Annotated in this window: 61 protein-coding genes (1 of these 61 running past the window's edge); 34 read left to right on the top strand and 27 right to left on the bottom strand. The window is 75.7% G+C overall.

The window, feature by feature from the left end; all coding sequences use genetic code 11:
• The 3 genes from ACH34T_RS11780 to ACH34T_RS11790 all read left to right on the top strand — a co-directional run.
• Positions 1–316, top strand: the final stretch of a protein-coding gene (locus ACH34T_RS11780; protein ID WP_395992067.1) for a sigma-70 family RNA polymerase sigma factor. 557 nt of this gene lie to the left of the window's left edge; the window shows 316 of its 873 coding nt (coding positions 558–873); its start codon lies beyond the left edge, outside the window; it ends in the stop codon at positions 314–316.
• A 97-nt stretch (positions 317–413) separates the two neighbouring features.
• Entirely contained in the window at positions 414–983 is a 570-nt protein-coding gene (locus ACH34T_RS11785) for a YdeI family protein (protein WP_395992068.1), read from the top strand.
• A 31-nt stretch (positions 984–1,014) separates the two neighbouring features.
• A complete protein-coding gene (locus ACH34T_RS11790; protein WP_395992069.1) occupies positions 1,015–4,185 on the top strand; it encodes a DUF4132 domain-containing protein in 3,171 nt (1,056 codons plus the stop codon).
• A 22-nt stretch (positions 4,186–4,207) separates the two neighbouring features.
• On the opposite strand, the gene ACH34T_RS11795 is transcribed toward ACH34T_RS11790, so the two are convergent.
• Genes ACH34T_RS11795 through ACH34T_RS11805 form a run of 3 tightly spaced genes read right to left on the bottom strand, consistent with a single transcriptional unit; the run spans position 4,208 to position 5,653 of the window.
• On the bottom strand, positions 4,208–4,678 hold the full coding sequence (locus ACH34T_RS11795; RefSeq protein WP_395992140.1) for an SRPBCC family protein: 471 nt from the start codon (positions 4,676–4,678) through the stop codon (positions 4,208–4,210).
• Positions 4,675–5,316: a TIGR03086 family metal-binding protein gene (locus ACH34T_RS11800; protein ID WP_395992070.1), complete on the bottom strand. Its 642-nt coding sequence runs from the start codon at positions 5,314–5,316 to the stop codon at positions 4,675–4,677. The genes ACH34T_RS11795 and ACH34T_RS11800 overlap by 4 nt, the downstream gene beginning before the upstream one ends.
• Positions 5,309–5,653: an ArsR/SmtB family transcription factor gene (locus tag ACH34T_RS11805; RefSeq protein WP_395992071.1), complete on the bottom strand. Its 345-nt coding sequence runs from the start codon at positions 5,651–5,653 to the stop codon at positions 5,309–5,311. Before ACH34T_RS11805 ends, ACH34T_RS11800 begins: the two co-directional genes overlap by 8 nt.
• Before the next feature lie 170 nt (positions 5,654–5,823).
• Between ACH34T_RS11805 and ACH34T_RS11810 the strand changes: the two genes are divergently transcribed.
• Positions 5,824–7,044 (top strand): AI-2E family transporter, encoded by a 1,221-nt coding sequence (locus ACH34T_RS11810; protein WP_395992072.1) that lies wholly within the window; start codon positions 5,824–5,826, stop codon positions 7,042–7,044.
• A gap of 17 nt (positions 7,045–7,061) precedes the next feature.
• Positions 7,062–7,397 carry a hypothetical protein gene (locus ACH34T_RS11815; RefSeq protein WP_395992073.1) on the top strand — a complete coding sequence of 112 codons (336 nt, stop codon included), beginning with the start codon at positions 7,062–7,064 and terminating at the stop codon, positions 7,395–7,397.
• A gap of 487 nt (positions 7,398–7,884) precedes the next feature.
• Here ACH34T_RS11815 and ACH34T_RS11820 read toward each other — a convergent pair whose 3' ends face one another.
• On the bottom strand, positions 7,885–8,388 hold the full coding sequence (locus ACH34T_RS11820; protein ID WP_395992074.1) for a protein kinase: 504 nt from the start codon (positions 8,386–8,388) through the stop codon (positions 7,885–7,887).
• Positions 8,389–8,592: 204 nt separating this feature from the next.
• On the opposite strand from ACH34T_RS11820, the gene ACH34T_RS11825 reads away from it, so the two are divergent.
• The gene (locus ACH34T_RS11825) at positions 8,593–10,542 is read left to right on the top strand and encodes a glycoside hydrolase family 3 protein (RefSeq protein WP_395992075.1); all 1,950 of its coding nucleotides are present in this window, start codon (positions 8,593–8,595) and stop codon (positions 10,540–10,542) included.
• Positions 10,543–10,602: 60 nt separating this feature from the next.
• Here the strand turns inward: ACH34T_RS11825 and ACH34T_RS11830 are convergent, their stop codons facing one another.
• Positions 10,603–11,352 carry an alpha/beta fold hydrolase gene (locus ACH34T_RS11830; protein ID WP_395992076.1) on the bottom strand — a complete coding sequence of 250 codons (750 nt, stop codon included), beginning with the start codon at positions 11,350–11,352 and terminating at the stop codon, positions 10,603–10,605.
• Positions 11,353–11,433: 81 nt separating this feature from the next.
• Here ACH34T_RS11830 and ACH34T_RS11835 point away from each other — a divergent pair, with 81 nt between their 5' ends.
• The gene (locus ACH34T_RS11835) at positions 11,434–12,420 is read left to right on the top strand and encodes a helix-turn-helix transcriptional regulator (protein WP_395992077.1); all 987 of its coding nucleotides are present in this window, start codon (positions 11,434–11,436) and stop codon (positions 12,418–12,420) included.
• A gap of 56 nt (positions 12,421–12,476) precedes the next feature.
• On the opposite strand, the gene ACH34T_RS11840 is transcribed toward ACH34T_RS11835, so the two are convergent.
• The 7 genes from ACH34T_RS11840 to ACH34T_RS11870 form a co-directional block, all read right to left on the bottom strand.
• A complete protein-coding gene (locus ACH34T_RS11840; RefSeq protein ID WP_395992078.1) occupies positions 12,477–13,043 on the bottom strand; it encodes a GNAT family N-acetyltransferase in 567 nt (188 codons plus the stop codon).
• 53 nt (positions 13,044–13,096) lie between these two features.
• A complete protein-coding gene (locus ACH34T_RS11845; protein WP_395992079.1) occupies positions 13,097–14,122 on the bottom strand; it encodes a YihY/virulence factor BrkB family protein in 1,026 nt (341 codons plus the stop codon).
• 17 nt (positions 14,123–14,139) lie between these two features.
• Positions 14,140–14,664, bottom strand: coding sequence for a DUF3618 domain-containing protein (locus ACH34T_RS11850; RefSeq protein WP_395992080.1), 525 nt, complete (start codon positions 14,662–14,664; stop codon positions 14,140–14,142).
• Positions 14,661–15,167 (bottom strand): phage holin family protein, encoded by a 507-nt coding sequence (locus tag ACH34T_RS11855; RefSeq protein WP_395992081.1) that lies wholly within the window; start codon positions 15,165–15,167, stop codon positions 14,661–14,663. The genes ACH34T_RS11850 and ACH34T_RS11855 overlap by 4 nt, the downstream gene beginning before the upstream one ends.
• A gap of 179 nt (positions 15,168–15,346) precedes the next feature.
• Positions 15,347–16,471, bottom strand: a complete 1,125-nt coding sequence (locus ACH34T_RS11860; protein WP_395992082.1) for an AAA family ATPase — start codon at positions 16,469–16,471, stop codon at positions 15,347–15,349.
• Positions 16,455–17,243, bottom strand: coding sequence for an RNA ligase family protein (locus ACH34T_RS11865; RefSeq protein WP_395992083.1), 789 nt, complete (start codon positions 17,241–17,243; stop codon positions 16,455–16,457). Before ACH34T_RS11865 ends, ACH34T_RS11860 begins: the two co-directional genes overlap by 17 nt.
• 111 nt (positions 17,244–17,354) lie before the next feature.
• Positions 17,355–18,233: a virginiamycin B lyase gene (locus tag ACH34T_RS11870; RefSeq protein WP_395992084.1), complete on the bottom strand. Its 879-nt coding sequence runs from the start codon at positions 18,231–18,233 to the stop codon at positions 17,355–17,357.
• A gap of 82 nt (positions 18,234–18,315) precedes the next feature.
• Between ACH34T_RS11870 and ACH34T_RS11875 the strand changes: the two genes are divergently transcribed.
• Positions 18,316–19,032, top strand: coding sequence for a TetR/AcrR family transcriptional regulator (locus tag ACH34T_RS11875; RefSeq protein WP_395992085.1), 717 nt, complete (start codon positions 18,316–18,318; stop codon positions 19,030–19,032).
• Here ACH34T_RS11875 and ACH34T_RS11880 read toward each other — a convergent pair.
• Both ACH34T_RS11880 and ACH34T_RS11885 read right to left on the bottom strand, forming a co-directional pair.
• Positions 19,001–20,362: an RNA polymerase sigma factor gene (locus ACH34T_RS11880; protein ID WP_395992086.1), complete on the bottom strand. Its 1,362-nt coding sequence runs from the start codon at positions 20,360–20,362 to the stop codon at positions 19,001–19,003. The genes ACH34T_RS11875 and ACH34T_RS11880 overlap by 32 nt on opposite strands.
• Positions 20,359–20,778, bottom strand: a complete 420-nt coding sequence (locus tag ACH34T_RS11885) for a YciI family protein (RefSeq protein ID WP_395992087.1) — start codon at positions 20,776–20,778, stop codon at positions 20,359–20,361. The genes ACH34T_RS11880 and ACH34T_RS11885 overlap by 4 nt, the downstream gene beginning before the upstream one ends.
• Positions 20,779–20,976: 198 nt before the next feature.
• On the opposite strand from ACH34T_RS11885, the gene ACH34T_RS11890 reads away from it, so the two are divergent.
• Together ACH34T_RS11890 and ACH34T_RS11895 are read left to right on the top strand one after the other, a co-directional pair.
• A complete protein-coding gene (locus tag ACH34T_RS11890) occupies positions 20,977–21,354 on the top strand; it encodes a hypothetical protein (protein WP_395992088.1) in 378 nt (125 codons plus the stop codon).
• Positions 21,351–21,857: a MerR family transcriptional regulator gene (locus tag ACH34T_RS11895; protein ID WP_395992089.1), complete on the top strand. Its 507-nt coding sequence runs from the start codon at positions 21,351–21,353 to the stop codon at positions 21,855–21,857. Before ACH34T_RS11890 ends, ACH34T_RS11895 begins: the two co-directional genes overlap by 4 nt.
• Positions 21,858–21,927: 70 nt before the next feature.
• Here the strand turns inward: ACH34T_RS11895 and ACH34T_RS11900 are convergent, their stop codons facing one another.
• From ACH34T_RS11900 to ACH34T_RS11920, 5 genes are all read right to left on the bottom strand, one after another.
• Positions 21,928–22,590: a response regulator gene (locus ACH34T_RS11900; protein WP_395992090.1), complete on the bottom strand. Its 663-nt coding sequence runs from the start codon at positions 22,588–22,590 to the stop codon at positions 21,928–21,930.
• On the bottom strand, positions 22,578–22,922 hold the full coding sequence (locus ACH34T_RS11905) for a sensor histidine kinase (protein ID WP_395992091.1): 345 nt from the start codon (positions 22,920–22,922) through the stop codon (positions 22,578–22,580). The genes ACH34T_RS11900 and ACH34T_RS11905 overlap by 13 nt, the downstream gene beginning before the upstream one ends.
• Positions 22,835–23,755: a sensor histidine kinase gene (locus ACH34T_RS11910; RefSeq protein WP_395992092.1), complete on the bottom strand. Its 921-nt coding sequence runs from the start codon at positions 23,753–23,755 to the stop codon at positions 22,835–22,837. The genes ACH34T_RS11905 and ACH34T_RS11910 overlap by 88 nt, the downstream gene beginning before the upstream one ends.
• 66 nt (positions 23,756–23,821) lie before the next feature.
• Positions 23,822–24,358 (bottom strand): hypothetical protein, encoded by a 537-nt coding sequence (locus ACH34T_RS11915; protein WP_395992094.1) that lies wholly within the window; start codon positions 24,356–24,358, stop codon positions 23,822–23,824.
• A gap of 373 nt (positions 24,359–24,731) precedes the next feature.
• The gene (locus tag ACH34T_RS11920; RefSeq protein ID WP_395992095.1) at positions 24,732–25,997 is read right to left on the bottom strand and encodes a Cmx/CmrA family chloramphenicol efflux MFS transporter; all 1,266 of its coding nucleotides are present in this window, start codon (positions 25,995–25,997) and stop codon (positions 24,732–24,734) included.
• Between the two features lie 385 nt (positions 25,998–26,382).
• On the opposite strand from ACH34T_RS11920, the gene ACH34T_RS11925 reads away from it, so the two are divergent.
• From ACH34T_RS11925 to ACH34T_RS11950, 6 genes are all read left to right on the top strand, one after another.
• Complete coding sequence (locus ACH34T_RS11925) at positions 26,383–27,366, top strand: NAD(P)/FAD-dependent oxidoreductase (RefSeq protein ID WP_395992141.1); 984 nt, start codon at positions 26,383–26,385, stop codon at positions 27,364–27,366.
• A 250-nt stretch (positions 27,367–27,616) separates the two neighbouring features.
• The gene (gene rox, locus ACH34T_RS11930; protein ID WP_395992096.1) at positions 27,617–29,161 is read left to right on the top strand and encodes a rifampin monooxygenase; all 1,545 of its coding nucleotides are present in this window, start codon (positions 27,617–27,619) and stop codon (positions 29,159–29,161) included.
• A 75-nt stretch (positions 29,162–29,236) separates the two neighbouring features.
• Positions 29,237–30,007 (top strand): ABC transporter ATP-binding protein, encoded by a 771-nt coding sequence (locus ACH34T_RS11935; protein WP_395992097.1) that lies wholly within the window; start codon positions 29,237–29,239, stop codon positions 30,005–30,007.
• Positions 30,004–30,723 (top strand): hypothetical protein, encoded by a 720-nt coding sequence (locus ACH34T_RS11940; RefSeq protein ID WP_395992098.1) that lies wholly within the window; start codon positions 30,004–30,006, stop codon positions 30,721–30,723. Before ACH34T_RS11935 ends, ACH34T_RS11940 begins: the two co-directional genes overlap by 4 nt.
• A 23-nt stretch (positions 30,724–30,746) precedes the next feature.
• Positions 30,747–31,880 (top strand): sensor histidine kinase, encoded by a 1,134-nt coding sequence (locus tag ACH34T_RS11945; protein WP_395992099.1) that lies wholly within the window; start codon positions 30,747–30,749, stop codon positions 31,878–31,880.
• Entirely contained in the window at positions 31,877–32,605 is a 729-nt protein-coding gene (locus ACH34T_RS11950) for a response regulator (RefSeq protein ID WP_395992100.1), read from the top strand. The genes ACH34T_RS11945 and ACH34T_RS11950 overlap by 4 nt, the downstream gene beginning before the upstream one ends.
• Positions 32,606–32,680: 75 nt before the next feature.
• Here the strand turns inward: ACH34T_RS11950 and ACH34T_RS11955 are convergent, their stop codons facing one another.
• On the bottom strand, positions 32,681–33,838 hold the full coding sequence (locus tag ACH34T_RS11955) for a tyrosine-type recombinase/integrase (RefSeq protein ID WP_395992101.1): 1,158 nt from the start codon (positions 33,836–33,838) through the stop codon (positions 32,681–32,683).
• Between the two features lie 162 nt (positions 33,839–34,000).
• On the opposite strand from ACH34T_RS11955, the gene ACH34T_RS11960 reads away from it, so the two are divergent.
• On the top strand, positions 34,001–35,284 hold the full coding sequence (locus ACH34T_RS11960; protein ID WP_395992102.1) for a hypothetical protein: 1,284 nt from the start codon (positions 34,001–34,003) through the stop codon (positions 35,282–35,284).
• Between the two features lie 204 nt (positions 35,285–35,488).
• Here ACH34T_RS11960 and ACH34T_RS11965 read toward each other — a convergent pair whose 3' ends face one another.
• Positions 35,489–36,424, bottom strand: coding sequence for a LysR family transcriptional regulator (locus tag ACH34T_RS11965; RefSeq protein WP_395992103.1), 936 nt, complete (start codon positions 36,422–36,424; stop codon positions 35,489–35,491).
• A 135-nt stretch (positions 36,425–36,559) separates the two neighbouring features.
• Between ACH34T_RS11965 and ACH34T_RS11970 the strand changes: the two genes are divergently transcribed.
• The gene (locus tag ACH34T_RS11970; RefSeq protein ID WP_395992104.1) at positions 36,560–37,804 is read left to right on the top strand and encodes an MFS transporter; all 1,245 of its coding nucleotides are present in this window, start codon (positions 36,560–36,562) and stop codon (positions 37,802–37,804) included.
• Between the two features lie 37 nt (positions 37,805–37,841).
• Positions 37,842–38,054, top strand: a complete 213-nt coding sequence (locus ACH34T_RS11975) for a hypothetical protein (RefSeq protein WP_395992105.1) — start codon at positions 37,842–37,844, stop codon at positions 38,052–38,054.
• 130 nt (positions 38,055–38,184) lie between these two features.
• On the opposite strand, the gene ACH34T_RS11980 is transcribed toward ACH34T_RS11975, so the two are convergent.
• The gene (locus tag ACH34T_RS11980; RefSeq protein WP_395992106.1) at positions 38,185–39,309 is read right to left on the bottom strand and encodes an epoxide hydrolase family protein; all 1,125 of its coding nucleotides are present in this window, start codon (positions 39,307–39,309) and stop codon (positions 38,185–38,187) included.
• A gap of 62 nt (positions 39,310–39,371) precedes the next feature.
• Between ACH34T_RS11980 and ACH34T_RS11985 the strand changes: the two genes are divergently transcribed.
• On the top strand, positions 39,372–40,364 hold the full coding sequence (locus tag ACH34T_RS11985) for a helix-turn-helix transcriptional regulator (RefSeq protein ID WP_395992107.1): 993 nt from the start codon (positions 39,372–39,374) through the stop codon (positions 40,362–40,364).
• Positions 40,365–40,410: 46 nt separating this feature from the next.
• Positions 40,411–40,911: a MarR family winged helix-turn-helix transcriptional regulator gene (locus ACH34T_RS11990; protein ID WP_395992108.1), complete on the top strand. Its 501-nt coding sequence runs from the start codon at positions 40,411–40,413 to the stop codon at positions 40,909–40,911.
• Between the two features lie 70 nt (positions 40,912–40,981).
• Here the strand turns inward: ACH34T_RS11990 and ACH34T_RS11995 are convergent, their stop codons facing one another.
• Positions 40,982–42,016: a helix-turn-helix transcriptional regulator gene (locus ACH34T_RS11995; protein ID WP_395992109.1), complete on the bottom strand. Its 1,035-nt coding sequence runs from the start codon at positions 42,014–42,016 to the stop codon at positions 40,982–40,984.
• Between the two features lie 107 nt (positions 42,017–42,123).
• On the opposite strand from ACH34T_RS11995, the gene ACH34T_RS12000 reads away from it, so the two are divergent.
• Together ACH34T_RS12000 and ACH34T_RS12005 are read left to right on the top strand one after the other, a co-directional pair.
• Positions 42,124–42,549 carry a VOC family protein gene (locus tag ACH34T_RS12000; RefSeq protein WP_395992110.1) on the top strand — a complete coding sequence of 142 codons (426 nt, stop codon included), beginning with the start codon at positions 42,124–42,126 and terminating at the stop codon, positions 42,547–42,549.
• Positions 42,550–42,605: 56 nt separating this feature from the next.
• Positions 42,606–43,097, top strand: coding sequence for a pyridoxamine 5'-phosphate oxidase family protein (locus tag ACH34T_RS12005; protein WP_395992111.1), 492 nt, complete (start codon positions 42,606–42,608; stop codon positions 43,095–43,097).
• A 43-nt stretch (positions 43,098–43,140) separates the two neighbouring features.
• On the opposite strand, the gene ACH34T_RS12010 is transcribed toward ACH34T_RS12005, so the two are convergent.
• Complete coding sequence (locus ACH34T_RS12010; RefSeq protein WP_395992112.1) at positions 43,141–45,423, bottom strand: ATP-binding cassette domain-containing protein; 2,283 nt, start codon at positions 45,421–45,423, stop codon at positions 43,141–43,143.
• A 75-nt stretch (positions 45,424–45,498) separates the two neighbouring features.
• On the opposite strand from ACH34T_RS12010, the gene ACH34T_RS12015 reads away from it, so the two are divergent.
• Positions 45,499–46,374 (top strand): TetR/AcrR family transcriptional regulator C-terminal domain-containing protein, encoded by an 876-nt coding sequence (locus tag ACH34T_RS12015; RefSeq protein WP_395992113.1) that lies wholly within the window; start codon positions 45,499–45,501, stop codon positions 46,372–46,374.
• A 107-nt stretch (positions 46,375–46,481) separates the two neighbouring features.
• Positions 46,482–47,111: a hemerythrin domain-containing protein gene (locus ACH34T_RS12020; RefSeq protein ID WP_395992114.1), complete on the top strand. Its 630-nt coding sequence runs from the start codon at positions 46,482–46,484 to the stop codon at positions 47,109–47,111.
• Between the two features lie 108 nt (positions 47,112–47,219).
• Here ACH34T_RS12020 and ACH34T_RS12025 read toward each other — a convergent pair whose 3' ends face one another.
• Both ACH34T_RS12025 and ACH34T_RS12030 read right to left on the bottom strand, forming a co-directional pair.
• Complete coding sequence (locus ACH34T_RS12025; protein WP_395992115.1) at positions 47,220–47,645, bottom strand: hypothetical protein; 426 nt, start codon at positions 47,643–47,645, stop codon at positions 47,220–47,222.
• Positions 47,603–47,947 carry a hypothetical protein gene (locus ACH34T_RS12030; RefSeq protein WP_395992116.1) on the bottom strand — a complete coding sequence of 115 codons (345 nt, stop codon included), beginning with the start codon at positions 47,945–47,947 and terminating at the stop codon, positions 47,603–47,605. Before ACH34T_RS12030 ends, ACH34T_RS12025 begins: the two co-directional genes overlap by 43 nt.
• Before the next feature lie 183 nt (positions 47,948–48,130).
• On the opposite strand from ACH34T_RS12030, the gene gvpJ reads away from it, so the two are divergent.
• The 8 genes from gvpJ to ACH34T_RS12070 are packed head-to-tail and all read left to right on the top strand — an operon-like array spanning position 48,131 to position 51,923.
• Entirely contained in the window at positions 48,131–48,574 is a 444-nt protein-coding gene (gene gvpJ / locus ACH34T_RS12035) for a gas vesicle protein GvpJ (RefSeq protein ID WP_395992117.1), read from the top strand.
• Positions 48,571–49,353 carry a GvpL/GvpF family gas vesicle protein gene (locus ACH34T_RS12040; protein WP_395992118.1) on the top strand — a complete coding sequence of 261 codons (783 nt, stop codon included), beginning with the start codon at positions 48,571–48,573 and terminating at the stop codon, positions 49,351–49,353. Before gvpJ ends, ACH34T_RS12040 begins: the two co-directional genes overlap by 4 nt.
• 5 nt (positions 49,354–49,358) lie before the next feature.
• A complete protein-coding gene (locus ACH34T_RS12045) occupies positions 49,359–49,610 on the top strand; it encodes a gas vesicle protein GvpG (protein ID WP_395992119.1) in 252 nt (83 codons plus the stop codon).
• Between the two features lie 18 nt (positions 49,611–49,628).
• The gene (gvpO, locus tag ACH34T_RS12050) at positions 49,629–49,886 is read left to right on the top strand and encodes a gas vesicle protein GvpO (RefSeq protein WP_395992120.1); all 258 of its coding nucleotides are present in this window, start codon (positions 49,629–49,631) and stop codon (positions 49,884–49,886) included.
• Positions 49,887–49,937: 51 nt separating this feature from the next.
• On the top strand, positions 49,938–50,366 hold the full coding sequence (locus ACH34T_RS12055) for a gas vesicle protein (RefSeq protein WP_395992142.1): 429 nt from the start codon (positions 49,938–49,940) through the stop codon (positions 50,364–50,366).
• Complete coding sequence (locus ACH34T_RS12060) at positions 50,363–51,259, top strand: GvpL/GvpF family gas vesicle protein (RefSeq protein WP_395992121.1); 897 nt, start codon at positions 50,363–50,365, stop codon at positions 51,257–51,259. The genes ACH34T_RS12055 and ACH34T_RS12060 overlap by 4 nt, the downstream gene beginning before the upstream one ends.
• The gene (locus tag ACH34T_RS12065; protein ID WP_395992122.1) at positions 51,256–51,489 is read left to right on the top strand and encodes a gas vesicle protein; all 234 of its coding nucleotides are present in this window, start codon (positions 51,256–51,258) and stop codon (positions 51,487–51,489) included. The genes ACH34T_RS12060 and ACH34T_RS12065 overlap by 4 nt, the downstream gene beginning before the upstream one ends.
• A complete protein-coding gene (locus ACH34T_RS12070) occupies positions 51,486–51,923 on the top strand; it encodes a gas vesicle protein K (protein ID WP_395992123.1) in 438 nt (145 codons plus the stop codon). The genes ACH34T_RS12065 and ACH34T_RS12070 overlap by 4 nt, the downstream gene beginning before the upstream one ends.
• A gap of 64 nt (positions 51,924–51,987) precedes the next feature.
• On the opposite strand, the gene ACH34T_RS12075 is transcribed toward ACH34T_RS12070, so the two are convergent.
• The gene (locus ACH34T_RS12075) at positions 51,988–52,836 is read right to left on the bottom strand and encodes a methyltransferase domain-containing protein (RefSeq protein ID WP_395992124.1); all 849 of its coding nucleotides are present in this window, start codon (positions 52,834–52,836) and stop codon (positions 51,988–51,990) included.
• Positions 52,837–52,865: 29 nt separating this feature from the next.
• Between ACH34T_RS12075 and ACH34T_RS12080 the strand changes: the two genes are divergently transcribed.
• A partial coding sequence (locus ACH34T_RS12080) for a GntR family transcriptional regulator (protein ID WP_395992125.1) occupies positions 52,866–53,143 on the top strand: 278 nt, incomplete at its 3' end.

The following is a 53,143-nucleotide window of genomic DNA, read 5'->3' on the forward strand; positions in this document are numbered from 1 at the left end:
CGACCTCGACGCGCTCCTCGCGATCCTGGACCCGGACGTCGTCCGCCGCGCCGACGCGGCCGTCCTGCCGCCCGGCCGCGCCCCCGTCGCCCGCGGCGCCGGCGCCGTCGCCCGCGAGATGCAGCGCTTCGGCGGCCGCGCCCGCTACGCCGGACCCGCCCTGGTCGACGGCCGCGCCGGCGCCGTCGTCGCCCCGCACGGCCGCCTCCTGCTGGCCATCGCGATCACCGTGCGGGACGGCCGCGTCGCCGAGTACGACCTGATCGCCGACCCCGCCCGGCTCCGCAGCCTCGACCTCGCCGTCCTCGACCGATGACCCCCAGGCCGCCCGGCCCGCCCGGCCCGCTCCGGGGACGGCGGGGCGCCGGGCCGGGGGGTTCCGCCGGGCGGGAGTGGTGGACGATGCTGGGGTGATGATGCACTTCGCGGACGCTGGCCAGTGGGAGGCGTGGCTCGCCGACCACCACGACACCGACGGCGGCGTCTGGCTGAAGATCGCCAAGAAGGGCGCCCCGGTCACCACCCTCACCATCAGGGAGGCGCTGGACGTCGCGCTGTGCTACGGCTGGATCGACAGCCAGCGCAAGTCCTACGACGAGCACTGCTACCTGCAGCGGTACTCGCGCCGCCGCAAGGGCAGCCCCTGGTCGCGGGTGAACGTCGACCGCGTCGCCGAACTGACCGCCGAAGGCCGCATGCGCCCCCCGGGCCTCGCCGAGGTCGCCGCCGCCCAGGCCGACGGCCGCTGGGACGCCGCCTACGCCGCGCAACGCGACGTCACCGTCCCCGACGACCTCGCCGAGGCGCTCGCCGCCCACCCCGGCGCCGCCGCCCGCTTCGACGCGCTCGACAAGACCCGCCGCTACCAGCTGATCCTGCCGCTGCTGAAGGCCCGCACCCCCGCCGGACGCGCCGCGCCCGCCTCGACCGCGCGATCGCCGCGCTTGTCGACGACCCACCCGGCTGACCGGCGCCGATCATGACTGTCGGGGCCCCGGCCTACCGTGAGGCGGCATGGACGAGGACACCCTGACGATCCCGGCGACCTGGCGGCGCCGCCTGCACCCCCGGCGCGGCGGCGCCCCCTGCCCCGCGATCACCATCGACCCCGCGGCCGCCGGCGCGCTCCGCGGCGCGATCGACGCCCACGCCGCGGACCTGGAGGAAACGCTCGGCGACCCCCGCAGCGACCCGGCCCTCGTCGCGGCCACCCGCCGCTACCTGGCCGGGGACGACGACCCGCTCGGCGCGTCGGTGGCAGCGCAGATCGCGATCCGCCGCGAGAACTGGCGGGACGACCCGCACACCGCGCTGGTCGACGCGTGGTGCGCCCGGCACGGCGCCGCGTTCGCCGCCGAGGCGATCACCGGACTCGGACGCGCCGAACCCGCCTGGCGGACGACCGGCGACAGCGGCGCCGGCGAGTCGTGGGTGGCGCCCCGCGACCCCGACCGGCAGGAATACGGCCCCTGGTGGACGATGCGGCGCACCCTGCGGCGGATGCGGGCCGTCCTCGCCGCCGCCGGCGACGCCGAGTACGAGCGCGCCGTCACGCGGCTGCGGGCGCGCCGCGAAGACCCCCTGACGCGGCTCCTCACCGCCTACCTGGCGCCGACCCGGCAGGACTGGGTGGACGAGTGCGTCGCCGACAGGGCGGGCGTGCCCGGCACGTGGAACACCGACTGGATACTGCTGTGCTCGGTGCAGTCCGCCGCGCAGCTGACGGCGCTGGGCGGCGTCGGCTGGTCCCTGTCCCAGGTCGACGTGGCGACCAGCGTCGTGGACGGCGTCGGCGCCGCCGCCGCCCCGTTCCTCGCCGACGGCTACGACACCGCCCACCACGCCCAGAGCCGCCGGAACGCCGCCGAACTGCTGGCGATCCTGCCGACCGACGAGGCGTTCCAGGCGCTGCTGGACCGCGCAGGCAAGGACCCGGCCGGCAAAGACCGTGCTGGCAAGGACCGCGTCCGGCCCGCGCTGGCGGCGGCGGCGAAACGGTTCCCCGTCCGCGCGGCGCGGCTGCTGCGGGACGCCGCGTCCGGCACGGGCACACCCGCCAGGACCGCCGCCGAACTGCTGGCAGAGCACCTGACCACCCACCCCCACCTGGCCGGGGGGACACCGGCGGCGCGGATCCCCGGCGCCCCGCCCCAAGCGCTGCCCGCGTCGCTGACGAACCCGCCGTGGAAACGCGGCCGCCCGCCCCGCCAGACCGTGATCGGCGGGCTGGCCGCGCCCGGCGGCGGCGCCGTCCGGTGGGCGGACGGCGAACGCGAGACCTGGAGCCGGAACTCGCCCCACTGGCCGGACCAGGACGCCGCCCGCAACATCGCCGACTACCGGGCGGGACGCCTCGGCCACTGGTGGAGCCACAGGGTCGTCGCGGCCCGCTACGAGCTGGACGCCGTCCCGCTCCTGCTCGACGCCGCCAGGAGCGCACCGGCCGAGCACGGCGAGATCCTGCTGCCGTTCCTGACCCCGCGGATCGCCGCGCTGATGGCCGACTGGGCGTTCCGGCTGAAGTCGATGCGGCCCCTCGCGCACGCCTGGTTCGCGCGGCACGGGACCGCCGCCGCCGTCCAGCTGATCCCGGCGGCGCTCGGCCCCGCCGGCAAGGCACGGCAGGCGGCGCAGGTCGCGCTGCTGCACATCGCCCGGACAGAAGGCGACGCGGCCGTCGAGGACGCGGCGCGCACCTACGGGCAGGAGGCGGCCGCCGCCGTCGCGGCGCTGCTGGAGGCCGACGTGTTCGACCTCGTCCCCGTCCGCGCCCCCAAGATCGGCGATTGGGCCGACCCGGCGCTGCTGCCGCAGGTCCTGCTGTCCGGCCGCGACCGGGCCCTGCCGGAGGCGGCGACGCGGACCCTGCTGGCGACGCTCGCGCTGCTGCCGCCGGGCGGCGGGCGCCCCGAGGTGTCCGGCGTCCTGGACGCCTGCGACACCGCGTCCCTCGCCGCGTTCTCCTGGGCGCTGTTCGAACGCTGGGAGGCCGCCGGGCACCCCGCCAAGGACGGCTGGGCGCTCACCCAGCTCGGCCTGCTCGGCGGCGACGACGCCGCCCGCCGCCTCACCCCGCTGATCCGCGCCTGGCCGGGGCAGAGCCGCCACCAGAACGCCGCCGCCGGGCTGGACGTCCTCGCCGAGATCGGCACCGACGTCGCGCTGACGCACCTGCACGGCATCTCCCAGAAACTCCGGTTCAAGGCCCTGCGGGACCAGGCGCGCGAGAAGATCCACCAGATCGCCGGCGTGCTCGGCCTGTCGCGCGACGAGCTCGCCGACCGCATCGTCCCCGGGCTCGGCCTGGACGACGCCGGGACCCTCGTCCTGGACTACGGGCCGCGCCGCTTCACCGTCGGGTTCGACGAACTGCTCAAACCGTACGTCCTGGACGGCGACGGCAAGGCGCGGGCCTCCCTGCCGAGACCCGGCGCCAAGGACGACCCCGACCTGGCCCCCGCCGCCTACAAGCGGTTCGCCGCGCTGCGCAAGGACGTCCGCGCCGTCGCCGCCGGACAGGTGCTCCGGCTGGAGACCGCGATGATCGAGCGGCGGACCTGGACGGCGCCCGACTTCCGGCGGCTGCTGGCGTCCCATCCGCTGCTGCGGCACATCGTCCGCCGCCTCGTCTGGACCACCGGCGAGACCGCCCGCGACGGGACCGCCCGCGACGGGGCCACGTTCCGGGTCGCCGAGGACGGCACGTTCGCCGACGCCGACGACGACGCCTACACCCTGCCCGACACCGCGACGGTCCGCCTCGCCCACCCCCTGGACCCGCCCGGCGCGCTGGCCGCGTGGGCGCGGGTGTTCGCCGACTACGAGATCGCGCAGCCGTTCCCGCAGCTGGACCGGCCCGTCCACGCGCTCACCGCGCGGGAGCGCGACACCGGGAACCTGGACCGCTTCGAGGGGACGAAGGTCCCGCTGGGACGGCTCCTCGGCCTGGAGCGGCGCGGCTGGGAGCACGAGACCCCCGCCGACGCGGGCATCGTCGACGGGATGTCACGCGACCTGCCCGGCGGCGGCACGGCCACCCTCAGGTTCGAGCCCGCGGTCGCGATCGGCGACCGCGACCCCGCCGCGGAGGTCGCGATCAGCGTGTGGATCTCCGACGCCGCCGCGCTCGACGCGATCACCGCCTCCGAACTGCTCGCCGAACTCACCGCCGCGACCGGCGCCTGACACCGCCGTCACCCATCGTCCGTCACCCGTCTTCCAGGCCGCGCAGGACGTCGTCGAGACGGTCGTAGCCCTCGGCGACGCCGCGGTCCATGGGGGACTCGATGACCAGGTCCCGGATCCGCCGCGAGTCGAACAGGAACGTCGTGGTCAGCGTGGTCGTCCCGGCCCGCTCGGCGAACTCGTGGGTCACCACGGCCCGCCCCGGGTACCAGGCGTCGTCGAACGCCTCGGTGTAGACCAGCCGCGCCGGCGGGTCGACCTCGCGGTAGACGCCGCCGGCGGCCATGCCCGCCCCGTCCGGCCCCGCCCACACGAACCGCCAGGCGCCGCCGACCCGCAGGTCGATCGCGGCGGACACCACGTCCCAGCCGTGCGCGCCGTACCAGCGCCTGACCAGGCCGGGCTCGGTCCAGGCGCGGAAGACCAGCGCGCGGGGCGCGGCGAAGTCCCGCGTCATGACGATCGCGCGGTCGGAGGGGACGGCGACCGTCACGGCCGCCAACGCGGATCCCTGCCGATGAAGCCGAGCAGGCGGTCCTGCGGCGGCGCGTCCGCGCCGACCTTCACCTCCGGGCCGAACACCTCGACGCCCGGGCCGAACGCCCCCGGCGTCCGCAGCATCCGCATCGTCTCCTCCGGGATGGCGCCGACGCCCGACAGCGCCTCCTCGACGTCGGCCGGGTCGATCGTGTCGTCCTGCCCGGTGGCCTTGGCCAGGTCCCAGCCGTGCAGCGGCAGGTCCTGGCTGACGACCTGGTCGATGTGCTGCAGCGCCGTCAGCCGCCCCGAGGGGGTGTCGCACTCCTGCCCGTACAGGGCGGGGTCGGCGAGGACGGCCTCCACGTCGGCGCGCGCGGCGCGGAACGCGGCGGCGGGGTCGTCGGCGACCGCCGGCGCCGCGCTGAGGCTCCGGCCGAGCGGGGTCAGCATCACCCCGTGCATGTCGACGATGTGCTGGACGACGTCCGCCGCCGTCCACTTCTCGCACGGCGACCGGTTCCCCCACTGCCCCTCGCGGACGGCGTCGACCTTGGCGCCGAACGCGTCGGCGCGGCGCCGGTAGCGCGCCGCGATCCGCTCGGCGCCGGACGCGTCGGCCCGCTGCCAGTACTGCTCCTCGAACTCACCCATCGTCGGCCTCCTTCAGCTCGTCGAGCAGGATGTCCAGGTTCTGGAAGCGGTCCTCCCAGAACGCGCGGTAGTTCTCCAGCCAGGTGGCCGCGTCCTTCAGCGGCCCGGGCCGCAGGCGGCAGGGCCGCCGCTGGGCGTCGCGGCCCCGCGTGATCAGCCCCGCCCGCTCCAGGACCTTCAGGTGCTTGGACACGGCGGGCTGGCTCATGGCGAACGGCGCGGCCAGCTCCGCCACCGAGGCCTCGCCGGCGCGCAGCCGCGCCAGGATCGCGCGGCGCGTCGGATCGGCCAGCGCCGCGAACGTGGCGTCGAGCGCGCCCGTGGCGACCTCGCTCACACGACCATCCCCTTCCCTTACCAGGGTTGTTAACCTAATGGTTCTATAACCGTGTGGTCAAGGACCCGGGTCGTCCGGGCGGGTGCGGCGGCTGAAATCCCGGCAAAGGTTGCGCCTTGCGCGGGGCGGGCGCGCCCGGCCGGGCGGGGCGGCGCGGCTAGCGTGCGGGGATGCCGCAGACGCCGGGCGACAGCGCCGCCTACGCGCCCGCAGACCTCCCGCCCGACGCCCCCGCCGCACCGCCCGCCACGGGGCTGGGCGCGGCCGGGCGGGACGGCGCCGTCCCGCCCGGCCGGATGCCGCCGTGGCTGCCGAAGGCGTTCCTGCTCGCCGGTGCGGTCGTGCTGGCGTTCATGGGCGGGCTGTGGCTCCTGGAACGGCTCAGGGAACTGCTGCTGCTCCTGCTGACCTCGCTGTTCCTGGCGTTCGCGATCGAGCCCGCCGTCAACTGGCTGGCCCGGCGCGGCTGGCGGCGCGGCCCCGCGACCGCCGTGATGTTCCTGGTCGTCGGCGTGCTCGCCGGCGGGTTCCTCGGCGGCATCGGGTCGCTGCTGGCCACCCAGGCGATGAACCTCATCGACGGGTTCCCCGGCTACGTCCGGCACCTGATCGGCTGGATCAACTCCACGTTCGGGACGAACCTGTCGCAGGACACCCTGTTCCAGCGGCTCCCCACCGTGACCGACACGCTGTCGCGGCACCTGTCGTCCGTCGCGGGGAACGTGTGGGGGATCGGCGCGACCGCGTTCGGCGTCATCTTCAAGGGCCTCGGGGTGCTGCTGTTCACGTTCTACCTTTCCGCCGAGGGCCCGCAGTTCCGCCGGACGGTGTGCTCCCTGCTCCCGCCGAGGCGGCAGCGGCAGGTGCTGTGGGCGTGGGAGATCGCCGTCGAGAAGACCGGCGGCTACATCTACTCGCGGGCGCTGCTGGCGCTGATCTCCGGCGTCGCGCACTACATCGCCATGATCGGGCTCGGCGTCCCCTACGCCGCGACGCTGGCGCTGTGGGTGGGCGTGGTGTCGCAGTTCATCCCCGCCGTCGGGACCTACCTGGCGGGCGCGGTGCCGGTGCTGATCGCGCTGACCGTCGCGCCGTCGACCGCGCTGTGGATGCTGCTGTTCGTCGCCGCCTACCAGCAGCTGGAGAACTACCTGCTGCAGCCCCGCATCACCGCCCGCACCCTGGACATGCACCCCGCCGTCGCGTTCGGGCTGATCCTGGCCGGCGCGGCCGTCATGGGCCCGATCGGGGTGGTGCTGGCCCTGCCCGCCGGCGCCAGCCTCCAGGCGTTCGCGGGCGCCTACATCCGGCGCTACGACGTCGAGGAGCACCCGCTCACCGAACCGGACGCGCCCGCCGGCGCGATCTGGCGGTGGCTGCGCCGCAAGTGATCCTCTACCGTCGGGGCATGGCGGAGTTCGCGCGGCGGAACCGGTGGCTGCTGCTCCTGGTCGCCGCCGCGGTGACCGCCTCCGCCGCCTGGCACCTGACCGGCGCCGGCCCCGAACGCGTCGACTGGCTGCCCCCGCGCGCCACCGGCCAGGACTGGTACCCCGTCTGCGAGGGGACCGCGTTAACCCGCGCCGCCGCCTACCGCGGCGACGGGCCGCACCCGATCGTCACCGGCGCCGACGAGGTGTGCCCCCGCTACGGCTCGGAACGGGAGGTGCTGTATCGGTCGGGGATTCTGCCGTCGCAGTACCGGGCGGTGCTGGCCCCCTACGTCGAGGGCGCGGCACGCTGAACGCGCGCCGCCGTCCGCCCGCCCGTCCCTCCGTCCGGCCCGTGAACGGGCCCGCGAGGCGGGCCGCGGGCGGGCTCGCCGTCCAGGTCGGCGTGCGGCGCGGGGCGCGGGCCGCGAGTGGCGCCAGCGTCACCGCCGTCCACGCCGCCGCGGCCGCCGGCGCCCACGCCACCGGCGCGCCGGTCACCGCGAACTTCACCAGCACCGCCGTGACCATCCCCAGCGCGGCCAGCACCGCCGCCCACCACCCCCGCCGGTCCCGGCGCGCCGGACGGATCAGCGCCACCGCCGTCACCGCCGAGAGGCCCAGCGCCCACGCCAGCCGCGGCCAGTACGGCGCCGGGACCGGCGGGGGTGCACGCCAGCGCCGCCACCCCGGCCATGACCGCCAGCACGGCCGCCAGCCGCAGCAGCGCAGGGTCGCCGCTCACCCGCCCCGGCGCCCACGGCGGGAGCGCGTCGCCCGGCCCGTGCCGCAGCCCCGGGATCAACACTCGCCCCGCAGCACGCACGGCGGCAGCGACGGCGTGAACCCCGGCGGCGACAGCAGCCGCGACGGGTCCAGGGTCGGCATCCGCGGGAACGTCGGCGCCGGCTCGGGCGTGGGCGTCCCCGCGCGGGGCGCCACGGTCGGCACCACCTCGGCCGGCGGGACCGGCGCGGCCTCGCGGAGCGTGATGCCGTCGATCAGCTCCATCACGATCCACGGCCGTCCGCCGTCGACGAGGACGTCGTGCACCGCCACGATCGACTCGTGCTCCAGCAGCGCCGCAGCCCGCGCCTCCCGCACCGTCCGCGTCATCAGCCGCCGCCGCTCCGCGGGCTCCAGGTCGTCGGGGAGCAGCAGCTCCTTCACCGCGACCGGACGCCGCAGCTCGCCGTCCAGGGCCTCCCACACCCGGCCCATGCCGCCGCGTCCGAGCTCGCGCACCAGCCGGTAGCGGCCGCCGATCTCCACGGTGTCGTCGGGCGGGCCGGCGGACAGGTCCACGGGTTCACGCTCCGGCGGGGGGCTCCTCGGACGATCGTGGAACAGGCTGACCGGCGCGCCCCGGACGAAGTGATCATCTGCCCTGTATCGGCCACCGGGCGGCGTCCGCCGAGGGCGGGGCGGTGGACGGGCGCGCGGCGCGGGGTTAACTTGCCAGGAGGACCTTGATCGTCGGGACTTGCTCGGGGGCGGGAGGGAGCCGACATGTACCGTTCCCGCACGCCCGGGCGCCGGCGCGCCCGCCGCTTTCTCGGCGGCCTCGCCGGCCTCACCGCCGGGACGCTCGCCGTGACCGCGCTCAGCGCGCCCGCCGACGCGCGGGCCGGCGACGCGCGGGCCGGCGACGCGCGGGCCGGCGACGCGCGGGCCGGCGACCGGCACGGCCGGGACCCGCACCTGGCGCGGATCCTGCGGTCGATGACGCTGGAGGAGAAGGCCGCGCAGCTGTTCGTCCTGCAGATCCACGGCAAGAGCGCCGACACCGCCGAGCCCGCCGCCGTCGCCGCCAACCGCCGCCTGTACGGGGTCGACAACGCCGCGCAGGTCATGGCCCGCTACCGGCCCGGCGGGTTCATCTACTACGGCGAGAACGTCACCGACCCGCACCAGCTCGCCGCGTTCTCCAACGGCATCCAGCGCGCCGCGCTCGCGCCGCCGGGTTGTTCCGGGGGGTGCGAGGGGACGTCCCCCAGCAGGAGCCCGCAGCGGATCCCCGCGACGATCGCGATCGACCAGGAGGGCGGCATCGTCGCCCGCGTCCAGCCGCCCGCCACCCAGTCGCCCGGCGCGATGGCGCTGGCCGCCGGGCGCCGCACCGGCGACGCCCGCGCCCTGGCCCGCATCACCGGACGGGAGCTGCGCGCCATCGGCGTCAACCAGGACTACGCGCCCGACGCCGACGTCAACGTCAACCCCGCCAACCCCGTCATCGGCGTGCGGTCCTTCGGGTCCGACCCCGGGCTGGTGTCGTCCATGGTCACCGCGCAGATCGGCGGGTACGCGTCGGCGGGCGTGACCCCGACCGTCAAGCACTTCCCCGGGCACGGCGACACCACCACCGACAGCCACACCGGCGTCCCGGAGATCGACCACACCCGCGCGGAGTGGGAGCGGCTCGACCTGCCGCCGTTCCGCGCCGCCATCGCCCGCGGCGTCGACTCGATCATGACCGCGCACATCGTGGTGAAGTCGCTGGACCCCTCCGGCGACCCCGCCACCCTGTCGCGGCCCATCCTCACCGGCATCCTGCGCGACCGGCTGCACTACCGCGGCGTCGTCGTCACCGACGCGCTCGACATGGACGGCGTCCGCGCCAAGTACGGCGACGAGCGCGTCCCCGTCCTCGCCCTCAAGGCCGGCGTCGACGTCCTGCTCAAACCACCCGCCGACGCCGACGGCACCGGCGTGTTCCCCCGCCAGCTCGCCGCCGTCGTCGCCGCCGTGAAGTCCGGCGAGCTCACCGAGAGGCGGATCGACGAGTCGGTGTACCGGATCCTGGAGCTCAAGCACAGGCGCGGCCTGTTCCGCGACCCCTACGCCGACGAGTCCGAGGTCGGCGACGTGGTCGGCGCGGCCGCGCACCTGGCCGCCGCGCAGCGCGCCGCCGACCGCACCACCACCCTGGTCGCGAACGGCGCGGGCGTCCTGCCGCTGCGGCCCGGCGCGCGCGACGTGCTCGTCACCGGGTGGGGCGCCGGCGCCACCGCGGCGCTCGGCACCGAGCTCGCCCGCCGCGGCGCCACGGCCACCGTCCGGCAGACCGGCCTCAGCCCCGGCCGGGCCCAGATCGACCAGGCCGTCGCCGCCGCCGAGGGCCAGGACCTCCTCGTCGCCGTCACCAACCGCGCCTGGGACGTCAAGGACGAGCCCGGCCACAACGGGCCCGGGCAGGCCGACCTGGTCAAGGCCCTCGTCGGCACCGGCAAGCCCGTCATCGTCGTCGCCGTCCGCGACCCCTACGACATCGCCTGGTTCCCCGAGGCCGACACCTACCTGGCCACCTACTCCTACACCGCCGAGGCGCTGCGGTCGGCCGGCAAGGCGATGTTCGGCGAGCTGGACCCGCGCGGGCGGCTGCCCGTCACGATCCCCGTCCGCGACGACCCCGGCACCGTCCTCTACCCGTTCGGCCACGGCCTCCGCTACCACCGCTGACCGCCCCGGCGGGCGATCAGCGGGATCCGCGCCCAGCACAGCACGCCTAGTCGAGTGCGGCTAGTCGAGTGCGGCGAGTTCGTCCAGGAGGGCGGCCAGCTCGCGCGGCTTGGAGAACATCGGCCAGTGGCCGGTCGGCAGCTCCCGGTAGGTCCAGCCGGGGCCGGTCATCGCCGAGAAGATCGGGTGGCCGTCCTCGCCCATCCGCCGCACCGCCGCGAGCGGGATCGTGGTCGCGATCAGCGTGCGGGGCGTGTCCGGCAGCGGGTCGGGACGCGCGGCGGGCTGCGTGGCCGTGCCGAACGGCTGCGGCGTGCCGCGCTCGCGCATCTCGGCGAGCCGCTCCCCGCTCAGGCCGGCGAGGTTGACCGGGTCGGCGTCCGGGTCGAACGGCGGCACCGGGATCCGCCACCCCTCGCCCTCCTCGGCGACCTGCTTCTCCAGCGCCGCGCGCGCCTCGGGATCGTGGAAGTCGATCCCGGCCAGGCCCGTCGGCATCGGCCCGGTGTCGACGTAGACGACCCGGGCGATCCGGTCCGGGACCCGGTCGGCCGCGGCGGTCGCGGCCATGTTCGCGCCGCTGTGCGCGACCAGGACGACGCCGGTCAGCCCGCCGTCCTCGACGACCTTGAGGATGTCGGCGGCGTGGGTGTCGACGTCGACGTCCGGGGACGCCTCGCCCGCCCGCTCCGCCACCCCCGCCGGCGTCACCGCGTGCACGTCGTGGCCGGCGGCGCGCAGCGGCGCCGCGACCTCGTCCCACGCCCAGGCGCCCAGCCAGTATCCGGGGACCAGTACGAACGTCGCCATGTCAGCCGTCCTTTCTCGGTGGTGTCACCACACGCTACGGTCGATACCGGACAGAACCCGCCCGGATTAGGTGAGCGACCCATGTCACACTCGGCGCCGCCGGGGTCGTCGCATCCGACGACCCGTGTCCTTGCCATGCTCGAACTGCTGCAGGCCAACCACCGCATGCGCGGCGGGGACCTGGCGCGGCGGCTCGGCGTGGACGAGCGCACCGTCCGCCGCTACGCCGCGCGGCTTGAGGACCTCGGCGTCCCCGTCGTCGCCGAACGCGGCCGCCACGGCGGCTACCGCCTCATGCCCGGCTACAAGCTCCCGCCGCTCATGCTCACCGACGACGAGGCCACCGCCGTCGTCCTCGGGCTGCTGGCCGGACGGCGGATCGGGCTGCCGGGGCAGGCCACCGAGAGCGCCCTGGCCAAGGTCCAGCGCGTGCTGCCCGCCGCGCTGCGCGACCGCGTCCAGGCGCTGCGCGACACGCTCGGGTTCACCGCCCCGGACCGCGCCGCCGCCTCCCGCGGCGCGGCCGCGCCCGACACCGGCGCCGTCCTCACCCTCGCCGCCGCCGCGCGGGAACGGCGCCGCGTCCGGCTGCGGTACCGGTCGTGGCGCGACACCGAGACCGAACGCGACCTGGACCCCTACGGGCTGGTGTTCCACTCCGGCCGCTGGTACGTCACCGGCCACGACCACCGCAGCGGCGAGATCCGCACCTTCCGCGTCGACCGGGTCGTGTCCGCCGAGCCGGGCGCCGCCCGCTTCGAGGTCCCCGGCGGCGTCGACCCCGTCCAGCACGTCGTCCGGTCGCTGGCGCGCGTCCCGTACGCGCACGAGGTCGAGGTGCTGCTGGAGACCACCCTCGCCGAGGCGCGGCGCCGCATCCCCGCCGCCACCGCCGCCCTCACCGAGGACGCCGGGGGAGTGCTCATGGTCACGCGCGCGGAGCGGCTGGACGGGATGGCGCGGATGCTCGCCGGGCTCGGGTTCCCGTTCACGATCCGCCGCCCGGCCGAACTGCGCGGCCACGTCCGCGACCTCGCGCGGACCCTGGAAGAGCAGGCCGGACGCTGACCCGCCGCCTTCAGGGCTAGACGGCGCCGAGTTCGCGCCGGGTTCGCGCCGGGGGGTCAGGAGTCGGTGCGGGCGTCCCACTCGTGCCGCAGCATCGCGTACACGACCTCGTCGCTCCACTCGCCCTTGACGATCTCGTTCTGCACCAGATGCGCCTCGCGGCGCATCCCGAGCCGCTCCAGCACCCGGGCGGACGCGGCGTTGCGGCCGTCCAGCCGCCCGCACACGCGGTGCAGGTCCAGGCCCTCGAACCCGAGCCGCAGCACGACCTCGGCGGCCTCGGTCGCGAACCCCTTGCCGTGGAAGTCGGGATTGAAGATGTAGCCGATCTCGCCCTGCCGGTGCTCCCTGCTGCGCCACTGCAGGTTGACCTCGCCGATCAGGTCGCCGGTCTCGCGCCACACCACCGCCAGGACGAGCCAGTCGCCCTCCTTCTCCACGGTCGCCGCGCCCATCTTCTGCTGGAGGAACTCCCGCGACTCCTCCAGGTTCCGCGGCTCCCAGTACAGGAACCGCGCCACCTCGGGCAGCGACTGGTAGGCGAACAGGCCCTCAAGGTCGCCCTCGCGGAACGGCCGCAGGGTCAGCCGCTCGGTCTCGATCGGGTAAGCCGGACGCAGCATGCGATGATCCTATTCATCGTGTCCGGTCTTGTGCGACCCGTGATCCCCGCAGATTAGGCCCGGCTCGCGCCGTCCCCGGCGCGCGGCCCGCCGCGAGATCCGCCGCCGGGTTCGCCGCTCCGCTCCTCGGCTACGCCCGTCGCGCGGCGCTCGTCGTCGTCGAACCCGCGGGTGTCGCGGAACTCCACGTAAGGCTCGTCACCGGGACGCGCCCCGCCCGCGACGGCGCGGCCGCGCTCCAGCTCGGCGTTCAGCTCGGCGCCCAGCAGGATCGCCAGGTTCGTGATCCACAGCCACACCAGGAACACGATGATCCCCGCGAGGCTGCCGTAGGTCTTGTTGTAGGACGAGAACCCCGACACGTACAGCGCGAACAGGCCCGACGCCGCCAGCCACAGCACGATCGCCAGGACGCCGCCCGGCGTGACCCACCGGAACCGGCGCCTGGCGTTCGGCGCCGCCCAGTACAGCAGCGAGAACAGGAACGCGACCACGATCAGCAGCACCGGCCACTTGGCGATGTTCCAGATCGTGACCGCCTGCGAGCCGAGCCCGAGCAGGTCGCCGGCCTCGCGGGCCAGCGGCCCCGACACCACCACCGCGATCACCGACGCCGACAGCAGCACCAGCGTCACCAGCGTGATCACGACGCGGAGCGGGACGGTCTTCCAGAACGGGCGCCCCTCCGGGATGTCGTAGACGACGTTGGACGCGCGCATGAAGGCGCCCACGTACCCCGACGCCGACCAGATCGCCGCCGCCAGGCTCACCAGCGCGACGATCCCGGCGCCGGCGCGGTTGCCCTGCAGCTGGGTGATGGAGGTGATCAGCAGCTGCTTCACCGACCCGGGCGCCAGGTCGCCGACGCTGGCGATGAGGTCCTGCGTCACCGACCGCCCGGCCAGGCCCACCAGGGACACCACCACCAGCATCGCCGGGAAGATCGACAGGACGGAGTAGTAGGTGAGCGCGGCGGCCCAGTCCGACAGGTTGTCCTTCTGGTACTCGCCGGCCGTGCGTTTCAGGGCCCGTCCCCACGAGGCGGCGGGCAGGTCGGTGGGTGCGCCGGGTGCGCCCATGGCCAGGGTCCCTCCGATCAGAAGATCGAGCGGCGTCGGCGCCGCACCTGCACGGCCCCCCGCCGACCGCCGCGGAACCGGACTCGCAGCGGCACGCGCCCCCCGCGCCCCCCGCGCAGGCCGCTGACGCCGCGCAGGCCACGACTCCCGCGGCCACCGCGCAGGCCGCTGCCGCTGAGACCGCGCAGGCCGCTGATGCCGTGGTGTCCGTGGCGGCCGCGGTGCGGCACGGGGGAGGGCCACCGTGTCCTGGACGAGCGGCGCCGCCGCACCCACACCGCCGCCAGCGCGAGCGCGCCCGCCGACGCGACCACGATCCCGCCGCGCCTGGCCTGCTCGCCGGCGCCGGCGTCGCGGGCGGACGCGGCCGACTCCCGCGCCCTCTCCCGCGCCCGCGCGATCTTCTCCCTGGCCATCGCCTTCACGTCGGCCTTGGCGGCGAGCAGCTCCACCGTCTCGCCGAGGTCGTGCCGCGCCCGGTCGACCTCCTGCCGCAGCTCCGCCGTCCCCGCGTCGGCGCCGTGCTTGCCCTGCGTCGTCATCGGTGCGTCGCCCTCTCCTTGAGCTCGGCCACGGCCTGCCGGGCCCCGTCCATCGCCTGCTCCGGTTTGGCGGGCGTGGCCTTCCTGGTCTGCGCGCGGCCCAAGATCGCCAGGACGCCCGCGACCAGCATCAGGAACCCGCCGATGATCAGCGCCGCCGCCCACACCGGCAGCGCCACCGCGATCGCGGCGACCGCCGCCGCGAGCAGCACCGCCAGCCCGTACAGCGCCACCAGGGCGGCGCCGCCGAACATCCCGGCGCCGGTCCCGGCGTGGCGGCCCTTGTCCTTCAGCTCCGCCACCGCCAGGCGCAGCTCGGCGCGCATCAGCTCCGACACCTGCTGCGCGGCCTGCCGGACCAGTTCGCCGGTCCCCGGTTCGCGGCGGCCCCCGTCGACCTCGGGGGCGTGCGCGTAGTCGTGCCTGTAGGCGCCCGCGGACACGGCCCCGGTCCCGGGCCCGGTCTCGGTCTCGCCGTCATGTGCCGGCCGCACGATGCTCATGGCCTCCGGCCCCCTCCGCGTGTCAGCTCGTCTGCAAGCCTGGGTCTCGCCTGCAAGCCTGCTAGAGCCGTTCCCCCTGCTCGCCGCCTAAACGTGCCGGCGCCCGGGCCGCGGGTGATCGGCCCGGACCAGGGCGGCACCCACGAAACCGCAGGTCAGGCAGTGGAAGGGGGCGCGGGTCAGGCGGTGGTGAGCCAGTGGACGCGGTGGGCCTCGGTCGGGTCCGGGGTCTCCCAGCGGCGGACGAGCCGGTCGATCACCGCGTCGGGCACCGGCGCCGCCCGTCCCCGGTTGCGGTCGCGGACCACGCGCGGCGGCGCCTCCAGCGCGACGACCTCGACCCGTCCCCGGTACCCGGCGATGAGGCCGGTGCACGCCTCGCGCTGCGTCCGCGACACGTTGGTGGCGTTCCACACGAACGACCGCCCGGCGCGCAGATGCTCGCGGGCCAGGTCGTGCGCGGCGGCGGCCACGGCGCGCTGGTCCCCGGCCGGGGACACGCCCAGCTCGGCGCGCACCCGGTCCAGGGAGACGACCGGGACGCCGGGGCGGTTCGCGGCGATCCAGTGGTCCTTGCCGACGCCCGGCAGCCCCGACAGGACGGTCGCGGTCAGGCGCGTGTCGTCGTAGGCGGCGTAGCCGGGGTCGCGTCCCGGCTTGCGGAAGTACCAGAACCGGGCGTGCTCGGACGGGAACGCGCGCGGCCCGTCCAGGCAGTCCTGCTCGGCGCAGTACTCCCCGTACAGGCCGACGTTCTCCAGCAACTCGCCGGCGTCGGGGCAGACGCGGCCGAGGATGTCGGCCGACGCCAGCAGCACCAGGTCGTCGTTGCGGGCCAGCAGGCTGACGCGGAACGCGATCTGCTGCAGGTCGGGGCGCTCCAGCGCCCAGAACGGCACCTGGTGGTGGCGGATCAGCGCGGCGACGTGCTCGCGCCACGCCACGGGCGCGTCCAGCTCCCACAGGATCCGGCGCACCATCAGGTCGCCGCGCCGCGAGTGGCCGCGCGCGGTGATCCGCCCCTCGCCGTCGATGGCGGTGCAGTGCGGCTTGGCGATGTCGTGCATCAGCACGGTCGCGAACAGCCGCACCCGCTCGCCGTGCGGACGCTCCCGCCACTGCGGCAGCGACGCCAGCGCCTCGCACGCCATCCGGGTGTGGGTCTCCACGTCGCCCTCGCCGTGGAAGACGGCGTCCTGCGGGACGCCCGCCATGTCGCGGACCCAGCCGAACGCGTCCCGGATCCGCTCCCAGTCGAGGTCCCAGTGCGGCGGCGCGGGGCACAGCTCATCGAACACCCGCATACAGCACCTCCGGGTCGGCGAGGCCGTTGGCGACGATGGGACGCTCCTGCCAGTGGGTCCCCGCGTCCAGGATCGCGGTCAGGAAGCTCGGCCGGACCCACTTGTAGCGGTCGACGGTCTTCCCGTCCTCCTCCACCTTGATGTAGAGGCCCTCCATCTCGTCGGAGGCGTCGCTCTCCGCGGCGACCCGGGCCGGGTCGGCGCCGCCCGCCTCCGCAGCCGCGCGCAGCGCGTCCCGCCAGGCCGGGGTCCGGCAGGTGGACGGCCCGGCGAACGCGGTCAGCGCCGCCACGTCCGCCAGCGGCCCCTCGTGCAGGACGGGCACCGGCACCACCGGCGTCCCGTCGAGCAGGTCGCGGCGCGCCGCCGTGGACAGGAACGTCCCGTCCGACTGGTCCAGGACGTCGAACTCGCAGAAATAGTGGGGGAGCGCGTCGTAGAAGACGGTGTGCTTGGCGTACAGCCACTCCCCGTACAGGACGTACCGGTCGCCCAGCCGTTCCCGCAGCACGTGCTGGACGGACGCGGCCCACGCCTTCAGCGGCCCGAACTGCCGCTCGCGCGGCCCGCCCGTCAGGAAGTGGCCGCGGCTCTGCAGCCGCAGCTCGCCGCCGGAGGTGAAGCTGATGCCGGCGTTGGCGCCGTCGAGCTTCTCCTCCACCACCAGGTACCTCCCGGCGATCGCCGCGAACGGCACGGACGCGAGGTCGTGGTCGCCCGGCTGGAGCCGGGAGCCCTCGATGTGCCGGGTCCGGGGGTACTTGCGGAGCATGCCGACCGTTCTAACGAACGCCGCCGCCACTGCCAACCGGTTTTCGCGCCAGAGCGGCCCCGGCGCAGGGCGGCCCCGGGCCGGGTCAGCTGAGGGCGGCTCCGGGCCGGGTCAGCTGACGGTGACGCGGGCGAGCGCGCCGGTCTCCAGCGCCACCCACAGCGCTCCGTCCGGGCCGAGCGCGATGCCGTGCGGCTCGCAGCCGGGCGTCGGGAGCGGGTGCTCGTCCATGCGGCCCTCGGGCGTGATACGGGCGACGTGGGCGGTGCCCCACTCGGTGAACCACAGGTCCCCGCCGGGGCCCGCGACGATGCCGTGCGGGCGGGCGGCGGGGTCGGGCAGCGGGAACTCGGTGACCTTCCCGTCGGTGGTGATCTGCCCGATGTGCCCGGTGCCGATCTCGGTGAACCACAGCGCGCCGTCCGGGCCCGCGGCGATGCCCACCGGCGCGGACCCCTCGGTGGGCAGCGGATGGACGGTCACGTCCCCGTCCATGGCGATCCTGCCGACGGCGTTGCCCTGGTTGAGGGTGAACCACATCGCCTCGTCCGGCCCCCGCGCGATCATCGAGGGCAGCGCGTCGCCGACGGGCAGCGGATGGTCGGTGACCTGCCCGCCGACCGTGACGCGGCCGACGCCGCCGGCCTGCATGCGGGTGAACCACAGCGCGCCGTCGGGCCCGGCGGCGATCCCGCACGGGCCGCCGCCGTCCGGGACCGCGAACTCGGCGACCTCGCCGCCGGTGCTGATCCGGCCGATCGCGCCGCCGCCGTACGCGGTGAACCACAGCGCGCCGTCCGGGCCCGCCGTGATGGCCGTCGGCCCGGCGGGGACGGGCCCGTGGACGGTGAGGTCCCCGTCCGGGGTGATCCGGCCGACCCGTCCCGCGTGGACGAGCGTGAACCACACCGCGCCGTCCGGCCCGGCGGCGACGCCGTACGGGCCGGCGACCGTGAACTCCCTGATCGTGGCATGTGAACCCTGCGGCATGGATCGTCCCCCCTCGTCCCTCAGCTGCTGTTTCCGTCCGACGGCGAGGTTAACGCAACCGGTGTTGCGTTACGATCGTGCGGTGAGATCCCGCCCGCTGACCGCCGCCGGGCCCGGGAGCGTCCGTCCAGGCGGGCGCACCGCGCGGGTGCGCGAGGCCGTCCGGCGGGCCACGCTCGCCGAGCTGTCCGAGCACGGATACGCGGGGCTCGGCGTGGAGGGCGTCGCCGCCCGCTCCGGGGTGCACAAGACCACCGTCTACCGGCGCTGGGGCAACGCCGCCGGGCTCGTCGCCGACGCGCTGGACGCCGCGGCGGGCGAACCGTGGCCGGTCCCCGACACCGGCACCCTGTCCGGCGACCTGCGGGCGATCGCGCGGCTCGTCCTGACCGGCTTCACCGACCCCGGGGAGGGGCCCGTCACGCGGGCGTTCGTGTCGGCCGCCGCGCAGAGCGCCGAGGCCGCCCGCGCCCTGCACGCCTTCTTCGCGCGGCGGCACGAGCAGGCCGCGGTCGTGGTGCGGCGGGCCGCCGAGCGCGGCGAGGTCCCCGCCGGGACTGACGCCGGCGACGTCGTCCGCGCCGCCGTCGCGCCCCTGTACCACCGGCTGTTCATCACCGGCGAGCCGGTCGACGAGACCGTCGCCGACCGCGCCGCCGCGGCCGCCGTCGCCGCCGCCCGCGCCGGCGTCTTCCAGGAAGGCTTCTCACCCGACGGCGGCGCCGTCCAGGGCGGCGGCTTCGGCGCGGGCGGTTTCGGCGGGGGGCTCACGGGGACAGGCGCGCCGCCCGGGAGTTGAGGTAGCGCTGCTCGGGGACGCTGTGCGTCCGCCCCGCCGCCGCCAGATAGGACTCGCGCGCGCCCGCCGCGTCGCCGGACATCTCCAGCAGGTGCGCGCGGACCGCGTGCAGCCGGTGGTGCCCCGAGATCCGCCGGTCCGGCTCCAGTTCCTCCAGCAGGGCGAGCCCGGCGGCCGGGCCGCGCGCCATCGCCACCGCGACCGCGTGGTTCAGCGCCGCCATCGGGTTGTCGGACATGCGCAGCAGCACCTCGTACAGCGCGGCGATCTGCGGCCAGTCGGTCTCGTCCGCCGCGGCGGCCTCGTCGTGCAGCGCCGCGATCGCCGCCTGCACCTGGTAGGGCCCGGCCGGGCCGCGGGGGAGCGTCGCGGAGATCAGCTCCAGGCCCTCGGCGATGTCGCCGGCCCGCCACAGGCTCCGGTCCTGCTCGGCGAGCGGGACCAGGGACCCGTCGGGCGCCGTCCGCGCGGGACGGCGCGCGTCGGTGAGCAGCATCAGCGCCAGCAGCCCGGCCGCCTCGCCGTCGCCGGGCAGCAGCCGGCGCACGATCCGCGCCAGCCGGATCGCCTCCGCCGACAGGTCCGGACGGAACAGGCCCGGGCCCGCCGTGCTCGCGTACCCCTCGGTGAAGATCAGGTACAGGACGTGCAGGACGGCCGCGACCCGTTCGTCGCGCTCGTCCGGCGCGGGCGGCCGGAACGCGACGCGGCCGTCCCTGATGCGCCGCTTGGCGCGGCTGATCCGCTGGCCCATCGTCGGCTCCGGCACGAAGAACGCGCGGGCGATCTCCCCGGTGGTCAGGCCCCCGACCGACCGGAGGGTCAGCGCGATCCGCAGGTCAGGGGACAGCGCCGGATGGCAGCACATGAACAGCAGGAGCAGCGTGTCGTCGGCGTCGCGCGGCGGGCTGTCGGCGGCCGGGGACAGCCACTCGTCCGGGAGCCGGAACGCGGCCACGGCGTCCTCGCGGCGGCGTCGCGCCTGCTCGGCCCGCAGCAGGTCGGTCAGCCGCCGCGACGCGACGGTGATCAGCCAGGCGCGCGGGTCGGCGGGGACGCCGCCGTCGGGCCACTGCGAGGCGGCGGCGATCAGCGCCTCCTGGACGGCGTCCTCGGCGGCGTCGAAGTGCCCGTACCGGCGGACGAGGGCCCCGAGGACCTGCGGCGCCAGCGGGCGCAGCAGGTCCCCGAACCCGGCCCGGGCACCGTCCCCGGCTCCGGCGCGCCCCCGGCCGCCGGCCCCGCGCGCGCCGCCGCCGTCCCGGCCGCCGGCGCCGTGCGGGTCGCGGGCCCGGTTCCGGTCGCGGTCCCCGGTCACGGCCGCGGTCATCCCTCCAGGTCGGCGCGGCCGTCGACGATCGGCCGCAGGTCGGCGTAGGCGCTGCCCTGCGCGCCCGCGGGCGCCGGGCACTCGCCCAGCCGCGCGGTGATCTCCGACGCGCGGTCGAAGCTGTCGCACTCGACGATCGTGTACCCGGCGAGGACCTCGGCGGTCTCGGGGTAGGGGCCGTCGGTGACGACGGGCACGCCGTCCCTGGTGTGGAACCTGCGGGTGTGGACGGGCGCGGCCAGCGCGTGGGCGTCCACGAACTCGCCGGACTCGACCAGATCCTGGTTGAACCTCTCCATGAACGCGCCCATCGCGGCCAGGTCCTCGGCCGACCAGACCGCCTCGCCCGCGGGCACCTTGCCCGCCATCTCGTCGTAGTCCCGCTGCGACGCGTACAGCATGATCATGTACTTCATGGCCGTTCTCCCTCTCGTCCCGGCGCCCCTCAGGCGCCCTTCACCGGAGACGTCGGAGCCGCCGCGCCCCGTTCGACACTTTCACGGGATGCGTTTCGGCGTACCCGTCCCGCCGGTCCGGGCACCCGGATCACCGCAGGTCCGGGGGTGCGCCCGGGGCTTGCATCCGGGACCGCGGTACAGGGTTACCGTCGGAGCATGGACGTGAACAAGGCCTGGGCGTCGCAGGCGTGCACGCTGCCGACCACCGAACGGCCCCTGCGGGAGGCCGAATTCGACGCGCTGTTCGCCGAGTCGGCGACCGGAGCGGAACGCGCGGGGCCCGGCCGGACGCGGGTGCGGCTGCGGCCCGGCCCGGAGGCGGCGGCACGCGCCGCCGCGCTGGCGGCCCGCGAGACCGCGTGCTGCTCCTTCTTCACCTTCACCGTGACCGTCTCCGGCGGGGACCTGATATTGGACGTCGCCGTCTCCGCCGCCCACACCCACGTCCTGGACGCGCTGACCGCCCGTGCCGAGACCGTGATCGCCCGGCCCGGGGAGCGCGGCGAGCCGTCCCCCCAGGAGGAGCGGACATGACCGGCAGCGCGAACAACGGCGCCAACGGCGGCGCGACCGGCAGCGTGAGCGGCGGCGCGACCGGCGGTGTGAGCGGCGGTGTGGGCGGCGGTGCGGTGGGGTTGCGCAGCGGGCAGGTCGCGGCCGCCGCCGGGGTGAACCCGCAGACGCTGCGGTACTACGAGCGGCGCGGGCTGCTCGACGACCCGGCCCGCACCCCGGGCGGGCACCGCGTCTACCCGCCGGAGACCGTCACCCTGCTCCGCGTGATCAAGACCGCGCAGCGGCTCGGCTTCACCCTCGACGAGGTCGCGGACCTGCTGGCGGCCAGCACCGGCGCCCGTCCCGGGACGAACGCCGGGCTCGCGGACCGGGCGCGCGCCAAGCTGTCCGGCGTCGAGGCCAGGATCGACGAGCTGGCCGCCGTCGCCACGACGCTGCGTGCCGCGCTGGCCGCCGGCTGCGACGACCTGGTGAGCTGCGCCGCCGAACCCGGCTGCCCGCTGCCCTTCCCGTCCGCGTAGCCCGCACCTGCCGCACGGCGTCGGCCCGGCGGCGTCGGCCCGGCCGGGGGATCGGCCGGATGGGGTCGGGTCAGGCTAGGCCGGCGTCGTGGGCCAGGAGGGCGATCTGGGTGCGGTTGTCCAGGTCGAGCTTGGTGAGGACGCTGGAGACGTGCGCCTTGACGGTCGCCACGCCCATGAACAGCTCGGCGGCGATCTCGGCGTTGGAGCGTCCCCGGGCGATGGCGAGGACGACGTCGTTCTCGCGCGGGGTGAGGCGGCCGAGCGCCGCGCGGGCCCGCTGGTGCGCGCCCGCCTCGACGGCCGCGCGGTCCATGAGCCGGCGGGTGATCCGCGGCGACAGGATCGGATCCCCGGCGGCGACGCGGCGGACCGCGTGGACGATCTCGTCCGGCGGGGTGTCCTTCAGCAGGAAGCCGCTGGCCCCGGCGCGCAGTGCCCGCAGGATGTTCTCGTCGGAGTCGAACGTGGTCAGCACGATGACCTCGGGCGGGTTCGTCCGGCGGCGGAGCCTGCGGGTCGCGGTGATGCCGTCCACGCGCGGCATCCGCAGGTCCATGAGGACGACGTCGGGCGCGTGCGCGTCGGCCACCGCGGGCACCTCGTCGCCGTCGGCCGCCTCGCCCGCCACGGTGATGCCCGCGGCGCCGTCCAGCATCATCGACAGCCCGGCGCGGACGTGCGCGTCGTCGTCGACGATCAGCAGGCGCAGGGGGCGGGTCACGCGGGCCATGGTAGCCAGGCGTGCAGCCGGAACTCGCCCGCGGCGGCCTGGTGGTCCAGGCGCCCGCCGGCGAGGCGGACCCGCTCGGTCAGGCCGACCAGCCCCGTCCCGCTGCCGGGCACGGCGGGCGCGGCAGGGGCGGCGCCCGTGTCCTCGGGGAGCGTGTTGCGGACGTCGATGACCAGCCGGGTCCCGGGCCGTCCCCGCAGCACCACGCGGACGGGACGGCCCGCCGCGTGCTTGCGGGCGTTGGTCAGCGCCTCCTGGACGACCCGGTACGCGGCCCGCCCCGCCGCCGCGGGCAGCTCGCCCGCGTCGACGACCTCGTCGCGCAGCTCCACCCGCCCGCCGGCGTCGCGGGACTCCTGCACCAGGCGGGGCACGTCGTCCAGCACGGGCTGCGGGCGGCCCTCCTCCGCCTGTCCCCGCGCAGCAGGACGATCACGTCGCGGAGCTCGTCGAGCGCCTGGTGCACCCCGGCGCGGACGACCCCGGCGGCGTGCGCGAGCTTGTCCGGCGGCGCGTCCGGCCGGTACTCCAGCGCGCCGGCGTAGGTGGCCAGCAGCGACAGCCGGTGGGCCAGCACGTCGTGCATCTCCCGCGCGATCCGCGCCCGCTCGGCCATGCGCGCCTCGGCGACCCGGCGGCCCTGCTCGGCCTCGGCGCGGCGGGCCCGTTCGCGCAGCGACTGCAGCAGCGCCCGGCGGGCCCGCGCCAGCGCGCCCCAGCCGATCAGCGCGCCGTACCCGAGCGCGATCAGCAGCAGCCACCAGCCGAACGAGATCCCGGCGGCCGGCTGCCACCGCCCCTGGACGGCGTGCGCGCCGACGCCCGCCGCCCCGATCCCGGCGGCGACCGGGAACGGGTGGCGCTGCGCGACCTGCAGCGCCGCCATCGTCGCCGCCGGGGTCGCGGCCGGCGACAGCGCCGCCAGCACGGTCAGCGCCACCGCCGCCGCGACCGGCCGCCACAGCAGCAGCGGCGACAGCAGCCACGCCGCGACGCCGGCCGCGATGTCCAGGCCCAGCCGGCCGTCCGGCACGCCCGCGCTGTAGCGGCCCCAGATCGTCGCCGCCGCCAGCGCGCCCGAGACGGCGAGCACGATCGCGGCGGCCTTCGCCCTGCGCGGCCGCCACGGAGCGGCGTCCGGCGGCCAGTCGGTCTCCTCGTCCACCGGCACAGGCTAGCTCCGCAGGTCACGGCGCCGACACCGACCAAAGTCGGGGTCTCGTCCGGACGGCTACCGGGGCTTCATGCCGAGAACGACCGTCCCGTTCGAGGCCGCGACCACGGTGATGACGACGCCGTTGGCCTTGACCCGCGCGCCCGGGTGCGCGGTGATCTTCGCGTTCCCCGAGGACCCGGCCGCGGGGCCGGCGACCATCGTCTGGCAGCGGGGGTCGCCCTCGCAGTTGAAGTCGAACGCGCCCGAGGAGGGCAGGCCGACCTCGAAGGAGATCGCGTCGCCCGTCAGCGACGTCACCGTGATCGCGCTGACTTCGAGCTTCTCCTCGTCCATCCGGATGGTGAGGCGCCGGGTCACCTTCACCTCGCAGGTGCCGTCCTTGCAGGCGCGGACGTTCGTCCCGTCCGCCGCCGACAGCGGAGTCGGCGACGCCGGTGCCGGTGAGCGGGGCGGAGACTTGCCGGAGGGCGATCCGCTCGCCGACGCCGCGCCGTTCTCGTCGCCCCCGCACCCGGCCAGGCTGATCGCGGCGGTGACCGCCGCCAGCCCGGCGGCCGCGCGAAGACGGGAACCAGCGCGTGGACGAGCCATGACGGCACTCCTTCGGTCATGCGCGCACGTCCGATCCGTGCGGGCGGGGACCTCAAGATAGGCACCGGACACGAGACGGGTCCCGCCGACGGCCCGATAGGGGGCGGCCGAAACACGGCAGCAGGGCCGCAGGCTGAGCGCGACCGGCGGCGAAGCCGAGCCTGCCCGGCGCCTGAACGTGCGGCCACGAACCCGACGAGGCGGGCCCCCGGGGTCGCTGATCAGGCGAGGTCGGGAGCAGGTGAGGGCGATCTTGCCGAGTGTCCCGGCGCCGAACGCGGCGAACGCCTCGTCGGCCCGCTCCAGCGGGCACCTCGCGGTGATTGTGTCACCCTCGGCGACTTCGCCCTCGGTCGGGTCCGCGGCCTTCCGGTCATGCGGACGGTCGCTCCCCGAGGGCGGGTGCGGCCGCCTGCGCGCGGGGCGGGGTTCGCGTGCGTCGGACGGCTCCGGCGAAGCCTGCCGTGATGAACGCGGCCGCCACCAGCAGCGCGCTGAGCCAGAGCGGCGAGCGGTAGCCGAGCCCGGCCGCGAGGGCCGCGCCGCCGAGGGCCGGCCCGGCGGCCGCGCCCACGTTGAGCGCCGCCGTCGCGAAGGCGCCGCCGAGCGAGGGCGCCCCTGTCGCCGCGTACAGGATCCGGGCGATCAACGTCGAGCCCACGGCGAACGACAGGGTCCCCTGGACGAAGACGAGCAGGAGCACGGCGACCTGGTCGCCGGCCGTGGCGGTGAAGAGCGTCCATCCGGCGAGCAGCGCGATCCCGCCCGGAATCAGGACCAGCATGGGCCGCGTGTCGGACATCCGCCCGCCGAGCGTCGCTCCGGCGAACGACCCGACCCCGAACAGCGCCAGCATCGCCGGCACCCAGCCCTCGGAGAACCGGGCGACGTCGGTGATCACCGGGCCCAGATAGGTGAAGGTGCAGAAGGTGGCGGCGTTCACCAGCGCCGCCACCAGCAGCACGACGAGCAGCCGCGCACTGCGCAGCACCCGCAGCTGGCTCCGGGCACCGGGCGGCCCACCGCCCGAAACGCCGCCCGGATCGCCGCCCGGCCCGTCGGCGGGGTCGACGTCCGGGCTGCCGGTCGGCGGTGCGGTGTCGGGGACCGAGCGCAGGACGGCGAAGACGGCCGGGAGGCAGATCAGCGCCACCGCCCAGAACGCCGACCGCCAGCCGAGGGCCTGGCCGAGCGCGGCGCCCGCGGGGACTCCGGCGACGCACGCGAGCGTGATGCCGCCCAGCAGGACGGCGGCCGCCCGTCCCTTGGCGTCCGGCCTGACCATGCTCGTCGCCGTCGCGAGTCCCACGGCGAGGAACCCGGCGTTGGCCAGCGCCCCGAGCGCCCGCGTCACCAGCAGCACCGAGAAGCTGGAGGTGACCGCCCCGGCGACGTGCACGAGCATGAAGGCGACCAGGAAGGCCAGCAGCGCCCGCCGCCGCGGCCAGCGCAGGCTGAGCACCGCCGTCAGCGGCGCTCCGACGATCATTCCGGCGGCGAACGCGGACGTCAGCGCGCCGGCCGCGGACAGGGAGATGTTCAGCTCGCGGGCGATGTCCGGATTCAGCCCGGACAGCATGAACTCGGACGTCCCCTGGGCGAAGACCGCCAGTCCGAGGACGTAGATGGCGAAGGGCATGGAGGAACTCCGATGTCGCGTCGAGAGGCGGAGACCACGCCGCGGCGGCGCCGGGCGGCGGGAACTCCAGGGACGACTCAGCCCGGGTGACGATGATCAGACGAAGCGAGTGAGCGGAGGACGCACCTCGCACCCGTCAGCGGCGATACCGCTGCCGCGTCGCGTCGCACATGGCCACCGGGGAACCGGTGGCTAGCGTCTTGATGCCTCAGGACTGGACACGGGCCACACGATAGGCACGCGCCACGGAACCCGTCCACCGCGTTTCACGCCCGCCGGCGAGCCCGCGGACCGCTGCTTTTGCCGTCCTGGCAAAGAGGTTTGCATATCGGCCCTGTGGGTTCGCATAGTCGGCGTGGAGGTGGTCGAAGTGACCGATCAGCTGATGGACGGCTATGACGTGGTGGTGGTCGGCGGCGGCGCCGCGGGCCTGAACGGGGCGCTGATGCTGGCCCGCGCCCGGCGGAGTGTCGTGGTGGTCGACGCGGGCGCGCCGCGCAACGCCCCCGCCGCGGGCGTGCACGGGCTCCTGGCCCGGGACGGGATGAGCCCCGCCGAGCTGCTGGAGCGGGGCCGGGACGAGGTCCGCCGCTACGGCGGCCACGTCGTGGCGGGGGAGGTCGCCGCGGCCGTCGGGGACTCCGGCGGGTTCACCGTGACGCTGGCCGCGGGCGCGTCCGTCCGCGCACGGCGGCTGCTGGTGGCGACGGGCGTGGTCGACGAACTGCCCGCCGTCCCCGGCCTGCGGGACCGGTGGGGACGCGACGTGGTGCACTGCCCGTACTGCCACGGCTGGGAGATCCGCGACCAGGCCATCGGCGTCCTCGCCGGCGGTCCGCTGTCGGTGCACCAGGCGCTGCTGTTCCGGCAGTGGAGCGACGACGTCACGCTCTTCACCCACACCATGCCGCCGCCGGCCGGTGAGGAGGCCGGACAGCTGGCCGCGCGCGGCGTCCGGGTGATCGGCGGGGAGGTGGCGTCCCTGGTGATCGCCGAGGACCGCATCGCGGGAGTGCGGCTGGCCGACGGGACGGTGGTCGCCCGTGAGGCGCTGGCCGTCGCGCCGCGCATGACGGTGCGCGCCGCCTTCCTCGACGGGCTCGGACTGCGGCCGGTCGAGCATCCCGCAGGGGTCGGCGAGCACATCGCGTCCGACGCGACCGGCCGCACCGACGTGCCGGGCGTGTGGGTCGCGGGCAACGCCACCGACCTGACCGCCCAGGTCGGCGCGGCCGCGGCCGCGGGCGCCGCCGCGGCGGGCCAGATCAACGCCGACCTGATCGCCGAGGAGACCCGCGAGGCCGTCGCCGCCCACCGCCCGCCGCTCCCGCCCGAACCCGAATCCGAAGCGCGTGTCGGCGACCGCTGAACCGGGGCTTGCCGACCGGAAGGGCCGCCGGGGCCCGTGCGTGCCCTTCCGCATCGCGTGGCCGGGAAAGGGTTGGACGGGACGATGCCCGGGCTTGTAGCTTGCAGTCGACCGTGACACGGCCCGAGGAGGTGAGACCCATGAACGCTGTATCGATGTGGGTGCTCTCCCCTCCCGTCACGGCCGGGCGATTGAGGTAGGTGTCGCCGGGAGCGCCTCGACCACAGGGCACTCCCGAAAGGCAACACCTATGCATTCTCCGCGGTTCACCGCCGGGCCGTCGTCGGACGACACGGCCGAGCGCGACTTCACCGCCGGCGACGTCCCCGAACTCCGGTCGCCGGGCTCCGGCGCCGATCCCGCGCCCCTCAGCTATGACGTGATCATTGCCGGGTGCGGGCCGGCGGGTGCGATGCTGGCCGCCGAACTGCGGCTGCACGATGTGCGGGTACTCGTTGTGGAGAAGGAGACCGAGCCCGTGTCGTTCGTCCGCATCGTCGGTCTGCATATTCGCAGTCTCGAACTGATGGCGATGCGCGGGCTGCTGGACCGCGTTGTCGAACACGGAAGACGGCGTCCGGCCGGCGGATTCTTCGCCGCCATCGCCAAACCCGCGCCCGCGGGCCTGGATTCCGCGCACGCCTTTCTGCTGGGCATCCCGCAGCCGGTCATCGTCCGCCTGCTCGAAGAACATGCGATCGGGCTGGGCGCGCAGGTCCGGCGCGGTTGCGCGGTGACCGGATTCGAGCAGGACGACGACGGTGTGACCGTCGAGCTGGACGGCGGCGAACGGCTGCGTGCGCGCTATCTCGTCGGCTGTGACGGCGGGCGCAGCACGGTGCGGAAACTGCTCGGCGTCGGCTTCCCCGGCGAGCCCTCGCGGACCGAGACGCTGATGGGCGAGATGGAAGTGGGCGCGCCGCAGGAGGAGATCGCCGCCAAGGCGTCCGAAATCCAGCAGACCAACAAGTCATTCGATATGAGGCCTTTCGGCGGCGGGGTCTATCGCGTCGTGGTCCCGGCCGCGGGGGTCGGCGATCGCGCGGAACCGCCCGTCCTGGAGGATTTCCAGCACCGGTTGCGCGCCATCGCCGGAACCGATTTCGGCGTGCACTCCCCGCGCTGGCTGTCGCGCTTCGGCGACGCCACCCGGCTGGCCGAGCGTTATCGGGTCGGGCGGGTGCTGCTGGCCGGCGACGCGGCGCACATCCATCCGCCCGCCGGCGGTCAGGGCCTGAACCTGGGCGTCCAGGACGCGTTCAACCTCGGCTGGAAACTGGCCGCGCAGGTCCGCGGCTGGGCGCCGGAGACACTGCTGGACACCTACCATGCCGAACGTCATCCGGTCGCCGCGGACGTGCTGGACAACACCCGCGCCCAGATGGTGCTGACGTCCGCCGAGCCGGGCCCGCGGGCCGTGCGCAGGCTGCTCACCGAGCTGATGGACTTCGACGAGGTGAACCGCCATCTGATCGAGAAGATCACCGCGATCGGCGTCCGCTACGACTTCGGTGAGGGCCCCGACCTGCTCGGCCGCCGCCTGCGCGACATCGACGTGAAACAGGGCCGCCTCTACGACCTGCTGCATCGCGGTCGCGGCCTGCTGCTGGACCGCACCGGACGCCTGACCGCCGGCGGCTGGTCAGACCGCGTCGACCACCTCGCGGACCCCACCGCGGCACTGGACGTTCCATGCGTCCTGCTGCGCCCCGACGGGCACGTCGCCTGGATCGGCGACGATCAGCGGGACCTGGACGGCCACCTGTCCCGCTGGTTCGGCGAGCCCGCCGGCTGATGCCGCCCGAGCGGCCGGAAGGGACCCCGGTCGACGTCATGCCGTGGTCGGAGACCGGGTTTCGACCGTGGTCGGATGACCGGGAGACGCGGGCAGCCGAAGCTGGACGCCATGACATCACAGCCGGAACCATCACAGCCGAAGGCCGCCCCGGCGATCAGGGTCGAGGGGCTGACGAAACGGTACGGCCGGCGCACGGTGGTCGACGATCTGACGTTCACGGTCAGGCCGGGCGCGGTGACGGGCTTCTTCGGCCCGAACGGCGCGGGCAAGACCACGGCGCTGAAGGCGGTCGTGGGGCTGGCGCGGCCGTCGGCGGGCACCGTGTCGGTGCTGGGAGAGCCGGTGGCCTCGCTGGTGCCGGACGCGCGCCGGGTCGGCGTCCACATCGAGCCGTGCGGCGCGCACCCGGCCCGGTCGGCCCGCGCGCATCTGCGGGCGCTGGCGCTGGCGGCGGGGCTGCCGCGCCACCGCGTCGAGGACGTCCTGGACGTCGCCGAGCTGACGCGGGCGGCGGGCCGCCGGGTCGGCGCGTTCTCGCTGGGGATGCGGCAGCGGCTCGGGCTCGCCGCCGCGCTGCTGGGCGACCCGGATGTCCTGGTGCTGGACGAGCCGGCCAACGGGCTGGACCCGCAGGGGATCCGCTGGCTCCGGACCATGCTGCGGGACCGGGCGGCGGCGGGCGGCACGGTGCTGCTGTCCAGCCACCTGCTCGCGGAGGCCGCGCGGACGGTCGACGACGTGGTCGTCATCGACCGTGGCAGGCTGGTGCACGAGGGGCCGATCAGTGAGGTCGAGTCGCTGGAGGACGTGTTCCTCGAGCTCACCGGAGGGTTGGAACGATGATCGGCCTGCTTCGCGGGGAACTGCTCAAGTCGGTGACGACCCGTGCCGTGTGGGGATTCGCGGCCGGGGGGACGGCGTTCGCCGTCCTGAACGCGGTGCTGGTCGCCGTGGCGTCGGGGACGCTCGACGAGGCGGCGGAGAAGAAGGAGGCGCTGTCGGGGCTCCCGGTCCTGCTGCTGCTGTGGGGGCTGGTCGGCGCGGCCGGCGAGTACCGCCATCGGACCGCCGCGCCCACGGCGCTGGTGGCCGGCCGCGGCCGCGGCACCGTCCTGGCGGTGCGGATCGCGGCGTACGCGCTGACGGGCCTCGGGCTGGCGCTGCTGATCAACGCGGTCGCGGTCGGCGTGGCGCTGCCGCTGCTGGCCGGCCAGCCCGGCCCGGACCTGACGTCCGGGCAGGTGGCCGGGGTCGTGGCGGGCAACGTCTCGGCGCTCGTGCTGGCGACGCTGCTGGGCGCGGCGCTCGGTGCGCTGATCCGCGGCCCGGTCGTCGGCGCGGTGGTCCTGCTGATCCTGGACCTGGTGGTGCAGCCGCTGGTGAGCGGGGTGTGGGAGCGGGAGGCGAACCTCTCGCCGTTCGGCGCGGCGGGCGTCATGACGGGCGGGACCCACCACACGACGCTCACGGCCGCGCAGGCCGGCGCGGTGTTCGCGGTCTGGACGGTCCTCGTGGTGCTGGTCGCCGTCGGGTGCGAACGACGGCGTGACCTGGCGTGAACGTCGCGCGGAGGATCCGGGCGGTGCGGGGCCTGCTGGCCGCGCACCGCCCGGTGCTGTTCGACGTCGCGCTCGCCGTGGCCGCGACCATCCTGGAAGTGGGACTGCTGTTCGACGACAACACCGACCCCGCGCCCCTGCCGATCGCGATGACCGTCCTCACCGGCGCGGTGCTGCTGGCCCGCCGCCGGTTCGGGCTGGCGGTGACGGCGGTGACGGTCGCGTCGGCGGCCGCGGTGACCGCGGTGACCGCGGTCGGGTTTTCGCCCGGGGGCGTGCCGGCCGTCGTCGCGCTGTGGTCACTCGCCGAGACACGCGACCGGCGCGTCTCGCTCGCGGTGCTGGCGCCGGTGGCCGTGTTCCTGGAGGCCGACAACGTCTGCAGCCCGCCGGTGTCGATCGGGGCGTGGATGCTGGGCGCCTACATGCAGACGCGCCGCCGCTACGTCCAGGCGGTGGAGGAACGGGCCGCCACCCTGGAGCGCGAACGGGAACAGCTCGACCTGATCACGGCGCAGCACGAACGCGACGCGATCGCCCGCGAGCTGCACGACATCGTCGCCCACTCGGTGACGGTGACGCTGATCGGGGTCCGCGGCGCCCGCGACGTCCTGGAGACCGAACCGCGGGTGGCCGCGCGGACCCTGGCCCAGGTGGAGACCAGCGCCGAGCAGAGCCTGGCCGAGCTGCGCCGGATCCTGGTCCTGCTGCGCGGACGGCACGCGGCCGAGACGCGTCCGCAACCGACGCTGGCGGGCCTGGACGAGCTGGTCGCCGGGTACCGCGCGGCGGGACTGCCGGTCCGGCTGGAGATCGCCGGGGAGCCGCTGGACCTGCCGGGCGGGGTGGAGCTGTCCGCCTACCGGATCATCGAGGAGGCGTTGACCAACGCGCTGAAACACGCCGGCGCGACACTGGCCACGGTACGGCTGCGCTACGGCGGAGCGGACCTGGAGGTGCGGGTGCACGACGACGGGACGGGCCCCGGCGACCCGGGAACGCGCGACCCGGGATCGGGCGGGCCGGGATCGGGCGGGCACGGCCTGGTGGGGATGCGGGAGCGGGTCGCGCTGCTCGGCGGTGAGCTGGAGGCGGGCCGGGCCCCCGGCGGCGGGTTCCGGGTCGCGGCGCGGCTGCCGATCGGGGAGCGCTCATGACGATCCGGGTGCTGATCGTCGACGACCAGGAACTGATCCGGATCGGTTTCCGGCTGTTCCTGCAGACCCGGCCCGACCTGGAGGTCGTCGGCGAGGCCGCGGACGGCCGCGAGGCCATCGACCAGGCGGCGCGGCTGCGGCCCGACGTCGTCCTGATGGACGTCCGGATGCCGCGCATGGACGGCGTCGAGGCCACCGCCCGCATCACCGGCACCGACCGTCCTCCACCCCCCGCCCACCACCATCCAAAGGACGAGCTCCGCTCGACGCCCCGTTTGCCTCGCGTGCTGATCCTCACCACCTACGACCTCGACGAGTACGTGTTCGGGGCGCTGCGCGCGGGGGCGTCGGGGTTCCTGCTGAAGGACGCGCCCCGCGAGCGGCTGCTGGAGGCGATCCACGTCGTCCACCAGGGCGAGGCGCTGCTGTCCCCGTCGATCACGCGCCGCCTGGTCGAGGACTACGCTGGCCGCGCCGACCCGGTCCGCCCGGCGCCGGACCTGCTGACCGCGCTGACGCCGCGCGAGCGCGAGATGCTCCTGCTGGTGGCCCAGGGCCTGTCGAACCAGGAGATCGCGGCGCGGCTCGTCGTCACCGAGGCCACCGTCAAGAGCCACGTCGGCAGCGTGTTCGCCAAGCTCCACCTCCGCGACCGCGTCCAGGCCGTCGTGCTGGCCTACGAGCACGGCATCGTCGTCCCCGGCCGCCGCCCCGACCTCCAATGAGAGATCCCCCGAGGGAGAGGGACACCTCGGGGACTCTCCCGTCCGGGTGTGTGGCGTGGGCGCGCTGGGCGCGGCTCAGTCGTCCGGTGCGGCGCCGGGCGGCGGCGGGGCGGAGCGGTGGCGGGCGAGGATGCGGGTGAGGTCGGTGACCGGCGAGGCCGCCAGCTTGTGGTTGGTGTCGTCGTAGCCGCGGGTGGTGCGGGGGTCGGCGTGCCCGGCCAGGTCCTGGACCTTGGCGAGCGGGACGTCGTTGCCGAGCAGGGTGGTGATGACGGTGCGGCGGCCGCTGTGCGGGGACAGCCGGGACGCCGCGGGCAGCCCGGCCAGCTCCGCCTGCCGGCGCAGGATGTTGGTGACGTCGCGCTGGGTGAGGCGCTTGCCGCCGGGTCTGGCGGGGTCGTGGGGGTGCGGCGCGGTGACCAGCAGCGGGCCGGGAGGGCAGGCGCCGTCCGGGTGGCGGCGGGCGCGGGCGGCGAGGTAGGCGTCCAGGACGCGGCACAGCTCGCCGTCCAGCCGCACGAAGTCGCGGCCGCCCGGCCCCTTGCCCTTGGCCCGGTGCCACAGGACCCGGTAGCCGGCCTCGGCGTCCAGGTCGGCCAGGTCGGCCTGGGTGAAGGCGGACACCCGCAGGGCGGTGTAGAACAGCAGGCCGACCACGGCCGCGTCGCGCCAGGCGGTCTCCGTCCCGCGGGCCGCGGCGCGGGCCTCGGCGGTGTCCAGGAGCCGGGCGGTCTCGGGGACGCTGAGGGTGGGCGCCTTGCGCGCCGACGCCGCGATCTGCGCGCTGGAGGGGCGCCTGACCAGCAGCGTCGGGTTGCGGTCGGCGGCGTCGTTGGACTGCAGGTAGGTGTACCACGACGACACCGCCGCCAGCCGCCTGGCCCGGGTGGCGGCGCCGGGCGGACGGACGGCGCCGCGGACGGTGACGGTCATGGACGCCGACCAGTCGTCCACGTCCGCGCGGCGGGCGTCCCGCGGGTCCAGGCGGGTCCGGGCGCAGTAGTCCAGCCAGCCCGCGAGGTCGCGGTAGTAGGCGCGGCGGGTGGCGTCGCTGTTCTGGCCGCGCAGCCAGGCCGCGGTCAGCGCCCTGGCGCCGTAGCGGTCGCCGGGCTCGTCGCCGGGCAGGGCGGGCAGCAGCGCCACGGACTCGGCGACGGGATCGGGAACCGCCGCCGTCACCCGCCCCGCCAAGGCCCGCGGCACCAGAGCAGTCGGCTCCTGCGGCGTGGTCATGCCCTGCCCTCCCGTAGGACGTCGTGTGGCGCAAGGACACCAGGATAAGCGTCATTATCCCGGATACCCACCCGTCCACTCACAACGCGTTTCGCGTGTCGCGTTAATAATTCCGCGCATCATTACGCGATAAAATCGAGGCACAGGAGTACGCTGAGCCGGGTGAGCAGCGACGACACGGCCGTGGTCGACCCCGGCGCCCAGCAGCCCGACCGGGAATCCGGTGCGAAGGACGTGCCCGGCGGATCGGCGGCCGCGCCGAGCGCACCGCCCGAGGACGATCCGCCGGAACCGCCGGAACCGCCGGGGGAGTGCGCGCTGGCGGGCTGCGCGGAACCGTTGCCGCCGCCTGGCCGGGGCCGTCCGGCCAAGTACTGCGGCAAGGCCCACGCCGACCAGGCCAGCCGGGACCGCCGCGCCGCCGACGCCGCCGCGCTGGACGAGCCGCTCCGCCGCGCCGAGGCGCTGGCCGGGGGGTTGCCCGAGGCCATCGGCGGCCTGCAGGGTCAGCTCGCCGCGCTCGCCGACGCGCTCGCCGAGGCGCAGACCGGCGCGCTCGCGCGGGTGCGGCGGGCCGAGGCCGAGGCGGTCGCCGCCCGCCAGGCGGAGGCCGACGCCGGCGCCCGCGCCGCGGACGCCGACCGTGCCCGCGCCCGGGCGGACGCGGCCGCGGCGGGGGCCGTCCAGGCGCGGCGGGCGGCCGAGCAGGACGCCGAGCGCGACCGCGCGGCCCTGGAGCGGGTCCGCGCCGACACCGCCGAGACGATCGCCGCGCACGCCCAGCTCCGCGACGCCGCCCGCGAGGCGCGGGCCGCCGCCGAGGCCGCCCGGGACGCCAAGGCGGCCGAGCTCCGCCAGGCCCGCCAGGCGCACGAGCAGGACCTGGCCCGCCGCGACGCGTCCGTCCGAGACCTGACCGGCCGGCTGGACGCCGTGCGCGGCGACCTCGCCCGGACCACCGAGGCCCTGGCGGCGGCGCGGGAGGCGCTCGCCGCCGCCGGTGGCGAGACCCGCGCCCAGCGGGCCCGCGCCGAGGCCGCCGAGCACGCCCGCGACACCGCGCTGCGGGACCTCCGGGCCGCCGACACCCGCGCCGCCGCGCTCGACCGCCGGGTGCGGGACCTGCGCACCGCCGCCGAGCACGCCGCCGCCGAGGCGGCCGACGCGCGGACGGCCCTGGCCACCTGCGAGGCGGTGTCCGGCCGCCTGGAGACGGCGCTGGCGTCGGCCCGCGCCGAGGCCGCCGAGCAGCGCGAACGCGCCGCCCGCGCCGAGGCGGCCGCCGCCGCGACCACCGAGCGCCCCACCGAGGCCGCTCAGCCCGAGGCCGTCCGGTCCGAGGCCGCTCAGCCCGAGGCCGCTCAGCCTGAGGCCGTCCGGTCCGAGGCCGTCCGGTCCGACGACGCTCGACCCGACGACCACCGTCCTGCCGCCGAACCCGGTTGACCTTGACCGGCCTCCCGGGTCGGCTCACGGCCTTGGGGAGCGTCGGTTCTGTGGTCATCGGTGAGAACGATCACCGGGTACGGCCGGGATGCCGGAGCAGCGCATCGCGGCCGAGTGTGACGCGGGTCTGGCAGCGCGCGGGAGGATGGGCGTGTCTGCGTCCCGGCCTCGGTCCAGCGGTCCGGGCCGACGGGGCGGCGGTGTTCAGCGTCGGAGCGCCCAGTCGGGCGCCCAGGTCCGGGCGGTGTCGGGGGCGGGCGCTGTGGCGGCGAGGTGGGCGCGCAGGGTGGGCAGCGCCGGGTGGGGGTTGTCGCGGTGCCACAGCAGCGAGTGCGGGTAGACGGGCGTCGGGTCGGTCACCGGGATGCGGCGCAGGCCGTGGCCGGCGGGCCAGACGAGGCGGGTGTGCCCGCCCATGAAGGTGGCCAGGGCCGGAGTGTCGGCGACGGTGTCCAGGAGCGCGTCGGAGCCGAAGTTGGGGCCGGTCGCCTCGATGGTGACGCCGAACTCGGCGACGAGGTCGTCGTAGTAGGCGGCCCACTCCGTGCCGGGGACGATACCGGGCATCCAGATCCGGTGCCCGGCGAGCTGGGCGGGGGTCACCGACCGGGCGGCCGCCAGGGCGTGGGCGGGGCCGGTGAGGAGCTGGAGCGGCTCGTCGAGCACCCAGGCGGACGCGACGTCCTCGGGCAGGGGCCGGCCGGGCACGGCGACGGCGCGGAAGGACGCGTCGATCGACCCGGACCGGATGGCGGCTGTGGCCGTGTCGATGTCGAGCAGCATCACCACGTCGAGGTCGATCTCGGGGTGCGCGCCGTGGAAGCGGCGCATCAGGCCCGATGCCGCACCGCGCGAGGCGATGATGTCGACGCGCAGCGGGCGGCGGCCGGTGCTCACGGACGCGACCGCGCGTTCGGTGACGCGCAGCAGCTCGCGGGCGTGGGGCAGGAACGCCTGCCCGTCGATGGTGAGCTCGGCGCCGCGCGGGGTGCGGGTGAACAGCCGCGCGCCGAGGTCGCGTTCCAGCGCGGCGATGCGCTTGGAGACGGCCTGCTGGGTGACCGCCAGCTCGGCGGCGGCCTCCTGGAACTGTCCCGCGTCGGCGGCGGCGACGAAGGTCCGGACGGTTTCGATGTCCATACCGCACCCTACGGGTACAACCCATGGTTGTGGCTGGGCGGCCCGCGGTTGTTTGATCTCCTGGCACGGCGCTCGCTTTGATGCTGCTGATCGCGAAACGGTTGTGCGGACAGTGGCCGAGGGGGGCGCCGGAGCATGCGGAGCGGGCACCGGTTGGGACGGCGGTTCGGGTGGCTCTGGGCGGCGTACGGGACCAGCGCGCTCGGCACGTGGCTCGCGTTCGGCGCGTTCCCGCTGATCGCCGTCCAGGTGCTGCACGCCGGACCGGCGCAGGTCGCCGCGCTGGCCGGGGCGGGGGCGGCGGCGGGCGCGGCCGCGGCGGTGCCGCTCGGCCCGTGGGTGGAGTTCCGCCGCAAGCGGCCGGTGCTGATCGGGACGGACCTGGCGCGGTTCGCGGCGCTGCTGACGGTCCCCGCCGCGTTCGCGCTCGGCGTGCTCTCCTTCGTGCAGCTGCTGGTGGTCTCGGTGGTCGTCGCGGCGGCCGACATCACGTTCCGCGCCGCCTCGGGCGCGTATCTGAAGTCGCTGCTGCCGGCGGGGGACCTGCTCGTCGCCAACGCCCGGTTCGAGTCCACGGCGTGGACGGCCACGATCGTCGGGCCGCCGCTGGGCGGCGCGGCGGTCGGGCTCCTCGGCCCGGTGGCGACGGTGCTGGCCGACGCGGTCAGCTATCTGCTCTCCGCCCTGGGCATCCGCGCGATCGGCGGACCTGAGCCGCGGCCCGAGCGCGGCGCGGCCGCCCGCGTGCGCGCCGGGGACCTGCTCGACGGCTGGCGGTTCATCCTCGCCGACGCGGCGCTGCGTCCGCTGTTCTTCAACACCGCCCTGTTCAACGGCCTGGTGATGGCCACCGACGCGCTGCTGGCCGTCCTGCTGCTTGGCCGGCTCGGGTTCGCGCCGTGGCAGTACGGCCTCGCCTTCGCCGCGCCCGCGGTCGGCGGGCTGTTCGGCGCGCGGCTGGCCCGGCCGCTCGTCGCCCGGTTCGGGCGGCGCCGGGTCCTGGTCGTGGCCGGGACGCTGCGCGCGCTCTGGCCCGTGGGGCTGGCCTTGGTGGGGCCGGGGACCGCGGGGCTGCTGCTGGTCATGGGCGTCGAACTCGGGCTCATCTTCTGCTGCGGGGTCTTCAACCCCGTCTGCGCCGCCTACCGCCTCGAACGCACCGCGACCGGCCGGGTCACGCGCACGCTTACCGCCTGGACGGTGACGACGAGGGCCGCCACCGCGCTCCTGACCGCCTTGTGGGGCGTGCTGGGCGGCCTGCTCGGCGTCCGCACGGCGATCGGCCTGGCCGGCGTGCTGCTGCTGGCGACCCCGCTGCTCCTGCCCCGCCGGACGCCGGCGCCGCTCCCCGAACCGGCGCCTGAGCCGAGCCGCACCTGACCGTCCACCGTGACCGTCCACCGCGTCCGGGCTCGGGGTGTGGGGGCTGGCCCAGGGCGCCCGCCTGATCTCCGCGCTGCCCGCGGGCCCCGGCCGGGCCCTCCTGCGCCTCACGACCACGAGCGCACGCCTCTACAACTCCATGACCGTCGAGGACTATCCGCCGTCGCGCGCCGCGCCCGGCGGCCGGGCCTCCGGTCTCGCGGGCGATCCCGGAGGCGGTCTGGAGCGTGGGCGCGGGGCGGAGTGAGGGCGCGGACGGGCCGCGGGGCGGCGCGGGGTTCACGCGGCTTGCGCAGCCCGCGCGATGTCGCGGGCTGCGCAAGAGGCGGGCCGGGCCGGGCTGAGCGGGGGTGGGCGGGCGCGGACGGGTGGGTGGTTCAGTGCAGGTCGGCGAAGAAGCCGCGGATGTCGCCGGCCAGGAGGGCGGGCTGTTCCATGGCGGCGAAGTGGCCGCCGCGGTCGAACGTCGTCCAGTGGGCGGCGACGCCGGTCGGGTCGACCATCGGCCGCACCGCGGGGTCGGAGGAGAACTCGGCGATGCCGACCGGCACCGCGCCGGGGGAGCCCTCGCCGGGCGTGACGGGCCGGCCGAGGTCCTGGTGCAGCTCGTAGACGAAGTGCGCGGACGAGACGCCGAGCCCGCCCAGCCAGTACAGGGTGACCTTGGTCAGCAGGTGGTCGCGGTCGACGGCGTCGTCGGGCAGCTCGGCGGCCGGGTCGGTCCACTCCTTGAACTTCTCGGCGATCCAGGCGAGCTGGGCGGCGGGCGAGTCGTTGAGGCCGTAGCCGAGGGTCTGCGGCCGGGTCGACTGGATCTGGAAGTTGCCCATGCCGTCCTCGGCGAACGCGATGCCGGGCCGCACGCCCATCGTGCCGTCGGGGGCCAGGACGCCGAGCATGTCGTCGGTCGAGGCCAGCGACAGGTGCAGGCCGGCGATCCGTCCCGGGGCCAGCAGCCGCATGGTGTTGGCCACCCCGGACCCGGCGTCGAAGGCGTGCACGCCGTAGCGGTCGTAGCCGAGCCGGGCCATCAGCTCGATGAGGGCCTCGGCGGAGCGGTTGACGCCCCATCCGGCCTCGGTGACGGGCGTGGAGAACCCGAACCCGGGCAGGGACGGCACCACCACGTGGAACCGCTCCGACAGCGGCCCGATCACCTTCAGGAAGTCGGCGGGCGAGCCGGGCCAGCCGTGCACCAGGACGATCGCCAGCGCGCCGGGGTCGGCGGCGCGGGCGTGCGCGAAGTGGAAGGTCTGGCCGTCGATCTCGGTGGTGAACTGCGGGATCGCGTTCAGTTCCGCCTCGTGCCGCCGCCAGTCGTAGCCGTCGCGCCAGTACTCGGCCAGCTCGCGCAGGTAGCCGGCGGGGACGCCGCGGCTCCAGCCGCCGCCGGGCGCCTCGGCGGGCCAGCGGGTGCGGGACAGCCGCTCGCGCAGGTCGTCGAGGTCGGCCTGCGGGACGTCGATGCGGAACGGGCGGATGCCGTGCTGTGAAGTCGTCATGACCCAGACGCTACGGGGCCTTGTGGAACGTGCGGTTCCTCAATGTCTGCGACAATCGGGGAATGTTGGAGACGTCGGTGCGGCTGCTGCGGCTGCTGTCGCTTCTGCAGGCGCGTCCGGTCTGGTCGGGCGCCGAGCTGGCGGGACGGCTGGAGGTGACGACCCGGACCGTCCGCAACGACGTGGAGCGGCTGCGCATCCTCGGCTACCAGGTGGAGTCGACGACGGGCACGGCGGGCGGCTACCGGCTGGGCGCGGGCGGCGCGCTGCCGCCGCTGCTGCTGGACGACGAGGAGGCCGTCGCGGTGGCGGTCAGCCTGCACGCCGCGGCGTCCGGCACCGTCTCCGGCATCGAGGAGACCTCGCTGCGCGCGCTCGCCAAGCTCCAGCGGATGCTGCCGTCCCGGCTGCGGCACCGGACCGAGGCGCTGCGCGCGGCCACGGTGTCGGTCGCCGGACGCGGCCCCGTCGTGGACGCGGCGACGCTGACCGTCATCGCGGCCGCCGTCCGCGACCACGAGCGGCTGCGGTTCGACTACCGCGGCCACGACGGGACGACGAGCGTCCGCACGGCCGAGCCGCACCGCCTCGTCTACACCGGCCGGCGCTGGTACCTGCTGGCCTGGGACGGCGACCGGGACGACTGGCGGACGTTCCGCGCCGACCGGATCACCCCGCGCACCCCCAACGGCCCGCGCTTCGTCCCGCGCGAGCCTCCCGGCGGGGACGCCGCGGCGCACGTCGTCCGGGGGGCGAGCTCGCGGGCCTGGAGGTATCCGACCCGGGTGCGGCTGCACGCGCCGATCGAGGCGCTGGCCGAACGGCTCGCGCCCGCGGCGGGCCTGCTGCACGGCGTCGACGCGGGCACGACCGTGCTGGAGACGGGCGGCGACTCCCTGCACGATCTGGCGGGCTTCCTGGGCAGCCTCGACGTGGAGTTCACGGTCCTGGAGCCGGTCGAGCTTCGCGACCACCTGCGCGTCCTCGCCCGCCGCTACGCGTCCGCCGCCGAGGACACGACGGCCGGCCGGCGTCAGACCGGAGCGCCGCGCTAGCCGGGGGATAATCTCAACGTTGAGATTGTGGATCGAGGAGGAGCCCATGGCCGACGCGGTGGACGCGATCCTGGCGCAGTGGGGGCGCGAGCGGCCCGACCTGGACGTGTCGCCGATGGGCGTCATCGGGCGGATCTCCCGGGCGCAGCTGCTGCTGGGCCGGGAGCTGAAGGAGTTCTTCGCCGCGCACGGGCTGGAGCGCTGGGAGTTCGACGTGCTGGCGACGCTGCGCCGGCACGGCGCCCCCTACGAGCTGACGGCCGGCGGGCTGCTGCGGTCGGCGATGGTCACCTCGGGGGCGATCACCAACCGGATCGACCGGATGGAGGCCAAGGGGCTGGTCGAGCGGGTCCGGGACGCCGACGACCGGCGGTCGGTGCGGATCCGGCTGACGCCGCGGGGCCTGGAGGTCGTGGACGAGGTGGTGGGCCTGCACGTCGCCAACGAGGAGCGGCTGCTGGCGGGCCTGGACGCGGCCGGGCGGGAGCGGCTGGCGGGCGCGCTGCGCACGCTGCTGGAGTCGCTGGGCGACGCCGCCATCGACTGACCCGGCCACCGTGCTCCGGGCCTCCGGCAGGCCTGCGGCGGGTCATGCCGTTCCGGGCCAGGGCGTGGTGTCAGGGCCGGGGGGAGGGCTGGATGGCGCGGGTGGCGCGGTCGGCGATGGCGGCCAGGTGGGGGGCGAGTTCGGGCGGGTCGAGCAGGGTGTAGTCGACGGTGAGCAGGGTGACGCGGTAGGCCAGGAACCGCAGCGAGTCCGAGCGGGTGTGCAGGACGCAGGAGCGGGCGTCGACCGGTTCCAGGACGCCCTGCCAGGCGGTGACGCGCTCGGCGGCCTGGTCGGCGGGGACGTGCAGCAGCAGCCGGGCGCGGATCGTCCCGGAGCCGCCGGCGAGGGCGTCCATCGCCCAGGTGACGGCGTCGGCGCCGCCGGGCAGTTCGCGTTCGGGGCCGCGGACGCCGGTGGGGTGCGGACCGTCCTCCAGCCCCCACCCACCACCATCCGAAGGCCGGGCTCCGCTCGACGGCCCTGTGATGCGGTCGGCGCGGAAGGTGCGCCAGCCGGCGCGGTCCTCGTCGTAGGCGATGAGATACCAGCGGCGGCCCGCGGCGACCAGGCGGTGCGGCTGCGCGTGCCGGCGCGTCTCGCGGCCGTCCGCGGAGGTGTAGGCGAAGCGGACCTTCTCGCGGGTGACGCACGCGGCGGCGAGCAGGGCCAGGACGCCGGGGTCGGCGGCGGGCGGGGCGCCGTCCTGCGGCGGGAGGGACACCGCGGCCTCGGTGAGCGCGGCGACGCGGTGCCGCAGCCGGTGGGGGAGGACCTGCTCCAGCTTGGCCAGGGCGCGCAGCGAGGTGTCCTCGATGCCGGTGACGGCTCCGGCGGCGGCGGTGCGCAGGCCGATCGCGATGGCGATGGCCTCGTCGTCGTCCAGCAGCAGGGGCGGCATCGCGGCGCCGGCGGTGAGGCGGTAGCCGCCGGCGCTGCCGTGCGTGGCGTGGACGGGGTAGCCGAGCTCGCGGAGCCGGTCGACGTCGCGGCGGATGGTGCGGGCGGTGACGCCGAGCCGGCCGGCGAGCTCGGCGCCCGACCATTCGCGGGGGGTCTGCAGGAGGGACAGCAGCCGCAGCAGCCGTCCGGACGGGTCACGCATGTCTCCCATCCTGCCGCCCTTATAGGACATTCACTGACCTATTGGGGGGATAGCGTCGGAGACGTCGGGCCGGGAACCGGATCCCGGCCCGGGTGAGGAGGCACGTCATGCTGCGAGGATTCGCCACGATCAACTACTGGGCCGACGACATGGAGGCCGCCAAGGACTGGTACGCCGAGCTGCTGGGCGTGCAGCCGTACTTCAGCGTCCCGGGCCCGGCCGGCGGGGTGGCGTACTACGAGTTCAGGGTCGGGGACTACGAGGACGAGCTGGGCCTGGTCGACGCGCGGTTCCGTCCCGGCGGCGCGGCCGCCGCGGGCCCGGGCGGCGCGATCATGTACTGGCACGTCGACGACCTGGAGGCGGCGGTGGCGCGGCTGCTGGCGCTGGGCGCGACCGAGCACGAGAAGATCACCGAGCGGGGCGAGGGGACCGGGTTCGTGACCGCGTCGGTCGTCGACCCGTTCGGCAACGTCCTGGGCGTGATGTCCAACCCGCACTATGTGGAGACGCTGGCGTCGTCGGGGCGCTGAGGCGTCCGCCGCCCGGGGGCTCCCGGCGGGCGCGGGCCGCGGGCGGGGTCCTACCGTTGACGTGTCCCGATCTGGAGGAGGCCGTGATGCTCCCGCCCGCCCGCACTCCCGAGCAGCGCAAGCGGGACGTCCTGGACCGGCTCGGCCGCGACGTGGACGCCTGGGTCGCCACGGCCGACCCGCGCGCCGGCGTCCCCCACCTGGTGCCGCTGTCGTACCGGTGGGACGGGTCGTCGCTGCTGGTCGCGACGCCGTCGGCGAGCGTGACGGGGCGGAACCTGCGGGCGTCGGGGACGGCGCGCGTCGCGGTCGGGCACTCCCGCGACGTCATCATGATCGACGGCGCGGTGGAGGCGCTGGAGGCCGCGGACCTGCCGGACGGGACGGCCGACGCGTTCGCCGCCCACACCGACTTCGAGCCGCGCGCGCTGCCGGAGCATTACCTGTACTTCCGGGTGCGGCCGTCGCGGATCCAGGCGTGGCGGGAGGTCAACGAGCTGCCCGGACGCGACGTCATGCGCGACGGCGAATGGCTGGTCCCGGACTGACCGCCCCGCCCACCGCCCGCTATGGCGGGTGGGCGGCGGGGGGTCACCCGGCCTCGGTGTAGGCGCGCAGGTGCCGGGCGGTGAGGGTGCCGGCGCGGGAGAGGAGTTCCGCCGGCGTGCCGGTGAAGACGATCTCGCCGCCGTCGGCTCCGGCGCCGGGGCCGAGGTCGATGATCCAGTCAGCGTGCGCCATGACGGCCTGGTGGTGCTCGATGACGATGACGGTGGCGCCGCCGTCGACGAGCCGGTCGAGCAGTGCCAGGAGCTGGTCGACGTCGGCGAGGTGCAGCCCGGTGGTGGGTTCGTCCAGGACGTAGACGTCGGCCTTCCCGGCCATCTGGACGGCGAGTTTGAGGCGCTGCCGCTCGCCGCCGGACAGGGTGGTGAGAGGCTGTCCGAGGCCGAGGTAGCCGAGGCCGACGCCGGCGAGGCGGTCCAGGACGGCGCGGGCCCGCCCGGCGGTGAAGAACGCGCGGGCCTCGTCGACGCGCATGGCCAGGACCTGGCTGATGTCCTTGCCGCGCAGCGTGTGGGTGAGGACGTCGTCGGTGTAGCGGCGGCCGCGGCACTTCTCGCAGACGGTGGCGACGCCGGCCATCATGGCCAGGTCGGTGTAGACCAGCCCGATGCCCTTGCAGGCGGGGCAGGCGCCTTCGGAGTTGGCGGAGAACAGCGCGGCGCGGACGCCGTTGGCCTTGGCGAACGCGGCGCGGATCGCGTCCAGCAGGCCGGTGTAGGTGGCGGGGTTGGAGCGGCGGGACCCGCGGATGGGGGACTGGTCGACCACGACGACGCCGTCGCGTCCGGGCAGCGACCCGTGCACGAGGGAGCTCTTGCCGGATCCGGCGACGCCGGTGACGACGGTGAGGACGCCGAGGGGGAACTCGACGTCGACGTCCTTGAGGTTGTGCAGGTCCGCGCCTTTGACGGCCAGGTGCCCTGAAGGTTCGCGGACGTTCTCGCGCAGCCGGGCGCGGTGGTCGAGGTGGCGTCCGGTGAGGGTGCCGGAGGCGCGCAGCCCGGCGACGTCGCCGGTGTAGCAGACGCGCCCGCCGGCGGCGCCCGCGCCGGGACCGAGGTCGACGACGTGGTCGGCGATCGCGATGGTCTCGGGCTTGTGCTCGACGACCAGCACGGTGTTGCCCTTGTCGCGCAGCCGCAGCAGCAGCCCGTTCATGCGGGCGACGTCGTGGGGGTGCAGCCCGGCGGTGGGCTCGTCGAAGACGTAGGTGACGTCGGACAGGCTGGAGCCCAGGTGCCGGACCATCTTGACGCGCTGCGCCTCGCCGCCCGACAGGCTGGTGGACTCGCGGTCCAGGCTGAGGTAGCCGAGGCCGATCTCGACCATCGAGTCCAGGGTCTCCCGGAGGGTGACCAGCAGCGGCGCGACGGACGGGTCGCCGATGCCGCGCACGACGCCGGCGAGGTCGCTGACCTGCATGGCGGCGCAGTCGGCGATGGTGAGGCCGCCGACGCGGCTGGACAGCGCGGCGGCGTTGAGGCGGGTGCCGCCGCAGTCCGGGCAGGCGGTGAAGGTGACGGCGCGGTCGACGAACGCGCGGATGTGGGGCTGCAGCGTCTCGGTGTCGCGGTCGAGGTAGAGGCGCTTGACCTTGACCAGCAGGCCCTCGTAGCTGGTGTTGATCCCGCTGCTCTCGATCTTGGTGGCGGGCTTGTGGAGCAGGTCGTCCCACTGGGCGGGGGTGTAGTCGCGGAGCCTGGCGTCCGGGTCGAACAGCCCGGACCGGGCGATGACCTTCCAGTACCAGGTGCCGACGCCGAAGTTCGGGACGGTGATCGCGCCCTCGTTGAGCGACAGGTCCCGGTCGACGAGCCGGTCGACGTCGACGCTGGACGCGCGGCCGAGGCCCTCGCAGCCGGGGCACATGCCCTCGGCGCTGTTGAAGCTGAACGCGGTGGAGGTGCCGACGTGCGGCTCGCCGAGGCGGCTGAAGACGATCCGCAGCATGGCGTGGGCGTCGGTGGCGGTGCCGACCGTGGAGCGGGCGTTGGCGCCCATCCGCTCCTGGTCGACGACGATCGCGGCGCTGAGGTTGCGCAGCGCGTCGACGTCGGGACGGCCGACGCTCGGCATGAACCCCTGCACGAACGCGGTGTAGGTCTCGTTGATCAGGCGCCGCGACTCGGCCGCGATCGTCCCGAACACCAGCGAGGACTTGCCCGACCCGGACACCCCGGTGAAGACGGTCAGGCGGCGCTTGGGGACGTCGACGCTGATGTCGGCGAGGTTGTTCGCCCGGGCGCCGCGGACCTCGATGACGTCGTGGGCGTCGGCGGCCGTGCGCCCGCCGGGGGGCAGGGACATGCGGTATTCCTTGATGGATTAGGCTGTAAAGAGATCGGCCTGGACACGTTAGTTTATGCCATAAGGAGATGCAAGGTGGTCGTCTTCGCCGGGCAGGGCGACGCCCGCCGCTCGATGGACCTGCTGTGGCGCGGCACCCAGGCGGGCCCAGGGCCGGGCCCGGGGGCGGGTTCGGGGGCGGGGGGCCGGCCGGGGCCGCGGCCGGGGCTGAGCGTGCCGGTGATCGTGGACGCCGCGATCGCCGTCGCGGACGCCGAGGGCATGGCGGCGCTGTCGATGCGCGCGGTCGGCGAGCGGCTCGGCCGCACCGCGATGGCCCTGTACACCTACGTGCCCGGCAAGGGCGAGCTGGTCGACCTGATGTACGACCGGGCGCTGGGGGAGTTGCCCGGCGGCTACGACCGCGCGGCGGGCTGGCGGGCGGCGCTGACGACGTGGGCGGAGGACTCCTGGGCGTTCTACCTGCGGCATCCGTGGATGTTGCAGGTGTCGCAGGCGCGTCCGGTGCTGGGCCCGGGGGAGTACCGGGCGCTGGAGGCGCTGCTGGGCGTGCTGTTCGGGACGGGTCTGGCGGCGCCGCAGGTGCGGCGTGCGGTGGCGGCGCTGTCGAGCGTGGTGCGGGGCGCGGCGCTGACGCTCGCCGAGTCGCGGCGGGCGGTGCGGGCCACCGGGCTGTCGGAGGAGCGGTGGTGGACGGGCCGCGCCGGCGTCCTGCGGGACCTGGAGCCGCGGTTCGCCGAACGGTTCCCGCTGGTGGCCTGGCTCCACGCCGAGGACGCCCTCGCCGACGCCCCCACCGCGCAGCCCGACAACGACCACGGCACGGCAGACGCAGCGGTTGACGGGGCGGGGGACGTGCCGTATCTGGAGCGGGCGGCGCGGGACGCGTTCGAGGGTGGTCTGGCCCTCGTCCTGGACGGCATCGAGGCCGCCGTCGCCGCCCGTGCGTGACCGCCGGACGGGCCCGACCGGAAGGGACGGCTGTCCAGAGGGTGTGAATTGGGTCTCTCGGCCCGGCGGGGCGTCACATTCGTGGGCCGGTGGAGGCTCTTACTGGTATGGAAGCAATCGCGATTCAGCCGCGCGAGATGACCTGCCACACCATCCTGTACGCCGCGCACGACGCGTTCCGCCGGGACGTGGACCGGCTCGCGGCGGCCGCGGCGGCGGGCAAGGGCCGCGCCTCGCACGTCCGCGCGGGCTGGGAGAACTTCAAGGACCTGTTCCGCGTGCATCACGACCTGGAGGAGCGGGTGCTGTGGCCGCGGGTGGAGCGGGCGGTCGCGGGCCGCCGGGCCGAGCTCGCGGCGCTGGCCGAGGTCCGCGCCGAGCACGCCGGGATCGAGCCGCTGATCGGCCGGGTCGACGCGGCGATGGACGACGGCGGTGACCTGCGCCCGGCGGTGGCCGACCTGCGCGCCGCCCTGGAGATGCTCCTGCGGCACAAGGAGACCGGCGCGCTCACGCTGGCGGAGTCGGTGCTGGCCGACGAGGAGTGGCGGGCGTTCGCCGCCGAGGCCGGGCGGTCCTGCGAGACCAGGACGCCGCAGTTCGTGCCGTGGGTGGTGGACGGCATCGCGCCGATCCAGCGGAGCCGGTTCCTGACGGCGCTGCCCGCGCCGGTGCGGGAGCTGAACCGGGTGATGTGGGAGCCGCACTACCGCAAGCGGCGCCTGTGGAGCGTCTGACCGGCGTCCCGCCGGAGCGGCCGGACGCGGCCCGGCAGACGCCCGGACACGGCGTGTCAGACGGCCGGGCGCGGTGCGGGTGACGGCCGGAAGCCGCGCGGGTGACGGTCAGAAGCGGGTGGTGAGCAGGGCCAGGACGGCGACGCCGGCGGTGAGCCAGGCGGCGTAGTCGCCGATGTGGCCCGAGTGCAGGGCGTGCAGGCGGGCGGCCGCGGCGCAGGCGGCGCGTCCGAGAAGCCGCGCGGGGCGCCGACGCCGGGCCGCGGAGACGGCGCGTCCGGCGGGGCGGTGGACGGAGGCCGCGGCGATCGCGGCGGCCAGCAGCAGTGTGGCGGCGAATCCGGCGAGGCCCGGCAGGGTCCACGGGTCGGCGGGCGGGGAGTGCGCGGTGCGGCCGTCCAGGCGGCCGTCCAGGACGAGCGCGGCGTAGGCGTCCCGGTCCGCGAACGCGTCGGCCGCGGCGGCGACGGGCCCGCCGGGCAGCAGCCCGATCAGGATCCCGGCGGCGAGCAGGACGATGCCGGGGGCGAGCATCGTCCACGGGATGGAGCGCAGCGTGACGGGCGTCTCGGGCTCCTCGTGCCCGCCCTCCGGTACGGACGTCTCGGTGTCGGCTTCGCGGGCGGCGTCGGGGTGGGGGCGGTGGGGAACAGGGCGCGGCGGCCGGCGGCCGCGGCGGCGGCGCAGGCGGCGGCCGTCAGGGCGCCGACGGTGATCTCGGTGAGGGTGACGGTGGACGCCATCGCGAGGTATCCGGCCAGCAGCACCGTCCACCAGGCCAGGGGCTCGGCGGCGCGCCGCGGCGACGGCGGGCGGGCGGGCGCGTTGTCGGGCATGGCCTCCGGCATACCCGGCGGGACGGTTCCAACCGTTCCCGTCCGCGGCTCGTCCGTCCGGTGGCGTGGGCCTCTTGACCGGTGGCTGACCGAAAACAGATGTCCCGTTTAGGGAGATCGGTGCGGGTACATCGGGGGGCGTGCCAAACCGAGACGAAACCCCCGATCGAGGGAGCGGATGACATGACTGGGCCGATCGCCCAGCAGACCTCCGGCAGCGGCTACGTCCAGCGCGGCGGGTCGGGCAGCAGCCTGGCCGACGTCGTTGACCTGATCCTGGAGAAGGGACTGGTCATCGACCTGTACGCGCGGGTGTCGCTGGTGGGCATCGAGATCCTCACCGTGGACGTGCGGATCGTGGTCGCCAGCGTCGACACCTACCTGAGGTTCGCCGAGGCCTGCAACCGGCTCGACATCTCCCACGACGGCACCTCGCAGGGGCTGCCGCAGTTCGTGGAGGGAATGCAGGAGTCGGGCGCCAAGAAGAAGACCCGCGGCGCGCTGGAGGGCGCGCAGGAGCGGCTGAAGGAGACCTTCGGCGGCGACTCCGGCGACTCCGGCGAGTCCGATGAGGAGAAGCAGCCCGCGCGGCGCCGCTCGTCCCGCAAGAAGGAGGACGAGGAATGAACACCCCGCAACCCCCCGCCGGCCCCGCCCCCGGGGACCCGCAGTACGTGTACGGCGTGACCCGGTCCGGCGCGGCGCTGCCGCCCGAGGTGAGCGGCCTGGACGACCGCCCGGTGTCGCTGGTGGAGGACGGCGGCGTGTGCGCCGCCGTCGTCAGCGCCCTGCCCGGCGGCCGCGCGCTCGGCGAGCGCGCCGACCTGGTCGCGCACCAGCGGGTGCTGAACGCGCTGGTGGACGCCGGCACCGTCGTCGTGCCGTTCCGGTTCGGGGCGGCGATGGCCGACCGCGCCGCCGTGCAGAAGGAACTCCTCGCCGCCAACGCCGAACGCCTCGGGCAGGTCCTGGACGAGCTCGACGGCAAGATCGAGCTGCGCCTGAAGGCCACCTACGTCCAGGAGACCGTGCTCCGCGAGATCATGGCCGCCGAGCCGGAGATCGCCGAGCTGTCCCGGCGGCTGCGCGAGGTGCCGCCCGACATCGCCGACGCCGTCTACTACGACCGCGTCCGGCTCGGCGAGCTCATCGCGCAGGCCATGCAGAGCCGCCGCGACCGCGACGGGCAGGTGCTGCTGGACGGCGCCGCCCCCGCCGCCGAGGCGTTCACCAGCAAACCGCCCGTCCGCGAGGAGGACGTCCTGGACGCCTCGTTCCTCGTCCGCGCCGACCGCCGCGCCGAGTTCGAGCAGGCCGTCGACGACCTCGGCCGGGCCCACGGCGGCCGGGTCAGGGTCCGGCTGATCGGGCCGCTTCCGCCCTACGACTTCGTCCCGGAGGTCTGACCGCGATGGGCCTGTTCACCGGCCTGCTGACGCTGCCGCTGGCGCCCGCGCGGGGCGTGGTGTGGCTGGCGGAGGTCCTCACCGAGCAGGCCGAGGCGCAGCTGTACGACCCGGCGCGGATCGCCGCGGAGATGCAGCAGATCGCCGACGAGACCGCCGCCGGCGAGATCACCGAGGAGGAGGCCGCCGCCCGCGAGGAGGACCTGATCCGCCGGCTGAACGAGGGCCGCGCCCGCCGCGAGCAGGCGGGCGGCTAGCCAGGGAGGCCCGCATTGTTGTCCGCGTCCGAGGCCGCGAAGCGGGCGGCCGAGCACGTCACCGCGATGACCGGCCGCAGCGCCGAGAGCGTGGTCGGGATCGAGCGCGCCGGCGAGGACGGCTGGCGCGTCACGGTGGAGGTCGTCGAGACCCACCGCATCCCCGACTCCGCCGACATCCTCGCCGTCTACGACACCGAGGTCGACGCGGACGGCGAGCTGGTCGCCTACCGCCGCGCCCGCCGCTACCCCCGCGGCCGGGTGGAGAGGGGCTGAAGAGCGTTGAGCGAGATCTCCTGGACCGGGGCCCGGTCGGCGGCGCGGACGATGCCGGGCGAGCGGCAGCCGTCCGGCCAGCCCGCCAACCTGGCCGACCTGCTGGAGCGCATCCTCGACAAGGGCATCGTGATCGTCGGGGACGTGCGGGTGAACCTGCTGGACATCGAGCTTCTGACGATCAAGCTGCGGCTGCTGGTGGCGTCGGTGGACCGCGCGAAGGAGATGGGCATCGACTGGTGGGAGCACGACCCGTCGCTGTCGTCCAGGGCCCGTCCGGCCGGCGAGGTCACCGAAACTGCGGACACCGGCGCGGGCGGCGGTGGGGGCGGCGGTCGCGACGGGGAGCTGGCGGAGGAGAACCGGCGGCTGCGCGAACGCCTGGCCGCCCTGGAGGCCGCCGCCCCCGACACCCACACAACCCACACGGCTGACACGGCCGCCGAGCCCGAGGCCGACGGGAAGGAGCCGAGATCATGACCGGTGCACCGCTCGCCGGCGACACCGCCGTCTACCTGTACGGGGTGGCGCGCGACCTGGACCCGGCCGCGCTGCGCGGCGCCGCCGGGGTCGCGGGCGCGCCCGTCCGCGGCGTCGTCGCGGGCGGCCTGACCGCGCTGGTCAGCACCGTCCGGGTCGCCGAGTACGGGGAGGCGGCGCTGCGCGCCAACCTGGAGGACCTGGCGTGGCTCGAGGCGACCGCCCGCGCCCACCACGAGGTCGTGGACCGGGCCGCGCACGCCGCGCCGACCGCGCCGGTGCGGATCGCGACGATCTACCGCGACGACGCCCGCGTCGCCGAGGTGCTCACGGCGCAGGGCGACCGGTTCGGCGAGGTGCTGGACGGCATCGCGGGCCGCTCCGAATGGGGCGTCAAGGCCTACGTGCCCCCCGGCCCGCCGCCCGCCGCCGACGCCCCTGACGACGCCGGCGATGAGAGCGCCCCCGACCCCGGTGGGGGGCTCGCGCCGAGAGCCGAGCCCCTCACCGGCCCACCCCCCGGCACGGGGACCGGCGACGGCGTGGGGACGGCCTATCTGCGGCGCCGCCAGCGCGAGCGCCGCCGCCGCGAGGACGCCGGACGCCTCGCCGCCGAACGCGCCGGCGACGTCCACGCCGCGCTCGCCGGCCACGCCGCCGCGTCCCGGCACCACCCGCCCCAGGACCCGCGCCTGTCGGGGCGCCCGGCCCCGCAGATCCTCAACGCCGCCTACCTCCTCGACGACGAGCAGGTGGAGGGCTTCCTCACGGTGGCGCGCACGGCCGCGGAACGGCTGCCCGGCATCGAGGTGGAGGTGACCGGGCCGTGGCCGCCGTACTCGTTCATCGACACCGCCGACGCCACGCCCCCGCGCGGCCCGGAGGACGTGTGAGCACCGTCCTGGACCACGCCCGCGACGCCCCGCCGGAACGGATCGCGCTGGTGGACCTGCTGGACCGGCTGCTGTCCGGCGGCGTCGTCATCGCCGGCGACCTGGTGATCTCGATCGCGGGCGTCGACCTGGTGCAGGTGTCCCTGCGGGCGCTGGTCACCACCGTCCGCGACGAACTGCTCCCCGAAACCGGCCCGCGGCACCGGCGAGGACAGGAGGAACACCCGTGACCCGCCCCGACCCTCCCGCCCGCTCCGCCCGGGAGCCGGTGACCGGCGAGGCAGAGGTGCGCGACGCCCCCGCCGCATACCCGTTCACCGCCGCCCCCGCCCCCGCCCCCGCTTCCGGTTCCGGTTGCGGGGAGGGCGCGCGGGAGCGGTCGTCGCGGACGATGGCGCGGCTGCGGTCCGACCCCGAGACGGTCGAGCGGGACCTGGTGAAGCTCGTCCTGACCCTGGTGGAGCTGATCCGGCAGCTGATGGAGCGGCAGGCGCTGCGCCGCGCCGACGGCGGCGACCTGACCGGCGAGCAGGTCGAGGCGCTCGGGCTGGCGCTGATGCGGCTCGACGAGGCGATGACCCGCCTCAAGGACCACTTCGGCCTGGACGACCACGACCTCAACCTCGATCTGGGCCCCCTAGGCCCACTGCTCCCGGACGCCTGACCACCCCCACCCCCGACCTCCCCGCAACCCCGCCGCCCGCCCCGCCGTCCAGCCCGCCCTTCGGCTAGTCGGCCGGGTTGACCGCGACGCCCTTGAAGAAGGTGTAGTGGAAGGTGCCGTCAGGGCCGGCGGCGCGGTGCAGGTCGGCGATGCCGCGGTCCCAGTCGCCGGGCGTGGCCAGCCCCGCGGCGACCGCCTCGTCGCGGACCGCCTCGACCATCGCGGTGAAGGTGTCGCGGGTGAACGCCCGCGCCAGCGCCGGACGCGACCCGTCGGCGTACACCGTCCGCGGGCCCACCTCGATCCCGGCGTACCCGGCGGCCGCCAGCAGCGGCGCGAGCCGCCGCCCCACCAGCGCGTCCCCGCCCGCGGCCGCCTGCAACGCGACCTGGTGCGCGATCACGGCGCGGGCGTGCGCGCTGTCGGGGTGGAAGAACGCCGACCCGTGGTCGCCCTCGATGACGGTGACGGTCCCGCCCGGCCGCAGCACCCGCCGCAGCCCCGCCAGCGCGGCCCGCGGGTCCGGCAGGTGCTCCAGGACGAAGCACACGAACAGGTGGTCGAACGCGCCGTCGGGGAACGGCAGGTCGTGCAGGTCGCCGACCCGCCACTCCACCCGCGCCGCCGGGGACGACGCCGCCACCCTGGCACGGGCCTGGTCCAGCGACGCGGGGGACAGGTCGACGGCGGTCAGCTGCGCGCCGGGGGAGCGGGACACCAGATGCACCGTCTGCGCCCCGACGCCGCACCCGACCTCCAGCACCCGGCTCCCGGCCGGGTAGGACGTGCCGTCGTGCAGCAGCCCGGCCAGCGCGTCGGCCTGGTCGCCGAGGCGCCGCGCCTCCCGCCCCGAATACCCGTGCACGTACCCGCGCACCGGGCCGGTCGTCGTCGAGGTTCTCGCCGTTTCCATGAACGCCACCGTGGCCCCACAATGGCCTGGTGAACAGGTCCAATCCCGAGGAGCCCGACCGGGCCATAACGCGGGGGTCGGACTTCCTGCAGCTCGACCCCGCCCACGCCCCGCCCGGCGGCCTGTCGGACTGGCTCGCCGGACGGCTCCGCACCGCCATCGCCGACGGCCGCCTGCCCGTCGGGAGCCGCCTGCCCGCCACCCGCGTCCTGGCCGCCGACCTGCGCGTCTCACGCGGCGTGGTCACCGAGGCCTACCAGCGCCTCGTCGACGACGGGCACATCGCCGGACGCGGCCGCGCCGGCAC

Source organism: Actinomadura sp. 9N215 (assembly GCF_044326345.1).
Taxonomy (GTDB): Bacteria; Actinomycetota; Actinomycetes; order Streptosporangiales; family Streptosporangiaceae; genus Spirillospora.

Excerpts from the sequence above, each read along its gene's own strand:
- ACH34T_RS11885 (WP_395992087.1), bottom strand. The coding sequence starts at position 20,778 with ATGAAGTACATGATCATGCTGTACGCGTCGCAGCGGGACTACGACGAG.
- ACH34T_RS11835 (WP_395992077.1), top strand. The coding sequence starts at position 11,434 with ATGTCACACTCGGCGCCGCCGGGGTCGTCGCATCCGACGACCCGTGTC.
- ACH34T_RS11825 (WP_395992075.1), top strand. The coding sequence starts at position 8,593 with ATGTACCGTTCCCGCACGCCCGGGCGCCGGCGCGCCCGCCGCTTTCTC.
- ACH34T_RS12075 (WP_395992124.1), bottom strand. The coding sequence starts at position 52,836 with ATGGAAACGGCGAGAACCTCGACGACGACCGGCCCGGTGCGCGGGTAC.
- ACH34T_RS11855 (WP_395992081.1), bottom strand. The coding sequence starts at position 15,167 with ATGAGCATCGTGCGGCCGGCACATGACGGCGAGACCGAGACCGGGCCC.
- ACH34T_RS11800 (WP_395992070.1), bottom strand. The coding sequence starts at position 5,316 with ATGGGTGAGTTCGAGGAGCAGTACTGGCAGCGGGCCGACGCGTCCGGC.
- ACH34T_RS11895 (WP_395992089.1), top strand. The coding sequence starts at position 21,351 with ATGACCGGCAGCGCGAACAACGGCGCCAACGGCGGCGCGACCGGCAGC.
- ACH34T_RS11900 (WP_395992090.1), bottom strand. The coding sequence starts at position 22,590 with ATGGCCCGCGTGACCCGCCCCCTGCGCCTGCTGATCGTCGACGACGAC.
- ACH34T_RS11935 (WP_395992097.1), top strand. The coding sequence starts at position 29,237 with ATGACCGGGAGACGCGGGCAGCCGAAGCTGGACGCCATGACATCACAG.
- ACH34T_RS11880 (WP_395992086.1), bottom strand. The coding sequence starts at position 20,362 with ATGACCGCGGCCGTGACCGGGGACCGCGACCGGAACCGGGCCCGCGAC.
- ACH34T_RS12000 (WP_395992110.1), top strand. The coding sequence starts at position 42,124 with ATGCTGCGAGGATTCGCCACGATCAACTACTGGGCCGACGACATGGAG.
- ACH34T_RS11810 (WP_395992072.1), top strand. The coding sequence starts at position 5,824 with ATGCCGCAGACGCCGGGCGACAGCGCCGCCTACGCGCCCGCAGACCTC.
- ACH34T_RS12020 (WP_395992114.1), top strand. The coding sequence starts at position 46,482 with ATGGAAGCAATCGCGATTCAGCCGCGCGAGATGACCTGCCACACCATC.
- ACH34T_RS11955 (WP_395992101.1), bottom strand. The coding sequence starts at position 33,838 with ATGACCACGCCGCAGGAGCCGACTGCTCTGGTGCCGCGGGCCTTGGCG.
- ACH34T_RS11915 (WP_395992094.1), bottom strand. The coding sequence starts at position 24,358 with ATGGCTCGTCCACGCGCTGGTTCCCGTCTTCGCGCGGCCGCCGGGCTG.
- ACH34T_RS11845 (WP_395992079.1), bottom strand. The coding sequence starts at position 14,122 with ATGGGCGCACCCGGCGCACCCACCGACCTGCCCGCCGCCTCGTGGGGA.
- gvpJ (WP_395992117.1), top strand. The coding sequence starts at position 48,131 with ATGACTGGGCCGATCGCCCAGCAGACCTCCGGCAGCGGCTACGTCCAG.
- ACH34T_RS11870 (WP_395992084.1), bottom strand. The coding sequence starts at position 18,233 with ATGCCGCAGGGTTCACATGCCACGATCAGGGAGTTCACGGTCGCCGGC.
- ACH34T_RS11865 (WP_395992083.1), bottom strand. The coding sequence starts at position 17,243 with ATGCTCCGCAAGTACCCCCGGACCCGGCACATCGAGGGCTCCCGGCTC.
- ACH34T_RS11990 (WP_395992108.1), top strand. The coding sequence starts at position 40,411 with ATGGCCGACGCGGTGGACGCGATCCTGGCGCAGTGGGGGCGCGAGCGG.
- ACH34T_RS11785 (WP_395992068.1), top strand. The coding sequence starts at position 414 with ATGATGCACTTCGCGGACGCTGGCCAGTGGGAGGCGTGGCTCGCCGAC.
- ACH34T_RS11970 (WP_395992104.1), top strand. The coding sequence starts at position 36,560 with ATGCGGAGCGGGCACCGGTTGGGACGGCGGTTCGGGTGGCTCTGGGCG.
- ACH34T_RS11850 (WP_395992080.1), bottom strand. The coding sequence starts at position 14,664 with ATGACGACGCAGGGCAAGCACGGCGCCGACGCGGGGACGGCGGAGCTG.
- ACH34T_RS11790 (WP_395992069.1), top strand. The coding sequence starts at position 1,015 with ATGGACGAGGACACCCTGACGATCCCGGCGACCTGGCGGCGCCGCCTG.
- ACH34T_RS11965 (WP_395992103.1), bottom strand. The coding sequence starts at position 36,424 with ATGGACATCGAAACCGTCCGGACCTTCGTCGCCGCCGCCGACGCGGGA.
- ACH34T_RS11920 (WP_395992095.1), bottom strand. The coding sequence starts at position 25,997 with ATGCCCTTCGCCATCTACGTCCTCGGACTGGCGGTCTTCGCCCAGGGG.
- ACH34T_RS11980 (WP_395992106.1), bottom strand. The coding sequence starts at position 39,309 with ATGACGACTTCACAGCACGGCATCCGCCCGTTCCGCATCGACGTCCCG.
- ACH34T_RS11840 (WP_395992078.1), bottom strand. The coding sequence starts at position 13,043 with ATGCTGCGTCCGGCTTACCCGATCGAGACCGAGCGGCTGACCCTGCGG.
- ACH34T_RS11985 (WP_395992107.1), top strand. The coding sequence starts at position 39,372 with ATGTTGGAGACGTCGGTGCGGCTGCTGCGGCTGCTGTCGCTTCTGCAG.
- ACH34T_RS11890 (WP_395992088.1), top strand. The coding sequence starts at position 20,977 with ATGGACGTGAACAAGGCCTGGGCGTCGCAGGCGTGCACGCTGCCGACC.
- ACH34T_RS12060 (WP_395992121.1), top strand. The coding sequence starts at position 50,363 with ATGACCGGTGCACCGCTCGCCGGCGACACCGCCGTCTACCTGTACGGG.
- ACH34T_RS12025 (WP_395992115.1), bottom strand. The coding sequence starts at position 47,645 with ATGCTCGCCCCCGGCATCGTCCTGCTCGCCGCCGGGATCCTGATCGGG.
- ACH34T_RS12010 (WP_395992112.1), bottom strand. The coding sequence starts at position 45,423 with ATGTCCCTGCCCCCCGGCGGGCGCACGGCCGCCGACGCCCACGACGTC.
- ACH34T_RS11830 (WP_395992076.1), bottom strand. The coding sequence starts at position 11,352 with ATGGCGACGTTCGTACTGGTCCCCGGATACTGGCTGGGCGCCTGGGCG.
- ACH34T_RS11995 (WP_395992109.1), bottom strand. The coding sequence starts at position 42,016 with ATGCGTGACCCGTCCGGACGGCTGCTGCGGCTGCTGTCCCTCCTGCAG.
- ACH34T_RS11815 (WP_395992073.1), top strand. The coding sequence starts at position 7,062 with ATGGCGGAGTTCGCGCGGCGGAACCGGTGGCTGCTGCTCCTGGTCGCC.
- rox (WP_395992096.1), top strand. The coding sequence starts at position 27,617 with ATGCATTCTCCGCGGTTCACCGCCGGGCCGTCGTCGGACGACACGGCC.
- ACH34T_RS11950 (WP_395992100.1), top strand. The coding sequence starts at position 31,877 with ATGACGATCCGGGTGCTGATCGTCGACGACCAGGAACTGATCCGGATC.
- ACH34T_RS11860 (WP_395992082.1), bottom strand. The coding sequence starts at position 16,471 with ATGCGGGTGTTCGATGAGCTGTGCCCCGCGCCGCCGCACTGGGACCTC.
- ACH34T_RS11925 (WP_395992141.1), top strand. The coding sequence starts at position 26,383 with ATGGACGGCTATGACGTGGTGGTGGTCGGCGGCGGCGCCGCGGGCCTG.
- ACH34T_RS12055 (WP_395992142.1), top strand. The coding sequence starts at position 49,938 with ATGCCGGGCGAGCGGCAGCCGTCCGGCCAGCCCGCCAACCTGGCCGAC.
- ACH34T_RS11940 (WP_395992098.1), top strand. The coding sequence starts at position 30,004 with ATGATCGGCCTGCTTCGCGGGGAACTGCTCAAGTCGGTGACGACCCGT.
- ACH34T_RS12040 (WP_395992118.1), top strand. The coding sequence starts at position 48,571 with ATGAACACCCCGCAACCCCCCGCCGGCCCCGCCCCCGGGGACCCGCAG.
- ACH34T_RS12045 (WP_395992119.1), top strand. The coding sequence starts at position 49,359 with ATGGGCCTGTTCACCGGCCTGCTGACGCTGCCGCTGGCGCCCGCGCGG.
- ACH34T_RS12030 (WP_395992116.1), bottom strand. The coding sequence starts at position 47,947 with ATGCCCGACAACGCGCCCGCCCGCCCGCCGTCGCCGCGGCGCGCCGCC.